55 protein-coding genes, 2 tRNA genes and 1 riboswitch (2 of these 58 cut by a window edge) are annotated in these 56,737 nt (G+C 56.0%); of the genes, 31 read left to right on the top strand and 26 right to left on the bottom strand.

Annotated elements, in window-relative coordinates:
• The 6 genes from dnaB to rpsF all read right to left on the bottom strand — a co-directional run.
• Positions 1-594, bottom strand: partial view of a replicative DNA helicase gene (gene dnaB / locus ACTRXA_RS00775; RefSeq protein ID WP_442425299.1) — the start only. The gene continues 774 nt to the left of window position 1, outside the view; the window shows 594 of its 1,368 coding nt (coding positions 1-594); its start codon is at positions 592-594; its stop codon lies off the left edge, out of view.
• Positions 595-650: 56 nt separating this feature from the next.
• A complete protein-coding gene (rplI, locus tag ACTRXA_RS00770) occupies positions 651-1,160 on the bottom strand; it encodes a 50S ribosomal protein L9 (RefSeq protein ID WP_442425298.1) in 510 nt (169 codons plus the stop codon).
• A 76-nt stretch (positions 1,161-1,236) separates the two neighbouring features.
• Positions 1,237-2,223: a DUF2232 domain-containing protein gene (locus ACTRXA_RS00765; RefSeq protein WP_442425297.1), complete on the bottom strand. Its 987-nt coding sequence runs from the start codon at positions 2,221-2,223 to the stop codon at positions 1,237-1,239.
• A gap of 3 nt (positions 2,224-2,226) precedes the next feature.
• Positions 2,227-2,463, bottom strand: a complete 237-nt coding sequence (gene rpsR, locus ACTRXA_RS00760; protein ID WP_442425296.1) for a 30S ribosomal protein S18 — start codon at positions 2,461-2,463, stop codon at positions 2,227-2,229.
• 45 nt (positions 2,464-2,508) lie between these two features.
• Positions 2,509-2,913, bottom strand: a complete 405-nt coding sequence (locus tag ACTRXA_RS00755; RefSeq protein ID WP_442425295.1) for a single-stranded DNA-binding protein — start codon at positions 2,911-2,913, stop codon at positions 2,509-2,511.
• A 45-nt stretch (positions 2,914-2,958) separates the two neighbouring features.
• A complete protein-coding gene (rpsF, locus tag ACTRXA_RS00750; RefSeq protein WP_442425294.1) occupies positions 2,959-3,366 on the bottom strand; it encodes a 30S ribosomal protein S6 in 408 nt (135 codons plus the stop codon).
• A 140-nt stretch (positions 3,367-3,506) separates the two neighbouring features.
• Between rpsF and ACTRXA_RS00745 the strand changes: the two genes are divergently transcribed.
• Positions 3,507-4,655: an FG-GAP repeat domain-containing protein gene (locus tag ACTRXA_RS00745; protein WP_442425293.1), complete on the top strand. Its 1,149-nt coding sequence runs from the start codon at positions 3,507-3,509 to the stop codon at positions 4,653-4,655.
• A 10-nt stretch (positions 4,656-4,665) separates the two neighbouring features.
• Here ACTRXA_RS00745 and ACTRXA_RS00740 read toward each other — a convergent pair whose 3' ends face one another.
• Complete coding sequence (locus ACTRXA_RS00740) at positions 4,666-6,810, bottom strand: ABC transporter substrate-binding protein (protein ID WP_442425292.1); 2,145 nt, start codon at positions 6,808-6,810, stop codon at positions 4,666-4,668.
• 341 nt (positions 6,811-7,151) lie between these two features.
• Here ACTRXA_RS00740 and ACTRXA_RS00735 point away from each other — a divergent pair, with 341 nt between their 5' ends.
• The 3 genes from ACTRXA_RS00735 to ACTRXA_RS00725 all read left to right on the top strand — a co-directional run bounded on the left by ACTRXA_RS00735 (position 7,152) and on the right by ACTRXA_RS00725 (position 8,747).
• A complete protein-coding gene (locus ACTRXA_RS00735) occupies positions 7,152-7,658 on the top strand; it encodes a class I SAM-dependent methyltransferase (RefSeq protein WP_442425291.1) in 507 nt (168 codons plus the stop codon).
• 175 nt (positions 7,659-7,833) lie between these two features.
• Positions 7,834-7,910, top strand: a tRNA-Met gene (locus ACTRXA_RS00730).
• A 492-nt stretch (positions 7,911-8,402) separates the two neighbouring features.
• Positions 8,403-8,747 carry a YfhL family 4Fe-4S dicluster ferredoxin gene (locus ACTRXA_RS00725; protein ID WP_442425290.1) on the top strand — a complete coding sequence of 115 codons (345 nt, stop codon included), beginning with the start codon at positions 8,403-8,405 and terminating at the stop codon, positions 8,745-8,747.
• 346 nt (positions 8,748-9,093) lie between these two features.
• Here the strand turns inward: ACTRXA_RS00725 and hspQ are convergent, their stop codons facing one another.
• Together hspQ and ACTRXA_RS00715 are read right to left on the bottom strand one after the other, a co-directional pair.
• Positions 9,094-9,336 (bottom strand): heat shock protein HspQ, encoded by a 243-nt coding sequence (gene hspQ / locus ACTRXA_RS00720; RefSeq protein WP_442425289.1) that lies wholly within the window; start codon positions 9,334-9,336, stop codon positions 9,094-9,096.
• Between the two features lie 149 nt (positions 9,337-9,485).
• Positions 9,486-10,328, bottom strand: a complete 843-nt coding sequence (locus ACTRXA_RS00715; RefSeq protein ID WP_005009834.1) for an HDOD domain-containing protein — start codon at positions 10,326-10,328, stop codon at positions 9,486-9,488.
• Between the two features lie 161 nt (positions 10,329-10,489).
• Here ACTRXA_RS00715 and ACTRXA_RS00710 point away from each other — a divergent pair, with 161 nt between their 5' ends.
• Complete coding sequence (locus ACTRXA_RS00710; RefSeq protein WP_442425288.1) at positions 10,490-10,705, top strand: hypothetical protein; 216 nt, start codon at positions 10,490-10,492, stop codon at positions 10,703-10,705.
• Between the two features lie 54 nt (positions 10,706-10,759).
• On the opposite strand, the gene msrP is transcribed toward ACTRXA_RS00710, so the two are convergent.
• Entirely contained in the window at positions 10,760-11,746 is a 987-nt protein-coding gene (msrP, locus tag ACTRXA_RS00705; RefSeq protein WP_442425287.1) for a protein-methionine-sulfoxide reductase catalytic subunit MsrP, read from the bottom strand.
• Positions 11,747-11,918: 172 nt separating this feature from the next.
• Between msrP and ACTRXA_RS00700 the strand changes: the two genes are divergently transcribed.
• The 3 genes from ACTRXA_RS00700 (at position 11,919) to ACTRXA_RS00690 (ending at position 14,299) form a co-directional block, all read left to right on the top strand.
• Entirely contained in the window at positions 11,919-12,467 is a 549-nt protein-coding gene (locus ACTRXA_RS00700) for a hypothetical protein (RefSeq protein ID WP_442425286.1), read from the top strand.
• 180 nt (positions 12,468-12,647) lie between these two features.
• The gene (locus tag ACTRXA_RS00695; protein WP_442425285.1) at positions 12,648-13,232 is read left to right on the top strand and encodes a LemA family protein; all 585 of its coding nucleotides are present in this window, start codon (positions 12,648-12,650) and stop codon (positions 13,230-13,232) included.
• A 29-nt stretch (positions 13,233-13,261) separates the two neighbouring features.
• Entirely contained in the window at positions 13,262-14,299 is a 1,038-nt protein-coding gene (locus tag ACTRXA_RS00690) for a GIDE domain-containing protein (RefSeq protein ID WP_442425284.1), read from the top strand.
• A gap of 36 nt (positions 14,300-14,335) precedes the next feature.
• Here ACTRXA_RS00690 and lgt read toward each other — a convergent pair whose 3' ends face one another.
• The 5 genes from lgt to ACTRXA_RS00665 are packed head-to-tail and all read right to left on the bottom strand — an operon-like array spanning position 14,336 to position 20,127.
• Positions 14,336-15,109 carry a prolipoprotein diacylglyceryl transferase gene (gene lgt / locus ACTRXA_RS00685; RefSeq protein WP_442425283.1) on the bottom strand — a complete coding sequence of 258 codons (774 nt, stop codon included), beginning with the start codon at positions 15,107-15,109 and terminating at the stop codon, positions 14,336-14,338.
• Between the two features lie 14 nt (positions 15,110-15,123).
• Positions 15,124-15,642, bottom strand: a complete 519-nt coding sequence (gene lspA / locus ACTRXA_RS00680; protein WP_442425282.1) for a signal peptidase II — start codon at positions 15,640-15,642, stop codon at positions 15,124-15,126.
• 7 nt (positions 15,643-15,649) lie between these two features.
• Positions 15,650-18,442, bottom strand: a complete 2,793-nt coding sequence (gene ileS, locus ACTRXA_RS00675; RefSeq protein WP_442425851.1) for an isoleucine--tRNA ligase — start codon at positions 18,440-18,442, stop codon at positions 15,650-15,652.
• A gap of 23 nt (positions 18,443-18,465) precedes the next feature.
• A complete protein-coding gene (gene trpS / locus ACTRXA_RS00670) occupies positions 18,466-19,455 on the bottom strand; it encodes a tryptophan--tRNA ligase (protein WP_442425281.1) in 990 nt (329 codons plus the stop codon).
• Positions 19,456-19,476: 21 nt separating this feature from the next.
• Positions 19,477-20,127: a site-2 protease family protein gene (locus ACTRXA_RS00665; protein WP_442425280.1), complete on the bottom strand. Its 651-nt coding sequence runs from the start codon at positions 20,125-20,127 to the stop codon at positions 19,477-19,479.
• Between the two features lie 352 nt (positions 20,128-20,479).
• On the opposite strand from ACTRXA_RS00665, the gene ACTRXA_RS00660 reads away from it, so the two are divergent.
• From ACTRXA_RS00660 to folK, 12 genes are all read left to right on the top strand, one after another.
• Complete coding sequence (locus ACTRXA_RS00660; RefSeq protein ID WP_442425279.1) at positions 20,480-21,469, top strand: P-loop NTPase; 990 nt, start codon at positions 20,480-20,482, stop codon at positions 21,467-21,469.
• A 99-nt stretch (positions 21,470-21,568) separates the two neighbouring features.
• Complete coding sequence (locus tag ACTRXA_RS00655; protein WP_442425278.1) at positions 21,569-22,969, top strand: hypothetical protein; 1,401 nt, start codon at positions 21,569-21,571, stop codon at positions 22,967-22,969.
• Entirely contained in the window at positions 22,966-23,619 is a 654-nt protein-coding gene (locus tag ACTRXA_RS00650) for an alpha/beta hydrolase (protein ID WP_442425277.1), read from the top strand. Before ACTRXA_RS00655 ends, ACTRXA_RS00650 begins: the two co-directional genes overlap by 4 nt.
• A 63-nt stretch (positions 23,620-23,682) precedes the next feature.
• Positions 23,683-23,849: riboswitch (cobalamin riboswitch) on the top strand.
• Between the two features lie 103 nt (positions 23,850-23,952).
• Entirely contained in the window at positions 23,953-24,936 is a 984-nt protein-coding gene (locus ACTRXA_RS00645) for an ABC transporter substrate-binding protein (RefSeq protein WP_442425276.1), read from the top strand.
• The gene (locus tag ACTRXA_RS00640) at positions 24,933-25,730 is read left to right on the top strand and encodes a heme ABC transporter ATP-binding protein (RefSeq protein WP_442425275.1); all 798 of its coding nucleotides are present in this window, start codon (positions 24,933-24,935) and stop codon (positions 25,728-25,730) included. Before ACTRXA_RS00645 ends, ACTRXA_RS00640 begins: the two co-directional genes overlap by 4 nt.
• Complete coding sequence (locus tag ACTRXA_RS00635) at positions 25,730-26,749, top strand: FecCD family ABC transporter permease (RefSeq protein WP_442425274.1); 1,020 nt, start codon at positions 25,730-25,732, stop codon at positions 26,747-26,749. Before ACTRXA_RS00640 ends, ACTRXA_RS00635 begins: the two co-directional genes overlap by 1 nt.
• A 7-nt stretch (positions 26,750-26,756) precedes the next feature.
• A complete protein-coding gene (locus tag ACTRXA_RS00630; protein ID WP_442425273.1) occupies positions 26,757-28,262 on the top strand; it encodes a cobyric acid synthase in 1,506 nt (501 codons plus the stop codon).
• A gap of 17 nt (positions 28,263-28,279) precedes the next feature.
• A complete protein-coding gene (locus ACTRXA_RS00625) occupies positions 28,280-30,133 on the top strand; it encodes a TonB-dependent receptor plug domain-containing protein (protein ID WP_442425272.1) in 1,854 nt (617 codons plus the stop codon).
• Between the two features lie 514 nt (positions 30,134-30,647).
• On the top strand, positions 30,648-31,349 hold the full coding sequence (locus ACTRXA_RS00620) for an energy transducer TonB (protein WP_442425271.1): 702 nt from the start codon (positions 30,648-30,650) through the stop codon (positions 31,347-31,349).
• A gap of 40 nt (positions 31,350-31,389) precedes the next feature.
• A complete protein-coding gene (locus ACTRXA_RS00615) occupies positions 31,390-31,824 on the top strand; it encodes a c-type cytochrome (protein WP_442425270.1) in 435 nt (144 codons plus the stop codon).
• Positions 31,825-31,924: 100 nt separating this feature from the next.
• Positions 31,925-33,160: an LL-diaminopimelate aminotransferase gene (locus tag ACTRXA_RS00610; RefSeq protein WP_442425269.1), complete on the top strand. Its 1,236-nt coding sequence runs from the start codon at positions 31,925-31,927 to the stop codon at positions 33,158-33,160.
• A 26-nt stretch (positions 33,161-33,186) separates the two neighbouring features.
• Positions 33,187-33,684 carry a 2-amino-4-hydroxy-6-hydroxymethyldihydropteridine diphosphokinase gene (gene folK, locus ACTRXA_RS00605; RefSeq protein WP_442425268.1) on the top strand — a complete coding sequence of 166 codons (498 nt, stop codon included), beginning with the start codon at positions 33,187-33,189 and terminating at the stop codon, positions 33,682-33,684.
• On the opposite strand, the gene thiI is transcribed toward folK, so the two are convergent.
• Genes thiI through tmk form a run of 4 tightly spaced genes read right to left on the bottom strand, consistent with a single transcriptional unit; the run spans position 33,676 to position 37,260 of the window.
• Positions 33,676-34,866: a tRNA uracil 4-sulfurtransferase ThiI gene (thiI, locus tag ACTRXA_RS00600; RefSeq protein ID WP_442425267.1), complete on the bottom strand. Its 1,191-nt coding sequence runs from the start codon at positions 34,864-34,866 to the stop codon at positions 33,676-33,678. The genes folK and thiI overlap by 9 nt on opposite strands.
• Positions 34,863-36,053: a cysteine desulfurase family protein gene (locus tag ACTRXA_RS00595; protein WP_442425266.1), complete on the bottom strand. Its 1,191-nt coding sequence runs from the start codon at positions 36,051-36,053 to the stop codon at positions 34,863-34,865. The genes thiI and ACTRXA_RS00595 overlap by 4 nt, the downstream gene beginning before the upstream one ends.
• A gap of 17 nt (positions 36,054-36,070) precedes the next feature.
• Positions 36,071-36,625: a UbiX family flavin prenyltransferase gene (locus ACTRXA_RS00590; RefSeq protein ID WP_442425265.1), complete on the bottom strand. Its 555-nt coding sequence runs from the start codon at positions 36,623-36,625 to the stop codon at positions 36,071-36,073.
• Positions 36,622-37,260 carry a dTMP kinase gene (tmk, locus tag ACTRXA_RS00585; RefSeq protein WP_442425264.1) on the bottom strand — a complete coding sequence of 213 codons (639 nt, stop codon included), beginning with the start codon at positions 37,258-37,260 and terminating at the stop codon, positions 36,622-36,624. Before tmk ends, ACTRXA_RS00590 begins: the two co-directional genes overlap by 4 nt.
• A gap of 176 nt (positions 37,261-37,436) precedes the next feature.
• On the opposite strand from tmk, the gene ACTRXA_RS00580 reads away from it, so the two are divergent.
• From ACTRXA_RS00580 to ACTRXA_RS00560, 5 genes are all read left to right on the top strand, one after another.
• Complete coding sequence (locus tag ACTRXA_RS00580; RefSeq protein WP_442425263.1) at positions 37,437-37,970, top strand: hypothetical protein; 534 nt, start codon at positions 37,437-37,439, stop codon at positions 37,968-37,970.
• A 19-nt stretch (positions 37,971-37,989) separates the two neighbouring features.
• Positions 37,990-38,823, top strand: a complete 834-nt coding sequence (locus ACTRXA_RS00575) for a DnaJ domain-containing protein (RefSeq protein WP_442425262.1) — start codon at positions 37,990-37,992, stop codon at positions 38,821-38,823.
• Positions 38,824-38,974: 151 nt separating this feature from the next.
• A complete protein-coding gene (locus tag ACTRXA_RS00570; RefSeq protein ID WP_442425261.1) occupies positions 38,975-40,300 on the top strand; it encodes an efflux RND transporter periplasmic adaptor subunit in 1,326 nt (441 codons plus the stop codon).
• Between the two features lie 6 nt (positions 40,301-40,306).
• Complete coding sequence (locus ACTRXA_RS00565) at positions 40,307-43,567, top strand: efflux RND transporter permease subunit (RefSeq protein ID WP_442425260.1); 3,261 nt, start codon at positions 40,307-40,309, stop codon at positions 43,565-43,567.
• A 13-nt stretch (positions 43,568-43,580) separates the two neighbouring features.
• Entirely contained in the window at positions 43,581-44,276 is a 696-nt protein-coding gene (locus ACTRXA_RS00560) for a hypothetical protein (protein ID WP_442425259.1), read from the top strand.
• Between the two features lie 12 nt (positions 44,277-44,288).
• Here ACTRXA_RS00560 and ACTRXA_RS00555 read toward each other — a convergent pair whose 3' ends face one another.
• The gene (locus ACTRXA_RS00555) at positions 44,289-46,067 is read right to left on the bottom strand and encodes a B12-binding domain-containing radical SAM protein (RefSeq protein WP_442425258.1); all 1,779 of its coding nucleotides are present in this window, start codon (positions 46,065-46,067) and stop codon (positions 44,289-44,291) included.
• Positions 46,068-46,108: 41 nt separating this feature from the next.
• The gene (locus ACTRXA_RS00550) at positions 46,109-46,429 is read right to left on the bottom strand and encodes a cupin domain-containing protein (protein WP_442425257.1); all 321 of its coding nucleotides are present in this window, start codon (positions 46,427-46,429) and stop codon (positions 46,109-46,111) included.
• 303 nt (positions 46,430-46,732) lie between these two features.
• On the opposite strand from ACTRXA_RS00550, the gene ACTRXA_RS00545 reads away from it, so the two are divergent.
• Both ACTRXA_RS00545 and ACTRXA_RS00540 read left to right on the top strand, forming a co-directional pair.
• Positions 46,733-46,810 (top strand) — tRNA-Pro (locus ACTRXA_RS00545).
• A gap of 151 nt (positions 46,811-46,961) precedes the next feature.
• A complete protein-coding gene (locus tag ACTRXA_RS00540; protein WP_442425256.1) occupies positions 46,962-47,879 on the top strand; it encodes a cation diffusion facilitator family transporter in 918 nt (305 codons plus the stop codon).
• 36 nt (positions 47,880-47,915) lie between these two features.
• Here ACTRXA_RS00540 and ACTRXA_RS00535 read toward each other — a convergent pair whose 3' ends face one another.
• Positions 47,916-48,158, bottom strand: coding sequence for a hypothetical protein (locus ACTRXA_RS00535; protein WP_442425255.1), 243 nt, complete (start codon positions 48,156-48,158; stop codon positions 47,916-47,918).
• 59 nt (positions 48,159-48,217) lie between these two features.
• Positions 48,218-48,736: a pentapeptide repeat-containing protein gene (locus ACTRXA_RS00530; RefSeq protein ID WP_442425254.1), complete on the bottom strand. Its 519-nt coding sequence runs from the start codon at positions 48,734-48,736 to the stop codon at positions 48,218-48,220.
• A gap of 175 nt (positions 48,737-48,911) precedes the next feature.
• Between ACTRXA_RS00530 and ACTRXA_RS00525 the strand changes: the two genes are divergently transcribed.
• Positions 48,912-49,229, top strand: coding sequence for a rhodanese-like domain-containing protein (locus ACTRXA_RS00525; RefSeq protein WP_442425253.1), 318 nt, complete (start codon positions 48,912-48,914; stop codon positions 49,227-49,229).
• An 11-nt stretch (positions 49,230-49,240) separates the two neighbouring features.
• Here the strand turns inward: ACTRXA_RS00525 and ACTRXA_RS00520 are convergent, their stop codons facing one another.
• The gene (locus ACTRXA_RS00520) at positions 49,241-50,344 is read right to left on the bottom strand and encodes a hypothetical protein (RefSeq protein ID WP_442425252.1); all 1,104 of its coding nucleotides are present in this window, start codon (positions 50,342-50,344) and stop codon (positions 49,241-49,243) included.
• Between the two features lie 64 nt (positions 50,345-50,408).
• Positions 50,409-51,467, bottom strand: a complete 1,059-nt coding sequence (locus ACTRXA_RS00515) for a mechanosensitive ion channel family protein (protein WP_442425251.1) — start codon at positions 51,465-51,467, stop codon at positions 50,409-50,411.
• A 155-nt stretch (positions 51,468-51,622) separates the two neighbouring features.
• Between ACTRXA_RS00515 and ACTRXA_RS00510 the strand changes: the two genes are divergently transcribed.
• The 3 genes from ACTRXA_RS00510 to ACTRXA_RS00500 are packed head-to-tail and all read left to right on the top strand — an operon-like array spanning position 51,623 to position 56,233.
• On the top strand, positions 51,623-53,818 hold the full coding sequence (locus ACTRXA_RS00510; protein ID WP_442425250.1) for a M20/M25/M40 family metallo-hydrolase: 2,196 nt from the start codon (positions 51,623-51,625) through the stop codon (positions 53,816-53,818).
• On the top strand, positions 53,815-55,446 hold the full coding sequence (locus tag ACTRXA_RS00505; protein ID WP_442425249.1) for a gamma-glutamyltransferase family protein: 1,632 nt from the start codon (positions 53,815-53,817) through the stop codon (positions 55,444-55,446). Before ACTRXA_RS00510 ends, ACTRXA_RS00505 begins: the two co-directional genes overlap by 4 nt.
• Before the next feature lie 4 nt (positions 55,447-55,450).
• On the top strand, positions 55,451-56,233 hold the full coding sequence (locus tag ACTRXA_RS00500; protein ID WP_442425248.1) for an N-formylglutamate amidohydrolase: 783 nt from the start codon (positions 55,451-55,453) through the stop codon (positions 56,231-56,233).
• Between the two features lie 13 nt (positions 56,234-56,246).
• On the opposite strand, the gene ACTRXA_RS00495 is transcribed toward ACTRXA_RS00500, so the two are convergent.
• Positions 56,247-56,737: the final stretch of a nucleoside recognition domain-containing protein gene (locus ACTRXA_RS00495; RefSeq protein WP_442425247.1), read on the bottom strand. The gene runs 739 nt beyond the window's last position; 491 of the gene's 1,230 nt are visible here — the last part of the coding sequence; the start codon falls outside the window, past its right edge — the gene reads right to left on this strand; the stop codon is at positions 56,247-56,249.

Raw genomic sequence — 56,737 nt, 5'->3', positions numbered from 1 at the left:
GTGATCGAGATCTTTGAACCCGGTCTCGATACCGGTGATCATCCCCGGGCTTTCAAACAGCTTCTCGATGGAATCGAAACTGCTCTTGATGATTTCGCTGATGCCGAAAAACGTCCTGCGGGTGCGGCGCTCGGAAATCTGGAAAATCGATTGTTCCGCGCGGTCGAGAATCACTTCCGCGCCGTCGGAATCCTCGTAACTGTGGGTGACGATTTCAGTCGCGGTTTCGATGAGATCGCGCAGGATTTTCTTTTCACGGATGATGCGCGCATGGTAGCCCATGGCTTCCGCCGTCGGTACCAGGTTCTCGAGAAAGTCGAGGTAATCGAGGCCGCCCACCTGGTCCAGGGCATGGTCCCGCCGCAGGCGATCGGCCAGGGTGAGAATGTCGATGGGTTCGTTGTCCTCGAACAGGCCCTGCATGCCACCGAAGATTTTCCGGTGCGCGGCCTTGTAGAAATCGTCCTGGCCGATGATTTCCAGGGCACGGGCGAAGACGTCGTTGGAACCGAAGCAGGCGGCAAGCACATACTGCTCCGCCTCCTCGCTGTAGGGAGGAAGGCGCCTCAGGGAAATATCAGAGACATCCGGCATGGGCGGTTCCGGTTCGAGTGTTGGGTGAAGGCCCGCCGGGGCGGCAAAACGCCGCTTCAGGCGGATTCGGTTTCGGCCTGTTCAGACGTGGCGGTTTCTTCTTCCGTATCCGCCTTGGGCTCTTCTTCCGCGGATACGGTGACGTGAATCTTCGCCGTCACTTCCGGGTGCAATTTCAGGGGAACCTCAAACTCTCCCAGCGCCTTGATCGGGTCGCTCAACTGAATCTTGCGCCGGTCGATCTGCACGCCCTGCGCTTCCACAAGGTCCGCGATTTCCTGTGACGTGACGGAACCGAACAACTTGCCCTGGTCGCCCACTTTCTTGCTGACCTGGATGCGCAGTTTGCCGATGGCTTCCGCCTGGGTTTCCGCCTCCCCTTTCAGCTTTTTCAGTTTGCGCTGGATGATTCCCTTGTGGTGTTGGAATTCCTTGACGTTGTTGGCCGTTGCCAGAATCGCCTTGCCCTGCGGGATGAGGTAATTGCGGCCGTAACCGTCGCGCACTTCCACCTCATCGCCGAGGTGGCCCAGCTTTTCAACTTCTTCCAAAAGTAAAAGTTTCATCGTTTGATTCACACTCCCTGATTGACACAACGCAATAATAACAAATTTACCCTGAAGATTTCGGTTTCAAATCGTCTCATCCCAGCGGCCCGATGTCATCGTCCTCATCGGATTCCGGTTCCGGCAGTGGGGTGCGGATTTTTCGGAAATCCACCCAGATATCGAACAACCCCAGTCCACCGACCAGCCCGATCAACAGCGGCTGGGTGAAAATCAGCAAAAACGCCAGGTACCAGAAAAACTTCGGGATGCTTTTCTCTTTCAATATATGCAGGAAGATGGCCAGTCCCTGCAAAAAATACAGCCCGCCCAGCACAATGAACAAATTCAGTCCCAGTGCCTGCAGGTACCCCTCTCCCAGAACCGCGCATCCGGTACCGACGATGAAGAACCAGACCCAGTTGTCCGGGATCATCAGCCGGGTGAGATCGGCATTTTCAAACAGCCCGCCCAGCCTGTAAAACCGGAGCCACACCCAGCGCACTGCCAGGTAATTGAGCGTGGTGGCGAACAGCGAACCGATCGCCAGCAATGCCGGGAACGACAGCGCGAACATGTGAACCACGCGGTCGGCCATCTCCTCCAGCATCTGTTTGTTTTCCGGTTTTCCGTCCGCCCCTTCGAGGGACTGGATGTACTGGTCCGCACCCTTCCGGAATTCCTGCTCGAACAGCTGGGTCAGAGACAACTCCTGGCCCGCAGAGATCACGAGGATCATCATTGCCGACAGGGCGATCGATCCCAGCGCCGCAAACAGCACACTGCGCTGAAAGGGAAAACCCAGCCGCACCGTCTCACCGAGAATGGCCGCGACCACGGCGTATTCCGTGACGAACAGGATCGCCTGCTTCATCCCCATCATCATCAACACCGCGACGAACACAAGCGCGATGGAGACCAGCCCCACCTGTTTGCCGTAACGCAGGTAAATGAGGATCAATGGCACCGGGACAAAAATGCCCCCCACCACGCCCAGCGGCGGCACCAGGGTTCCCAGGAGCAGAATGACCAGCAGAATCCCGAAGGGCAGGAACAGATCCCTGGGTGTCAGCGGGTCATTCACAAATCAATGCTCGACCGTGAACGGTAACAGCGCGATATTGCGCGCCCGCTTGATGGCGGTGGTCAGTTGTCGCTGGTGCCGGGCACAGTTACCAGAGATGCGGGACGGCACGATCTTGCCCCGCTCCGAGATCAGCGGCTTCAACAGTTTGATGTCGTAGAAGTCGATGTGCTGGATCTTCTCGGCGCAGAACCGACAGATTTTCTGTGAAAAGAATGCGCGTTTTTTTGGTTTGTTCATGATTTTCTGGCTACCTTTGTTTTCAATTTATTCGAATGTCGTTGTTCAGAACGGGATATCGTCTTTCACGCCCATGCCGTCTTCTTCCTCATAGCTGTCCATGCTGCGGCCCCCGCCGCCGCCCGGTTTTCCAAGGAATTGCACGTTGTTGGCCACCACGTCCAGCTTGTTGCGCTTCTGGCCGTCATCCGTTTCCCAGGATCGGAACTGAAGGCGGCCTTCGATCATGACCTGGCTGCCCTTGCTGAGGTACTCGACGCAGTTTTCACCCTGCTTGCCCCAAACGGTGATGTCCACGAAGCAAACTTCTTCCTTGTTTTCGTTGCCGACCTTGTACCGGCGGTTGACCGCCAGGCCAAAGCTGGCAACGCCGGCTCCACTTGGGGTATAACGCAGTTCCGGGTCGCGGGTCAGGTTGCCCAACAGGAATACTTTATTCACACTGGCCATAGGTGATGTCCTTCCAAACGATTCAAGACGGTGCCGGCGTCCGGATCAGGATGCGGCTGGAGCGGCTTCCTTTTTGGGTTCCTTTTCCCCTTCCCCGCTGGATGGCTTGGACTCCTCGCCCTCTTCGCCGGATTCCGTTCCCCGGCTCATGGCCCGCTCGAGTTCCTTTTCATCAAGCACGATCACAAGAAACTTGATGAGCACATCCATCAGCTTGTACTCTTTTTCAAGAGCGGGAATTTCCCCGGCGCCGCAGGTGTGGTAAATATTGAGGTAATAACCGAATTTGTTCTTTTTGACTTTGTACGCGAGGCGTTTTTTGCCCCATTTTTCCAGCCTCAGCACTTCCCCGCTGTGTTTCTGGATGAGGGCGGTGATTTTTTCGACGGCCTGATCGACATGGCCTTCGTCGAGATCAGGTTTCAGAATCAGGACAGACTGATAGCTTCGCAATTGAGACCTCCTCATGAGTTATAGCCCCGGCGCGTCGGCCGGAGCGAGGATGTGGGTAAGATAAAATTTGGTAAATACTGTCACAACAAGGCCTTAAAAGCAAGGGGAAAACCCCCGTTTCCGGCCCCGGAGGGCACATCATGAAATGGACCGTTAACCGGATTGCCACCCTCTGGCTGGGCCTCATTCTGGGGCTGGTGGGTTTTTGGAGCGGCTGCGACCTTTCCCTGCCTGAACCTCCCCCCGATGCCCTCAGCCCGTACAACACGGTGAAAGTGGGCTGGGGACCTGTCTTTCTGGCTCACGGCGATCTCAACCGCGACGGCAATCAGGACCTCGTGGTAGCCAACTCCAAGGACCACACCCTCACCTTCCTGTTCGGCAGGGGCGACGGTACCTTCGAATCGCCCCAGACCCTCCAGGTACCCGTGGAGCCGTCTCACATTGTCATCACCGACATCAACCATGACAATACGCCGGACCTGCTTTTCAACAGCGAAGGCGGCGAAGCGTTCCAGGTCCTTCTCGGCAAAGGCGGGGGGACATTTTATCCGATGCAGTCGGTGCCGACGGGCCCGGTTCCACTGGCTCTCATCGTCGGGGACTACAACGGCGACGGCCACAAGGACGTGGCGGTGACCCTGACATTCAGCAAACTGGAACTGCACTTCGGTACCGGGGACGGACGCTTCAAACGCGGAGAGACTTACGAGACCGGATCGCGCTCCAGCTCCGGGGTGTCGGGGGACTTCAACGACGACGGGATCGAGGACATCCTGCTGGCCGTGCAGTCCAGCAACGCCAGCTCCATCCGCATTTTCACCGGCAGTTCCAGCGGCACCTTCCGGCAAAGCGAGCGGATCGCCCAGGGACTGCGTTGCCTCACCCTGGTGAAAGAAGACATGAACGGGGACGGCCTGTATGACCTGGTCGCCACCTCCGCCAAGGGCGACAACCTGTATTACATTCCGATGGGAACCAACGGCAAGTTTGGCCGCCCGGTGTCCTTTTCAGGCGGCGGCGGACCGGTCTCCCTCGCCATCGGTGACTTCGATGGCGACCATCATAAAGACGTTGTGGTGGCCAATTCCAGGAGCAGTTCCTTTTCCCTGATCACACGCCACCCGAACGGCGCATTCCGCTTTCCGGTACGCGACTACGTCACCGGAGGCACGCCGCTGGCGATCATCAGCACCGATTTCAACAACGACGGGTTGGACGACGTCGCCGTTGTCAGCAACACGGAAGGGACGGTGGATATCTTTCTGGGGCGCGGCGTCATGAAATGAACACGGCATCTCACTGCGAGAAACTGGGAGCCGCGGCGAGCTTGCGCCAGTCGTTGAAATGGTAATAGACCAGCCCGCCTTTCACCGGACGGATCTTTTTGTATTCCTCGCTGCCGTCGGGCCGTTTCTCGACAATGACGATTTTCTTGTCCAGCAGGAGCGTTGATTTTCCCGCAAACAAAAACGTGTAGGGTTGATCAGCGGCAATGATGCGATGCAACCGGTGCGTCATCTGTTCCTGCACCTGCTGGTCGTACTCGCGGCGGATGGCGACGATCAGGCGGTCGGCTTCGTCGTTTTTATAACCAACGAAGTTGAGCTGCCGCGGGTGCGTCTGGCTGGAATGCCACAGTTGATACAGGTCGGGATCGAATCCCATGCTCCATCCCAGGATCAGCGCATCGAACTTGAGCGCGTTGACGAAATCTTTCAGGAACACCGCCCATTCGAACAACTGCGTGTTGCACTTGATGCCGAGCTTGCGCCAGTTGTTCTGCACGATGGTCATGATGTTTTTCCGGATGGGGTTGCCGTGGTTGGTGATGAGGTTGAACTCGAACACCTTGCCATCCTTCTCCAGCCAGCCGTCGGCGTTTTTCCTCCAGCCCAGGCCATTCAATATTTTCAGCGCGCCTTCCGGGTCGTACGGAATCGGGTTCACCGATTCGTCATACCATTGCGTGCCTTTGGCAAACGGTCCCGTCACCCGCTCCGCCTGGTTGTACATGACGTGTTGGATGATCTTGTCCACGTCGATGGCCATGCCGAGAGCCTTCCGCACTTCGGGGTCGGCGAACAGCGGCTTTCGCAGGTTGTAACCGATGTAGGAGTAATTGTTGCCCACCGTGGAGATGCTGTGGAACTTGGGATCATCCTTGAGCCGGACCACCTGGTGCGGCTGGACGTTGTAGTTGTCGGCCGCTCCGGCATAGAACTCCATCTCCTGCGTGATGGCATCGGGGATGATGCGCATGACATACTCGCCATACTCCGGCGGGCCCTCCCAATAGTCGTCGTTGCGCGTCAGGCGAATCTCCACGTCCCCTTCCCAGTGTTCGAACTGGAATGGCCCGGTGCCGATGGGATGCCGGTTGAAAGCGCTGTCCCGCATGGACAGGTTTTTGATTTCCTCAGGGGTTTTCCCCGCCGCCTCCGCTTCTTTTTTGAGGACTTCCGCGTTCAACAGGTGCTCAGGCAAAATGCCCATCATCCAGGATGTGATGGCGGGCGAGAACAACCGCTTGTACACGAATTGAATTTCGTACGGACCCAGCACCTCGGCGGTTTTGACGGGTTCGTAATCCGAGGTTCGCGGTGAGGCGTTATTCGGGTTCATCAGCGCCCGGTAGGTGAACAGGACATCCCCGGAATCGAATTCATGTCCATCATGAAAACGAACTCCCTTCCGCAAGTTAAAACGGATGACAGGGTTGTGCTCCTTAACCGGCATAATTTCCGCGTGATGCCGGGCCAGCCGCTCCGCTTCTTTCGTATCACCCGCTTTCACAAAACGCTCGTGGGGATACTCCGCGAACAGGCTGTCGCCAAACAGCTTTTCCAGCGGGACGAAAAAATGCTGGTCCACGTTTTTCAATTGGAAGTGAATGCGCGCCGGTCGTTTGATCTGATAACGCACATCGGTCATTTTGGGGAATCCGTTTTTCATGACCCGATTGCCGTCCGCTCCCAGTTCCGGCAGGGAAAGCGCGTCGTCGATACGCCGGGCGGGTTGAACGGTGACCGACTTGATGTTCTCCCACCACGCTTTTTTATCCTTGGTGCTTTCGCGGATGAATTGAATCCAGTCTTGCGGCGTGTCGAGCGTTTGCCTTCCCACACGAAAACCGGGAAGGATCTGCAGGTAGGCGTTTTCAAATATAACCCAGTCCGTCGCCAGCCGGCCTCGCAGGTTGAGCTGGTCGTCGTAATCGATCAATCCGTCAAACACGAAGCCGTTGATACGACTGCTGGCCGTGTCGGCGCTGAGGATGGGGTTCAGGATTTCCGCGTCGCCGATCGATGTCTCGATGAACTGGCGCAGGCGTTCCGGGTTGCCGGCCGCCTGTTTGTCATAAGTGGGCACCCAGAAATACGACTGAAGCAGAAGGAGGACGACCAGCAGGGGAAGAAAAATTAGAATGCGTTTGGTCCACATGAGGCCGGCTCAAAGGAAGAATAAATATTCACAAATCCTTATCTTTACAATAATACACAGCGGCCGGAAATTTCAAAACCGGATTGTTTGTTGAGTGCTGGCTCGCGGTTTTCGTTTGGGTTGAAGGAACCCGCGCCCTCCCTGCAACACCTTGCCTTTATCCTTGCCGGTGTTAAAATCCACCTGTGCTTGAATCGTCCTCCGCTCCAGAATGCCGGATTTGCCAGGCCCCCTCTCCCGAGTTTTACCGGGATGAACGGGTTTTCCATAAATGTCCCCAATGCTGGTACATCTTTACCAATCACCTGCCTTCAAACGAGCTGGCTGAGAGGCATTACAAGATGCAATGGGACGATCAGACAGAGGATTTGTTCAAAAACCAGGCGGATGGGGTGTTGCAGGTTCTGCGAGAAATGGGCATCCCTCATCAACGTTTGCTTGATTTCGGATCGGGGTCGGGAGCGTTGACACGGGAACTGCAAAACCGGGGCTACGATGTCACCGCTCTGGACCCGATGGAGCACGGCTTCCTGAAAGAGCAGAACTACCCCCGTCCCTTCGACGCGGTGGTTGCGGTGGAGGTCATAGAGCATTTGCCCAACCCTCTGGAAGAAATCCGAGATATTGTGAACGTCATGGTTCCCGGAGGGGTGGCGGTATTTTCAACAGCGATGACCACGGAATTCGTCGAACGAGCGGACGCTACATCCCACTTCGGGAACTGGTGGTACAAGGATGATCCCACCCATATCGGGTTTCTCTGCGAGCGGACGGTTGCGGTGATAGGCGGCCTCGGCCAATACACCATGGGCGTTGTTGGCACTCAAATGTTCACGCTGCAAAAATGAGGGGTGGCTATTCCCGGATCTTTCTTATACAATGGCCGTTGAGTGCTTCCGAAATACAAAACCGGATCCCTGTGGTTCCCGCGCATACTGTCCGGCTTCCCACTTGACAAAGTTTAAGAATCGGTATATTCACTCAATACCCTCCGGTATTTGCCGGTGTGTCCTTTTGTATTATTGCGGGGTGGAGCAGTCCGGTAGCTCGTTGGGCTCATAACCCAAAGGTCGCAGGTTCAAATCCTGTCCCCGCTACCAAATAGAAAAGGAGCAAGGAAGGCTTCCTTGCTCCTTTATTTTTTACCCACCGGACCTTGAAAAATTACCGGGTTGGTTTCTGCTTTTGAGTATGGGAACCGCCGGATGTTCAAAGGGTGGGTGGAAATGAATGTAATTACCGGCCTGTTTCCAATCTTTGGGAAAAAGGGGCCATTTTTTGGGGCTTGACGGTCCCTTGAAATACTGATAACTTCCCATATCTAAAAAGGTTATCAGTATTTTTCTGAGGAAGCCCAGTTGCGAAAGCAGGTTGGGGTGCTTCCTGTTTTTCGAATCCGGGGTTTCCCTGCAAAAAAATATATAAAAGGGATTGAAATTTCAATTTCAGCGGTTTAAGGTAAGGCCTGCGTTTCTGAAGTAAGCCGGAACCCACTGCCCAAACAGAAAATACTCAATTCCTCCTTATCACAGGGATTAATCTTCGGTTATAAATTTTTTCTATCTAACTAATTAATTAGAGGAAGACAGCCGATGGCAACAATCATTACTGATGAATGCATTAACTGCGGTGTGTGTGAGCCGGAATGCCCAAACGCCGCCATTGACGATGGTACCAAGGGAGGGATCGATTTCTACTACATCGATCCGGAACTGTGTACCGAATGCGTTGGTTTCCATGGTGAGGAAGCCTGCCAGGAAGTTTGCCCGGTAGACTGCTGCATCCCGGACCCGGACCGCCGCGAATCCGAAGAGCTTCTGCTTGATCGTGCCCAGCAGATCCACCCGGACCAGACGTTTCCGGCGCTCGACGAATTGAGCGCAGAGACCTCCCTGTTCCGCAATCCGGACCGCAAAAACGCACATCTGGAACAGTAATCCAGCCGAAATTTAAGGCCCCTGCATCCCCAGATGCAGGGGCCATTTTTTTTGCCTACAAGCCTTCGAACTCCATCCCAACCAAGTAACGAAGCCCCCACCAGACATACCTCAAGACCTCCCGCAAGGACAGATAGCTCAGCCCCCCCAGCACAATCAAGACCACGGCAATCACCTGTTTTTTGCCGGGGGACGAGGTATCAATGAGAGTCCAGGGGAGATGGTCCAGTACCAACCCCACCCCCACCCACACAAACAATGCCAGCAGGCCCAATGCAACAATCCAAAGAAATAATGAAGGAAAAGCGGGCAATGGCCCTCCCGGGCAGAGCGGGCCCCGAAGGGCCTAGTTGAAGACGTTCTTGTCCAATTCCAAGTGGCGTTCGGCCACATAGCGCAGGCTGTCCTCACCGTGCACTTTTATGTGATACCAGGGCTGGTTCTTCGGGGGGCGGCTGCGGGCCATTTTCTCGTACCACTCCTCTGAAAGCTGGAATTCCGGGTCGACACCGAGGACCACCCCGTAATAATCGTAAAGCTTGTGGTGGATCATCTGGCCGATGCAATATTTGGGTTGGGATTGTTTCATGGCGCTCCCCGGTCAGTGGATGGTTCTATTAAAAATATACTGAAAATCAAAGAGAGAGAAAAGGACGGAATCACACTTGGAGGAGTTTGTATAAAAATCAAAAGGGGGCGTGAGCCCAGCCCACGCCCCCACTCAGCCCGTTCTAAAATTCAGATGAACATTTTGACAGTTTCATCGACCTCATTGGGGACTTCTTCACGGATTTTATCAATGACATCCTTCGGCACACCGGCATGCTTCGGCACATCGGGGAGCAATTGCGGCACGGCGGGCTCGCCACTGTTGCCGATCTTCAAAAAGTAAACCATGATGTCTGACATGTTGAGAATACAGCAATCCCGCCTCACTTCGGGGTCACTGACTTCAAGGGGGAAGTGGTGGTAAGTCACCATGTCCACAAGGCGCTGAGGAAGCTGCCATTCCATAAGCAACAGCTGGCAAACCTCGGCGTGGCTGAACCCGTATGTTTCCTTTTCCACGAGGAACAGGTGTTTTTTGGTTTCCCTGCACTGTTCCAGCACACCCTTCGCCACCTCGGTCTGCTGTTTGAGCGGAAGGAGGGTGCCGATGTCGTGCAACATCCCGGCAAGGTAAAAACGTTCCGGGTTCTCGATACCCACGGCTATTGCCATTTTACGCGCCGCAATGCCGGTGGCAATGCTGTGCATCCAGAACGTCTCCATGTTAATCAGGTCTCGCGGGATCCCTTTGAACTTGCTCACAACCACCGTTGCCAGAGCGAGGTCCATCAGTTGGTCTGTACCGATGATGTTGAGGGCGTGGTCGATGGTTTCCACCGTAGAGGAAAAACCATAAAAGGGGCTGTTCACGATTTTCAGAAGGCGCGCTGTCAGTGCGGGGTCGGCACTGATGATCCGGGAATAATCATTAAAACTGCTCTCCGGATCGTCCATGGCCTGCTTCAATTGGTAATACAAGACAGGCGGCGAGGCCGCCCAGGAACCGATCATGTCTTTGATTTTGGTCGCCAAGTCCCCCCCCTTTTCGTTTTCAACGCAGGTTGAATTCCGATATGGATGCTGTTAATTTGAACCACTGAACTTCGTATTATAATTATTCTGGTATCGATCCCCAAAAATTTCTTCACTCGACACTGAAATTACTGAACCCCGATCTCAGCAGGAACTAGGATATGGATAAACTGGAAGCCGTGCAACGGGTCCTCCGTTTCAGCAACACCATTCGTGAATGGTGTGAAAATGAGCATAAAGTCTACTTTGATGACTTCGACAACGAAAATGTGGAAAATTACGAACCCGGTGGTTTCGGCGAACTGGCCGACGCCATCATTGAAGACGGGGTCAACGAAAGCATCCTCGACGAAGAGGACCTCCGGGACTTCCAGTAGCCCCATCCCTTTCTGGCCCGGTTTCTGGTTTGATTTCGCCATCCCCTGCCCCGGTCAGGCGTAGAGGGAGGCCACCCACTTTCCATAGCCGTTGAACTTTTCGGTCGGATAAATATCGCCGGTGCCGATCATCTTCTCCTTCTTCTGAGACCAACGCGGGTGCGGAACCTCCGGGTCGACATTGGAAACGAACCCGTATTCGTGGGGAACCAGTGTATTCCAGAAGGTCGCAGGCTGTTTGCTCACAAGCTCGATTTTGACCACCGACTTGATACTTTTGTAACCGTACTTCCATGGCGTCACCAGCCGGATACCCGCTCCGTGCTGGTTGGGCAGCACATGACCGTACACCCCGGTAGCCAGGATCGTCAATTCGTTCATCGCCTCGGCGATTGTCAGTCCCTCGGTGTAGGGCCACGGCAGGTGGCTCTGCTCCTGTCCCGGGGCCACTTGCGGATTGAGGAAGCTGGTGAATTTCACAAACCGCGCCCCGGGTTTGGGATCGGCACGACGAATCAGTTCCCTTAACGGAAACCCATTCCACGGCACCACCATCGCCCACGTCTCCACGCAACGATGGCGGTAAACCCGTTCCTCCAGCGGCATGGTCTTGATGAGGTCATCCACATCATACGTTTTGGGATTGTTGACAAGACCGGAAACCTCCACCTGCCATGGGCGAGGCTTGAAAGCGTCGATCAATTTCCACACGCCTTCTTTCACCGAGGTGAATTCGTAAAAGTTGTTGTACTGGAGCGCTACGGTCTCCTGAGTCATGGGCCGCGAAACGGTATAGGCCGGATTGCGTTTCAAACCGGGGATGGGGATGAAGTCGGTTTGGAGCTTTCGATCGGGCTCACCCAGAAGGCGGTCCAGCCAGCTGGACTGAGCCTGCGCAGTGCCGGGAAAAATGGCTCCGCCAACCATCAGACCGGCGGCCGTCATCGCCTGGAGAAAATCGCGGCGATTGAAAAACAGGGTTTGCGGAGTGATGCTTCGGGAGTTTTCATTCCAGTCGGGGGGTATATACAAGTGGCTCATAATCGCTCCTTTTGTGGCGTCCGGGTGGACCGCAGCGTCTCCCCTTTGCTCATTATATCCGCTCAAACCAAGAAAATCCTTGAGAGTTTAGGTGGATTCGCATACATTGTTTTGGCTTGCGGAAACCGGTCCAAGTCGGTTTCCACCTCTTTTTCTTGCCCTTTGGTCGTTTATGAAGCCGGAAGATTTCACATTATTCAGTGGGGGTGTGAAAGGCGCGGAGGCGGAGTTCGGTGCCAATGCCGAACGCCTCGGCCTGGAGGAAGTGCATTTCACTTTTGAGGGCCACAAGATCGTTCGAAAACGCGGGACGCGCTTCCTCACCCAGGAGGAACTCAAGCACGGTGACGTCAGCCTGGTTTACGTCTCCAAACTCATGCACCGCAAGTACACGGACGGCCCCCTGTTTCGGAAAGTCCTGCAAAGCATCTGGCACATGGTCAACCACGCGGGTGAAGTGTTCGTGGTGGGCCATATCCTTGAAGACAAAACGGTGAAAGGCGGCACCGGCTGGGGCGCCGAACTGGCCAAGCTGTTCAACAAACCGCTCTATGTGTTCGATCAGGACCAGGAACAGTGGTTCAAATGGACGGGGGACGCCTGGAAGAAAGCAACCCCGAAAATTCGGGATAAAAATTTTGCCGGAACGGGCACCCGTTTTTTAAACGCCGCAGGCAAGAAGGCCATCGCCGACCTGTTCGACCTTTCCTTTTCCAAATAAATAGCGGTTTTTCCGCCATTCCCCTCCCTCTCATCACGTATTTGTTTCCGGCAGCTCCAGACACATCGCATATTTTTTCCCCAATTATTTGATTTACCATCCCCCTTCCCTTAACCTGAAAACACGGAAGGAATCCTTTCCATTTCCCATTTCATTATCAAAATTAATCGGAGGGGTGGAATGTCAACGACCACAATCGTGATTTTGGGAATCCTGGGTTTCGGCCTGCTGGGGATCATCGGTTACTTCATCATGATCTACAACGGCCTCATTTCCCTTAAGGAAAACATCAAGAAATCCTGGGCCAACATCGATGTCATCCTGAAGCAGCGTTACGACGAAATCCCGAAACTGATTTCTGTCTGCGAAAGCTACGCCCAGTTCGAAAAAGGCATGCTCGACCGCCTGCTGAAAGCGCGCGAACGCTATGTCCGCGCGGATGGAGTGAAAGCAAAATCCAAGGCCAGCAACCAGATCAGCGAGGCGCTTCGCAGTGTTTTTGCCCTGGCTGAAAATTATCCCGAGCTCAAGGCCAACGAGAATTTCATGCAATTGCAGAATCGCATTTCGCACCTGGAGGAAACCCTGGCCGACCGACGCGAGTTTTTCAACGACAGCGTCAACAACTACAACATCCGCATCCAGCAAATCCCGGATGTGTTCGTGGCCGGCATGCTGAATTACCGGCAGGAAGAGATGTTTGAAGTGGCCGAAGAGGAACGCCGCGACGTGAAGGTCAACATCAAACTGCCAAGCTTCGATTGATTTTTTCCTAACCCGCAGGAGATTGTTAAGTGCCCAACCTGCCGAAAGATGAGTTGGAGATCATCTTTCTTTCACTGGTCGGCGCGGTCGCCGGAATTTTCCTGTTCTGGACCGGCTTCCGGGAGTTGAAGGCCAAGCGAATCATCCAGAACACACCCACCTCGAAAATCAACACCGGGGCGGTGGGAACCAACGTCGAGGTGAAAGGCCGTGTCATCGCCGAGAAAGACAAGATGGTGCGCGCGCCTATCAGCGGCAAGCCCTGCGCCTTATACCACATCGAAATCCAGAAATGGAAACGCGACCGCCGATCCGGCTTCAACCGCAACCGGTCCTTAATCAACCTGGGAGAGCGCCGGGGCTGGCAACGCGGCCGCTGGGTGACGATCGCCAAATATTTCTCCGATGATGGGTTTTATATCGATGATGACAGCGGCGCCAACGCCATGGTGCTGGTGGAAGGTGCAACCGTCAATCGCAACGGCGGTACCAGCGATTACGAATGCTCTTCCAACGAGTTCTCCACCATGGACCCGGAACTGTATCAGTCCCTCGACCAAAACAAAAAAAAGATACGGTCATTCAAGCTTAAGGATTCCGCCTGGCTGTTATCGACCGACTACCGCTTCCGTGAATGGTGCTTCGCTCCGGGTGAGCAGGTGTACGTGTTGGGCCACGCGGGATCCAACCTGAAAGTGAAGCGCCCCAAAAAGGCGGGGGTGAAGTTTTTCCTGAAAGCGAAAGAAGCCATCCGCAAAAACAAGGAACTTCAAAAACGCTTCGACACCAATAAGGATGGCAAGCTCGATTACTACGAACTGGAACGCGGAGCTCAATTGTTGGCGGAAAAACTCTCCGCCAAGTACAGCAAGGAAAAGCTGGAAGAGTTGGCTTCCAAAACCAAGATGGTGTTCAAGAAGGAAAACGGCCATCCCTTCATCATCAGCAACCGCCACGAAGAAGACCTGGTCTCCAACATCGCTACCTGGGCCACCGTCAAAATCTGGGGTGGTCCCGTCCTCACCGTCGCCTCGGTGGCCTACATCTGTTCTTATTATTTAAAGTAAGACGGACTTCCCGGACTTGGAAAGCCCCACTGGAATTCAGGACGCCTTGGCCGCATCAGCCCGCCTCCGCCTAGCCCAAAGCACCAGCGACAACCCGAATATGAAGATCCCGATGAATTGCGAGGTGGACAGCATCTCCGGAACCGCGTAGCCGCGGTCGTCGCCGCGGTAAAATTCGATGATGAAGCGGCCGATGGAATACAGGATTCCGTAGGTGAGGAGCACCTGCCCGTCAAAGCGTTTCTTCTTCTGCACCCACAACAGGACGAAAAAAATGACGAGTGCATTGAGTGACAGGTATATCTGAGTCGGGTGAAGCGGCACATTGAGCGGTGCCAGGGAATCCAGGTTGGTGAACGTGATGGCCCACGGCGCGTCGGTGCGCACGCCGTAACAGCACCCCGCGAAAAAACATCCCCAGCGGCCGATGGCCTGCCCGATGGCGATCGAAGGCGCCAGCACATCCGCCGTTTTCCAGAAAGGCAGATCGAACTTGCGCATGAAGTACCACGCCGTCGCCACCGCCGCCATCAACCCACCGTAATACACGAGCCCGCCCTTCCAGAACTTCAACATCTCCAGGGGATTCGAGGCAAAGTAGCGGTACTCGACGATCACGTACAGCAACCGCCCGCCCAGAATGGATGCGATCAGCAGGTAAAAACACAGGTCAAGGATTCGACCGGAATCGAGCCCTTCCTTCTGCCCCTGACGGGCCGCCAGAACGATGCCGACGAAGAAACCCGTCGCCACCAGCAGGCCGTAGGTGAAGATTTTGACAATACCAAACTCAAGCAGAATGGGATGCACGTGAGCTCTCCCTGTCAGGCGGATTCAGAGGTGGGGTCCTCTTGCCGTTTTCGCGGCGCGGTTCCATCCTTGATTATATCAATGAACATGAACAGCACGCCAATGGTAATGCAGGAATCCGCCACGTTGAAGGCGGGCCAGTGATAACTTCCGAAATGAAAATCGAGAAAATCGATCACTTCCTTGTACAAGATGCGGTCGATGAGGTTGCCGATAGCCCCGGCAAAAATCAGGATCAGGCCCCGGAGCGCGATTTTTTTATGACTCGGGGTTTCGTGAAAGAACACCAGAATGGCGATGATGGCGATCCCGGAAAAGATGATGAACAGAGTCGCCTTCATTTCCAGCTCGCTTTCGGCGAACAGGCCAAACGCCACCCCCGGGTTGCGGATGTGCGTCAAATTGAAAAAGTTGTCGATGATGCGGATCGACATGTTCTGCGGAATATGCAGAGCCACGAGGTACTTCGTGAACTGATCGAGGATGATCAGAATGTTGGAAATCAGAAACAGCTGAAGGTATTTGTTCTTCAAAAGAAACTCAGGCTTTGGCGGATTCCAGATGGGTCGCGCACCGTTGACAGATTCCGGGATGGTCTCCGGATGCTTCGGCCTCGACAAAATAGTTCCAGCAACGTTCGCATTTTTTTCCAGGAGCCGGTTTGACCCCGATCTTCAACCCCTCGATCACATCGCTCTGGTAGGCGTCGCCATCCAGTTGCGGAACCATCTCGACCTCTGACACGATAAAAATATATTTGAGCGATTCACGTTCGCTTTCCAGCAACGGCTGCATGGATTCAGGCGCAGCGAGGGAGACCGAAGCGTCCAGCGAATGCCCGATTACCTTTTCCCGGCGGCGCAACTCCAGTGCCTTGCTGACTTCGCCCTTGAGCTCCTTGATGCGCTCCCACTTGGTAGCCAGTTCGTCGGAAAATGTGACGCCGGACAGATCCGGGAACACGCTCAGGTGAACGCTTTCCGTTTTACTGCCGTCGTCGGGCATGTACTTCCACACCTCGTCGGCGGTAAAACTCAGGATCGGCGCCATCATCTGCGCCATGCCCTTTAACAGATCGTATATGGCTGTCTGACCCGACCGCCGGCCCTGCGAGGTTTTGGGGTAGGTGTAAATCCGGTCTTTCAGGATGTCCAGGTAGAACGCGCTCAGGTCCACGATGCAGAAGTTGTAAAACGTGTGGTAGAACACGTGGAACTCGTACTCCTCGAATGCTTTCTGGATGCGTTCGTTCACCTTCTTGAAGCGGTGCAGGATGTAGTGATCGATCTCCTCCATCTCGCCGACGGGCACACGGTCGGTTTTCGGATCGAAGTCGCTCAGGTTACCGAGGAGAAATCGGAACGTGTTGCGGATTTTCCGGTAGGCCTCGGTAAGCCTCTTTAAAATTTCGTGGGAGATGCGGATGTCCTCGCGGTAGTTCTCCGACGCCACCCACAATCGCAGAATTTCCGCGCCGTACTGGTCGATGATCTTCTGCGGGGCGATGACATTGCCCGCCGACTTCGACATCTTCTTGCCCTTGCCGTCCACCACGTAACCGTGCGTGAGAACGGTTTTGTACGGAGCCACACCGCGCGTGGCCACGGCTTCCAGCAGGGAACTGTGGAACCAGCCACGATGCTGGTCACTGCCTTCCAGATACAGGTCGGCCGGCCATTGCAGGTTCGGGTCCGGTTCCAGCACCGCCGCGTGGCTGACGCCGGAGTCGAACCACACATCCAGAATATCCATTTCCTTTTTGAACTCGGCAGACCCGCAGGCGCACTTTGTGCCCGCAGGCAGGAGGTCCTTCACGTCTTTCTCGAACCAGCAGTCCGCGCCTTCTTTTTCCACCGCCTCAATGACGGGTTCGTAAACCGCCATGTCGGCGAGCGTGGTGTCGCACTGCACACAGGTGAACACCGTGATCGGTACACCCCACGCGCGCTGACGCGACACGCACCAGTCCGGACGATTCTCGATCATGCCGTAAATGCGGTCGCGTCCCCAGTGCGGCACCCAACGGGTCTTGTCAATCTCCGCCAGCGCTTTCTGGCGCAAGCCCTTGTCGTCCATCGAAATGAACCACTGCGCCGTGGCGCGGAAGATAATCGGCGTGCGGCACCGCCAGCAGTGCGGGTAAGAATGATCGACCCGGTCCTGGTGGATCAGCTTGCCCAGTTCTTCCAGCTTCTTGATGATCTCCGGGTTGGCCTTCATCACAAACTGACCGCCGAAGAACTCGACCTCCGGCTTGAACACGCCGCCGTCATCCACCGGGTTGTACGTGTCCAGCCCGTACTTGAGGCCGACGATATAGTCCTCCTGACCGTGCCCCGGTGCGGTGTGAACGCAACCCGTGCCCTGCTCCAGCGTGACGTGGTCGCCCAGGATCACCGGCGACTCGCGGTCGATGAACGGGTGTTGGCAGACGACTCCTTCCAGGTCCTTGCCCGCGCATTTGCCGAGCACTTTGTAATCGGTGACGTCCCATTCGAGGATCAGAGCCGAAAGCCGCTCCGCCGCCACGACGTACTGCTCGCCCGCGATCTCAACGGCGGTGTACTCGAAGTCCGGGTGCAGGCACACGGCGAGGTTGGCGGGAAGCGTCCACGGCGTGGTGGTCCAGATAACGAACGATGCCTTCTTCGCATCCACGCCTTCGATCTGGTTGTTCCACCCCGACTTCACAGCAAATTTTACGTAGATGGACGGAGAATTGTGATCGGCGTACTCGACTTCCGCCTCGGCCAGAGCCGTACGGCAGTGCGTGCACCAGTGCACGGGCTTCAGTCCCTTGTACACCATGCCGGATTCGAGGAATTTCAGAAACTCGCGGACGATGGTGCCTTCGTAGCCGAAGCTCATGGTGAGGTACGGTTTGTCCCAGTCGGCGAACACGCCCAGCCGCTTGAACTCTTCCTTCTGCACCTCCACGAAACGCGCGGCGTACTCCCGGCACAGCTTGCGTACTTCATTCTTGGCCAGGTCCTGCTTTTTGCTTTTGAGCTCCTTGCCAACCTGGTGCTCGATGGGCAGGCCGTGGCAGTCCCAGCCCGGCACGAAAGTCGCGTCGAATCCTTTCATCGTCATGATGCGCACGATGAAATCCTTCAGCACCTTGTTGAGCGCGTGGCCCATGTGGATGTGGCCATTGGCGTAGGGCGGGCCGTCGTGGAAGACGTATTTCGGGCGGCCCTTCGACGCCTCGCGGATGCGCTGGTAAATGTCCTCCGCCTCCCATGCCGCCAGCACTTCCGGCTCCCTCTGCACGAGGTTGGCCTTCATGGGGAAATCCGTTTGCGGCAGGTTCAGGGTGTCCTTGTAATCCATTTTCGTGTCGCCGTCTTCCGTCTTCATTTCAGTTTCATCGCTTCCTTCACTTTTCGCATGGTGTTCTGCGCCACCTTGCGGGCACGCTCGGTGCCTTCATCTAGAATTTCATCCACTTCCTTCGGTTTGGCCACCAGCTCCGCCCGCCGCTCCATGAGGGGACGCATTCCCGCCAGCATGGACTCCGCCAGCAGGGCCTTGCAGTCGCCGCACCCGATGCCCGCCGTCCGGCAGTTCTCATCGACGTACGCCTGCTTCTCCTCCGACGAGAACAGCTTGTGAAACGGGAACAGATTGCACACGTCCGGATCGCCGGGATCGTTGCGCCGCAGGCGTTGCGGGTCGGTGAGCATGGACTGGATTTTCTTGGTGATCTCCTTTTCCGAGTCGGACAGGTAGATGGCATTATTGTAGCTTTTGCTCATCTTCCTGCCGTCGATGCCGTTCAGCTTCGGCACCTCGCTGATCTTCGCTTCCGGTTCGATCAACACCTTCTTTTTATAGAAATGCTGGAAGCGACGCACGATCTCGCGCGACAGCTCCAGGTGCGGCGCCTGGTCGATGCCCACCGGCACGAAGTGCGCGTTGTACAGCACGATGTCCGCCGTCTGCAGTACCGGGTAACCGAGGAAGCCGTAGGAACTCATGTCCACGGTCTTCACTTCCTGCTGCTTTTCTTTATAAGTGGGATTGCGCTCCAGCCACGACACCGGCACGATCATCGATAAAATCAGGTGCAGTTCCGCATGCTCCGGAATGCGCGACTGCACGAACAGCGTGCACTTTTCCGGATCCAGTCCCGCCGCCAGCCAGTCGATCGCCACCTCGCGCGTGAACCTGGGGATCTCGCCGGGGCTTTCGTGCAGCGTGGTCAGCGAATGCCAGTCGGCGATGAAATAGAAGCACTCGTAATCGTCCTGCAGGGACACCCAGTTTTTCAACGCGCCGAAGTAATTGCCCAAGTGAAGCAGGCCGGAAGGCTGCATGCCGCTCAAAATGCGTTTTTTCGACATCAATCGGAAATTTGATAAGGATTAAAGGAAGCGAATGATCTGTTTTACATAGGGAAACGCCTCTTGGGTAAAAAACTCTACCATAAACCCCATGGGGAGTCTAAGAATACCCAAAATTATCCCGGTCTGTGCGAAATAATCCAAAAGGAAGATGCCGAGCAGGACGAACCCGCTGTAGCGGTCGAACACCGCCAGCTTCGCCGCCATCTCCTGCGAGACCAACCCCTTCAGCACACTCGCGCCGTCCAGCGGAAAGATGGGGAGGAGGTTGAAGATCGCCAGCGCCACATTGATGTAGAGCGCGTAGCACAGCATGGCGAACAGAAACAGGTTCTGCTCCGGCGGCGTGACCCGCACCAGGAACCCGAAAATGAGGGCGAGGATCAGGTTGGAAGCCGGACCCGCCGCCGCCACGTACATCATGTCGCGGTGCGGGTTCTCGAAATTGCGCCCGTTCACCGGCACCGGCTTGGCCCAGCCGAAACCGAGGAAGTAGAAGCAGATGACGCCGAAGAAGTCCAGATGCTTGATCGGGTTGAAGGTGAGCCGACCCAGCCGCTTCGCCGTGTTGTCACCCAGAATGTACGCCACCCGGCCGTGGGAGTATTCATGCACCGTCAACGAAAACAGGATGATGACGGTAAAAAACAGGTAAAACTGCAAGCTTTCCAAGAAATTACCTCGAATGGCAAAGGACTGCCGGGAATTCTCCCGGCCGGCGGGGGAACGATCCGGTAGGAGGTTGACCCAAATACGCGTAATTGCGCTCTTAACTGAATTTTAGCTCATTTAAATCCCCCTTCTCAAATTTTATACAGCTTGCGTGTTTCTTCACATAAATTGCGTCCCTGTCCTCAAGCCTTTGGGTTTTTGGCCGTTATGAGAAGGGCGGCGGGTCACATTCGGTTGAATTCACTCTGCCGTTGCGTGACAATGAAATGATCCGCATTCACGAAACATCGGGACGCCCCCGGCCCGCCCGGCGTGGGTCGGAAAGCCCTTTAAACGAAAGCAGGTGAGCGTTTTGTCCACGAAGCATTCCAGTCAAATCATCGCCGTCGGCGGCGGCAAAGGCGGCGTCGGCAAAAGCGTGATCGCCACCAACCTGGCGGTGGCCATGGCCCTCACCGGGCAGAAGGTGGTGCTGGTGGACGGCGACTTCGGCGCCTCCAACCTGCACGCGCTGGTGGGCATCAGCAATCCCCGCTACGGCTTCCGCGACTTCTTCGTGCACGACGGCATCGAGGACGACCCCTCTCCCCTGCTTCAGGAAACCGGACTGGTGAACCTGAAATTCCTGAGCACGTCAGGCAGCCTGCCGGGCAGTGCGGACATCAACCAGAAACACCAGAACCGGGTCATCAACGTGCTCCGCAACCTGAAAGCGGATGCGGTGTGCATCGACCTCGGTCCGGGTACGGGATTCCATACGGTGGACTTCTTCAACCTCGCCGACCGGCAGGTGGTGGTGTCCACGCCGGAGATGACATCCATCACCAACACGTTCAATTACATCAAGTCGGTGCTGTTCCGCCGCATCAGCCAGGAGTTCAAGGCCAACGCCGAAATCCAGCACGCGCTCGATTTCTCCAGGAACCCGGAGGTGAGCGAGGACTGTTTCGAGATCGACCAGCTTCGCGCCAAAATCAAGCAGACCGACCCGGATTCGCTGGAAGCGGTCAACGACATCATCCGCACCTTCTCCCCGAGACTGGTCATCAACCGCGTGCGCGGCAAACGCGACATCATGGTGGGCGACACCCTCTGCAAACTCGTCAAGAAATACCTCGACGTGGACGCAAAATACCTGGGCTACGTGTTGGACAGCGAAGAGGTGCGCGATTCCATCGATGACATGGTGCCCTTCCTCGTTAAAGACCCGGCCAGCAAGCCCTCGGAAAACATCCGCCAGGTACTGAGCAACCTGACCCACACAGACCTGCACATGGTCAAGAAAAACGGCTCGATGTTCGTGTCGCTCGAGATCAAGCTGAAATCCGGTTGGGACCGCTGAGGACCGGCTCTCTTCAGTAATCAGCTCCCCTCCCGCCCCTGCCTGTCCTTCGTTTTCGAATCTGTTAAGATATCCCGCAGATATTTCCTTCAGGGTCGCATGTCCAGAGATTACCAGAACCAGCTTGAAAACCTGTTGCGCCTGAGCCGCGAGTCGGGTCACCCGCTGTACGTGGTGGGCGGCACTCTTCGTGACCGGGTGATGGGCAAGGCCTGCGCCGATTTCGATTTCGCCTGCCAAAACGCACCGGCACTGGCCCGACGCTTCTCCGAAGCGCATTCGCTTACCCTGGTTCCCCTGGATTCCACCCTTGACCGCGAGACGCACCGCGTGGTGATTGAACGCGACGTGTATTTCGATTTTTCCACCCTGCAGGGAGAAACGCTGGAAGACGACCTCGTCCACCGCGACTTCACCATCAACGCCCTCGGCCAGCCGCTGGAAGACTTCATCGAAAAAAAGGATACGGTGGTCGATCCCTTCGGCGGCCTGGCGGACATCGCAAGCCGTAACGTGCGTGCCCTGCCGGGTCCGGTGTTCGAAGACGATCCCCTGCGCCTGCTCCGCGCGTTCCGGTTCGCCAACACGCTGGGTTTCGACATCGATGAAACCACCGCACGGCGCATCACCGAAACCCGCAGTCGCATCCGCACCGTCGCCGCAGAGCGATTGTCCTACGAGTTGCTGATCCTGCTCGGCACTCCCAACTCGCATATCGAACGTATGGTCGATACGGGCCTGCTGTCCGCGCTCATCCCGGAGCTGGCCCTGCATTTCGGCAACGAACCCGGTGGGCCCCTGCCTGAGAGTGGACTTGAGGAGCTCCGCATTCTGGACCGGCTCGAGATTTTGCTCACCGAGACCGAAAAAATTTCTCCGAAATACCGCGGCTACTTCCGCGACCATTTGGAAATCTCGCCGCGACGCGCTCTGCTCAAGCTTGCGCTGCTGCTGCGTCCGCTGGATACGATGCAGAATACCTCTATCACCGGAACGAAAATCCGGAACGACTCCATTCCTGTCCGCATTTTGAAAGACCTGCGGCTCAGCAATGACCACATCCTCTTCACCGACCGGGCGCTCGCGGTGCATGCCCGTCTGGTCGAGCACACCGAAACGCTGGCGGGTGACATCAGGGGAGAGAATCTTTCCGGCATTTATAATCTGTGCAGGCAGGCAGGCGACGATATTTTTTCCGGTGGGATTCTGGCCACGGCTGTTAAGATGGAGACCGGCGACGACCTTCGATCGTTTCTGCTGGCGCTCAACCGGATCCTGGAGTTTTACCTGAACACCTACCGGCCCGCGCAAAAGCATCCCGCGCTGTTGAACGGGAAAACGCTGACGCGCAAGTTTCACCTGTCTCCATCGCCAGCCTACAAAACCATACTCGACCGCGTGGAGGAAGCTCGCGTTCTGGGGACCATCGCCACGCGCGGGGAAGCCGAAGCGTTGGCCGCCGATCTCATTCAGCAACTTCAAATCAAACGGGACACATGAACATGCAATATCAGAACCAGACCTGGCTCGGAAAGAAAGTCATCATCGGGCAGACCGGAATCGATCCTGCCCAACCGGTGAACGTGCTCATCGGGTTTCACGGGGCGGAATCGACTCCGGAGAACATGCTGATCCACGGCAACCGCCTGCAATTGACCAACACCGTCACCGTCTATCCGGAAGGCCCGGTAGATGCAGGCAACAGCGTGTGGAGCTGGTGGCTGGACGGTCCCCGCCAGAAGGAAGCGGTCAACCAGTTTCTCGACTTCACTGCGGGCATGGTCGACGAAACCCACCGCTTCATGAAGGAACAGAACGTCGCCAACGGATTCCACACCTGCCTGTGGGGTTTTTCCCAGGGCGGCGCGGCGTCGCTGGTGTACGCATTGATGGGCAAACATCCCGTGCACAAGGTGGCGTCCATTTGCGGCTTCCTGCCGGAGTTGCCCGAGATCACCACCAAAAACGCCGCGTCGCAGATTCTCGGCATTTTCGGCGCCAACGACGATGTGGTGCCTTCGTTCCTGGCCGAGCACGCACTGGACGAGATGCAAAGCCACGGTCACAACCTGACCATCAAAGAAACCCCGCAGGGGCACGAAGTGAGCGCCGAGAACATCCAGGACCTGATCCGGTTCCTCGAAGCCTGACCTCTTCCCCCCTTTCTGGGAATTTCGTTGACTTGCCCCAACGTTTTGCTATGCTGATCGCAAATTGAATCGCTGTATTCAGATGTAGGAAAGACGGTGCGAATCCGTCGCGGTGCCGCCGCTGTAACCGGGGACGACACCCGCATCTTGCCACTGTTCCAGGGAACGGGAAGGCGCGGGGAGTAGGACGATCCGGAAGCCAGAAAGCCTGTCTGGATATGCTTCACACACTCTCCGGGACCTGAGAGGTGAAGGTGACATGACCTGTTTCCCTTTCCACCCGGAAAGGGATTTTTTGTTTGGGCCTTCCAGGTTTCCGGTACGGAACCGGATATGACCGTGCGCCCGGCAATCAATCGCTTTCCCAAGCCATCGCTGTTTTCATCGCTCTCCGCATCAGGAACGAATTTCCGAAATGCGTTGGCAGTGGTGTGCCTGCTTGCGTTGCTGGCTTATGCCGGGTCCGCACTTGCGGATTCCCCCCCGAAAGCGCCGCAACGCATCATTTCGATGTCGCCGTCCATCACTGAGTTTTTGTTCGAGCTGGGTGTGGGCGATCGCGTCGTCGGCGTCACCAACTTCTGCAAATACCCACCGGAGGCCTGCACCCGCACGAAAATCGGCAGTCTTCTTCATCCCAGTCTCGAACGCTGGATCACGCTGAACCCGGACCTTGTCATCCACCAGGCCACCAGCCACACGCTCAGAAACAACGCGCTCAACCTCGGCATCCGCACGCTCGGGGTGGAAATGCAGACCCTCCAGCAAATTTATGAGTCGGTGCGCAAGATGGGGGAGGTTTTGCAAATTGAGGATCGTGCGGAAGGGTTGGTCCACCGCCTCCAATCCGGAATCGATGGCTACCGGGGTAAGCTGAAGGGACACGCTCCCAAACCGGCTCTGCTGATACTGGGCGACAGCAACGAGCCGGGACGCAGTCTGTATGCGGTCGGGCCCAGTTCCTTTCTGGGCGAACTGTTCGCCCTCGCAGGGGCAGAGAACATCGTCACCGACACCATCGCTCCCTACCCGAAGATCAATAAGGAATACATTATCCAGCAGTCGCCGCAGGTCATCATCGAAGCCGGACCGGCCATGAACATGACCGCAAAAGAAAAAGCGGCACGGCTTAAAGAGTGGGGGCGTTTTTCCACCATCCGCGCGGTTTCCGATAATAACATCCATTTCATCGGCGCCGACTACATCCTCATTCCCGGGCCACGCTTGCTGAAAATACTCGACGACTTCGCCCGCGCCCTGCACCCGGAATTATTCGGACAACTGCCGAAATCCACCTCACAGGGAGAACAGGGATGACCGCCGCAATCGCACAACCGCTCCTGCGCGCCGAAGGCATTTCGTTCGCCTACGACAAAGACCCCGTCGTGCACGAGGTGTCGCTGGGCATTGCGTCCGGCGAATTCGTCGGCATCATCGGTCCCAACGGCTCCGGCAAATCCACCCTTCTCAAACTTATGGCGGGCATTCTGGAACCGGACCGTCAGCACGTCCTGTTTTCCGGTCGCAATATCCAGTCCTGCAACCGCAAGCAACTGGCGCAGTCCATCGCTTGGATTCCTCAGGAACACCACATGCCGTTTCCGTTCAAGGTCAGCGAGGTGGTGATGATGGGACGGCATCCGTATCTCTCCGCGTTCACCTTCGAGGGGGAAACCGATTTCGAAATCGTCCGTCGCGCGCTGGAACAGACGCAGACCTCGGTGTTCGCCGAGCGGCTGTTCAACGAAATCAGCGGCGGCGAAAAACAGCGCGTCATGCTGGCCAGCGCCATCGCGCAGGAACCGGAGGCGATGCTATTGGACGAACCCACCAGCGCGCTCGACCTCAAATACCAGGTGGAACTGTTACGGATTCTGGACGACCTCAACAAGAACCAGAACGTCACCATCGTCGTCGCCATGCACGACCTGCACCTCGCCTCGAAATACTGCCGCCGCCTGGTGCTGTTGAAACAGGGACGCATTGTGAGAGACGGAACACCGGATGAGGTCCTGCAGAAATCCATCCTGGAAGAAGTTTACGAAATCGGCGTCAACATCTATCGTGATGAAGCCGATGGAAGTTTCCTGATTTCTCCGGGGGGTGCGTGATGTGGACTCACACCCACGGACTCACCCCGCGCCGCTACGTGCAGGTGGTCACCGCGTTCTTCCTGTTCTTTCTTTTGGTCCTTGCAATCGCGCCTCTGATTGGCCCAACCAGCGTCAACTTGATGAAAGCGCTGTCGCGGGATATTCCTTTCGCCGAGAACGTGGACGCGAACATATTATTCGTCGCCCGCTTTCCGCGAATCCTTTTGGGCGCGCTCACAGGCGGGGCGCTGGCCATCTCCGGCGCGGTTTTGCAGGCGTTACTGCGCAACGATCTCGCCGCGCCGTTCACGCTCGGCATTTCCAGCGGTGCGTCGCTGGGTGCGGTGATCGCCATCGCGCTCAATCTCAATTTCGTGTTCCTCGGATTCTCGTCGGTTCCCATTGCCGCGTTTCTGGGTGCCCTGGGGGCAATGTTGCTGGTGTTCAGTCTGGTCAAAACGCGGCACGGCGATTTCCCCACGGGCGTCCTTCTCCTCGCCGGAGTTACTGCCAATTTCTTTTTCGCATCACTCGTCATGTTCATCCATTACCTGTCCGACTTCACGCAGTCCTTCCAGATCGTGCGCTGGATGATGGGCGGCCTCGACATCACCAGTTACGAAACCGTGTGGTCGATTCTTCCGCTGGTGCTGATCGGTTTCGGCGGACTGCTTTACATCGCGCGCGACCTCAACCTCATCAGCGCCGGCGTTCATTCGGCGCAGAGCCGGGGGGTGGATGTGAAACGCACCCAGAAGCTGGCATTTGTGATGGCCTCGCTGACTACAGGCACGGTGGTGGCGACCAGCGGACCCATCGGCTTCGTCGGGCTCATCGTTCCCCACATGGTGCGCCTGGTGATCGGGCCCGACCTGCGCCTGCTGATCCCGGCGTCGTTTTTCTTCGGCGCGAGTTTTCTGATCCTGTGCGATTCGTTCGGCCGTACCTTCATTGCGCCGGTGGAGATTCCCGTCGGCGTCATCACGGCGCTTCTCGGCGGACCGTTCTTCGTCTGGCTTTTAAAACGGCAGAGGTGATTCGATCATGACCGCAAAAACCTTGATGGTGCAGGGAACCGGATCGGGCGTGGGCAAAAGCGTCATCACCGCGGCCCTGTGTCGCTGGTTTTACAAAAAAGGTTACAGGGTCGCGCCGTTCAAGGCGCAGAACATGTCGCTCAATGCCTACGTCTGCGAGGACGGCGGCGAGATCGGCCGCGCGCAGGCGTTTCAGGCCGAGGCCTGCGGCATCGCCCCCACCGTCCAGATGAACCCGGTCCTGTTGAAACCGGCGGGGGACAACCTGTCTCAGGTCATCGTTATGGGCCGCCCGGCGCACACGCGCAACGCCAAAGAGTATTACCGGGGCAAACCCGCGTACCTGCAACAAGTCACCGACGCGCTGAATACACTGCGCCAGTGTCACGATCTCGTGATCCTCGAAGGTGCGGGGTCGCCTGCCGAAATCAATCTGCGCGAGATGGATTTCGTCAACATGGCGATGGCGAAGGAAGCGGATTCGAAGGTGCTGCTGGTGGGGGACATCGACCGCGGCGGCGTGTTCGCCTGGATGAAGGGCACCTACGACCTGTTGAGTGAAGATGAACAGGACCACGTCGCCGGGTTCCTCATCAACAAGTTTCGCGGCGACGTCGAACTTTTAAAGCCCGGCCTCAAACAGTTCGAGGACCTCGTCGGCAAACCCGTGCTGGGGGTGATTCCATTCGACCACAACCTGTTCGTGGACGAGGAAGACTCCCTTCCATTCGGCACGCACGGGGAAATGAAAACCGACGCAGGGTTGCTGGACGTCGCCATCCTGCGTGTGCCGCGCATCGCCAACTTCACCGATTTCTCCCCCTTGATGGAGGACCCGGCAGTGGCAGTGCGCTATGTGTGGACCGAGGCGCAATTGGGATCGCCAGACCTCATTATCCTGCCCGGCACCAAGAATACGCTGGAGGACATGCGGTTTCTTAAAACGCAGGGACTCGACCGCGCCATTCATCGCTGTCATGCCCATGGAACCGGGGTGCTGGGTATCTGTGGTGGCTTTCAGATGATGGGAAAAGAGCTCAACGATCCCGGAAAAATTGAAAGCAATGCTGGAAAGGTCGATGGTCTGGACCTGTTGCCTGTCACCACCACGATGCAGGCGGAAAAAATAACGCGCCAGGTGAGGTTGACCACCAACCACTCACCGGCGTTCGATCACGGACTCACGGCGTGGGGTTACGAAATCCATAACGGCATCTCGGAGATTTCGGGTACCTGCGCCCCACTGTTCGAAAAAAAAGGTGAAGAAAATACAGATGCGCTGGGAATCTCCGACAGCACCGGTACGCTGATCGGTACGTACCTGCACGGCATTCTGGACAACGATCCACTGCGCCACGCGCTGTTGAATCGGGTCCGCCACCACCGAAATATTCCGCAGGTCAAAGAACCGTTCGACTATCAACTATTCCGTGAACGGCAATGGGACCGGCTGGCCGGGTGGCTGGACACCTCGATCGACATGAAACAAATTGAAGCACTGATTAAAAACTAAGAGGAACCAGAAAAAAAATGAAGAAACTATTATCCATAATAGTAATCTCCCTATTTGTGCCGTTCGTTTCCGGTTACGCGATCGCCGAAGAAAAAGATAACCAACTGGAAATACTGGACCCGATCGAAATCCACGCCACCCGTTCGCAGACCAAACCGGAAAACCAGACCGCGTCCTATACGGTGATCACGCGTGAGGAAATCGAAAAGAAAAAACACATGCAGGTGAAGGATCTCATTCAGGAGCAACTGGGTGTCAATGTCGTGCAGACGGGACCCCTGGGCAGCTCCACCACTCTTTTCATGCGCGGGGCCAATTCCCAATCGACCCTGGTGATGATCGACGGGGTTCAGGTGAAGGCCAACTCCACCGGCAGTTTCAGTTTTGCCCATTTGCAGTTGGACAACATCGAGCGGATTGAAATCCTGCGTGGTCCCCAAAGCACGCTGTGGGGCGCCGATGCCGTCGGTGGCGTCATCAACATCGTCACCCGCAAAGGCAAGGGGAAGCCAACGCACACGCTGTCGTTCGAGGGTGGCAGTTTTGAGACGTTCAAGGAAACGCTCACCAGTTCGGGGTCCCATGAAAATTTCGATTACTCACTGAGCGCATCGAACACGGACAGCGAGGGCTTTTCTGCATTCAACGAACGGCGCGGCGGTACGGAAAATGACCGTTATTCCAACCGCACATTCTCCACCCGGCTGGGTTACAACTTCTTTAAAGACGGACGGGTCGAATTCATTGGACGCTACATCCGCGCGCGCAGTCACTTTGACGGATTCAATCCCCTCACGTTCACCTTCTCCGACACCCTGCCGCATCACATCAACAACGATACCGTTTACGGCGCGTTGCCCCTGCAGAAAGCGCTCACCGAAAACTGGGACCTGAAAGTCACTCCCAGCGTGTTTGTGGACGAACTGGATACCATCGATCCCACCTTCGGCGATTCGTTCATTATCAACAGAACGTACACGGTGGACGTCCAGAACAATGTGTATATCAATGAAAACATTTCGACCGTTTTCGGATTCGAGCACCAGGCCACCAATGCCGCCAATGCCAGCCAGGGTATCGCCCTGCAAAATGAGAACCAGGGTTATTACCTGCAATTTCAGTTCAATCACAACGACCGGTTTCTGCTGAACGCCGGCGTGCGGGAAGACATCAACACCCGTTTCGCCAACAAGTTCACCTACAAAATCGAGGCGGCTTACCGCTTTTTGGAGACCGATACCCGTCTGCGGGGGGGCTTTGCCACCGGCTTCCGCGCCCCGTCGGTCAATGAAATCCTGTTTCCCTTTTTTGGCAACCCCAGTATCCAGCCGGAAGAAACGGAAAGTTTCGAGATCGGAGTGGAGCAAGCCCTGCTGTCCGATCGCGTGGCTGTGGCTGTGACGTACTTCAACATGGATCTGAAAAACCAGATCCAGCCCAACCCGGCGACGTTCATCGCGGAAAACATCGGCCGCGCGCGTTCACAGGGCATCGAGACCAGCATCCGCTGGCAGGTGCTGGATGACGTCGATGTGAACGCCGCCTACACGTGGAACCAGGCGGTGGACTCCAGCACCGGCGCCCTTTTGGTCAGGCGGCCGCGTCATACCGCTTCCGCCACATTGCACCACACCTGGCGTAACCTGCTCGACTGGCTGGTGACGGCGCAGTACCGGAGCGCCATGGTGTCCGGCACCGGACGCGTCGGAGGGCGCACCATCGTGCGCGCAGCTTTGGGTTACCAGTTGACCAAACAGCTCAAACTGACGGCTCGAGGAGAAAACCTGTTCAATAAAAAATACGAGGAGTCGCTGTTCTTCGGAACAGCGGGAATTTCCGGTTATGCCGGATTCGAATATTCTTTTCACTGACAGGAAGACCATGTTTTCCACCCAAGGTCACATTCAATCCAGGCGGGCTTTCCTGTCGGCGCTGGCCTGTTCTCTTGTCTTGCATGGACTGGTTTTTGCGGGTCTCACCTTCTGGCCGAAATCCCGGAAAAGTGAGGTCGAAAATAAAAACTTCATGGTCCAGAAGGTCAGGCTTGTGACCTCGTTACCCTCCGATTCCCGTACAAATCACCAACAGGAAACCCTGCAAAAGGAGCCCCTCTCCATTGAATCGAAAGAATTTCCCGTCAAAGGGGTCCCCGCAAAAATGCGCTCGCCGCATTTCAAAACGAAACACAAGATAGACAAGATGCGACCCCTCCAATCACTCTCTTCAACGACATTACAAAAGAACCCGGCGGAGCTCTTGCCCCCCCATTCTCCAATAGCCAATTCCATTGTTCAGATAGCTCCCCAACCCGTGACCGTGAGCACCATAAATTCCGTTCGGCCCAAGACCCAGGCCCGAATTGCTTACAAAAAAGAAATTTTTCCAATGTCCCTAATGAACTACATCCCGCCCTTGCCGGTACAACCCGCGCTCGCGCAATCCCACGGTTGGAAAGCACCTGCGGGAGACCGTCACGCCGATGCCGTGCAACCCACTCACACCATTGCCGGCATCAAGCCGACAACACAAACCGGGCAAAGGCACTTCTCGCATGAAAAAACCACGGAAATATTCGATAAAAAAACGTTTCTTGACATCCCCACGGCCTCGTGGACCGGCCCGAAAACGGGGTCAAAAAAGCCCCCGAAGGGAACGGTTCGAGAAAACGGATCCGGCAAGGCACCTCCCTCGGTAGAACAACCGGATACGATTAATTCCGAAAATATCGAATCCGCTTCCCACCAATTTGCATCCAAAGGATTCACAAGCTCCCACTCCGGTGGAGAGGACCTGGAAGCGCTGAAAAACGGTTTCATTCTGGAAATCCGAAACCGGATCGCAAAATACAAGTTTTATCCCCGTTTGGCCAGGCGGCGGGGGTTGGAAGGGAAACCCGTGGTGCATTTCAGGGTCACCCGCAGGGGCACCGTTCAGGATCTGCACGTCGCGCTTTCTTCCGGAAGCGGCATCCTGGATGAAGCTGCACTGGAATCGGTGAAAAAAGGCGCGCCTTTTCCCGTCATCCCGCATGCGCTCAACCGCGACTCGATGACGATCCAACTGCCCATCGCGTTCACTCTCGATTGAACCGGTTCACCAAAACCGATCATTAATATTGGAGGCAGGAATGGACTGGACCCGAACTTCATTGAATGTTTTCTTATGCGGCCTGCTGCTGGCGGCGTGCGCTCCCCAACCCACCAAAACCGTTCCGGCGGAATACAAACGCGGCCAGGAACTGTTCCACGCGGTCTGTTCCAACTGTCACGGTTCCGACGCGCTGGGTGGACACACCAAGGCACCCAACCTGATCGATGCAGTGTTTGTGAAAAGTGAATTTTCCGACCAGGAAATCCGCCACACCATCAACAACGGTTCCGGCAAGATGCCTTCGCAGAAGGGAAAGTTTTCAGATGAGGAGATCACCGAAATCATCAAATACCTGCGCTACAGCCAGAAAGAAGCCAATCTGGTGATGGATGCGGAAGCGATGGATGAGTTTTTTGACGCTCCCCTTCCGGCAGAGGACCCCATAGAGGAAGAGGAATTGGAGGAAGGGTGACGCGCCCTTCCCCGCCTTGACACCCTCCGTAAATTTGGCTAAATTGTGCCGTTCTTGAAGGCCATACCTCTACTCAAACAGACATACCGGAGCCCAATTCATGTCGGAAAGTTATATACAGTCCCAGTTCGCAAACCGCATCGGCGGGGCGCAATTCGGAAAAGACACCAAAATTTACAAGTTCGAGAAAATCAAGCGTGCCAAACGCGCGGCACTGGAGGCCAACCCCGGCAAGGAACTGTTCGACATGGGTGTGGGCGAACCGGATGAGATGGCCGACAACGGCGTGATCGCCGCGCTGGAACAGGAAGCGCGCAAACCGGAAAACCGCGGCTACACCGACAACGGCATCGACGCATTCAAGGAAGCGGCAGTCCGGTATATGGAAAAAACGTTCGGCGTGACAGGGCTCGATCCTAAAAAACACGTCAACCACAGCATCGGTTCCAAACCCGGGCTGGCCATGATGCCGCTGATCTTCATCAACCCCGGTGACGTGACATTGATGACAACTCCCGGTTATCCGGTGATGGGCACACACACGCAGTTTCTCGGCGGTGAGGTGGTGAACCTTCCTCTAACGGAGGACAACAACTTTCTTCCCGATCTCAAAAGCATCGACTCCGAGACGGCGAAACGCGCCAAACTGCTTTGCATCAACTATCCGAACAACCCGACCGGGGCTAACGCCACCCGCAAATTTTATGAAGAGGTGGTGGAATTCGCCAGGGGAAACGACATCGTGGTGGTGCAGGACGCAGCGTATGCGACTCTCACGTACGACACAGAACCGCTCAGCTTCCTTTCGATTCCCGGTGCAATGGACGTGGGCGTGGAGTTCCATTCACATTCCAAAGCGTACAACATGACCGGGTGGCGCATCGCCTTCATTGTCGGGAACGAGCTGGTGGTCAAAGGCTTCGCCAACATCAAGGACAATATCGACAGTGGCCAGTTCGCGGCCATCCAGAAAGCCGGCATCTACGCACTGGAGCATCCTGAAATCACAAAGCGTATAGTGGAAAAATACCAGCGTCGCCTGCGTCTTCTGGTGGACAGCCTGAATTCAGTCGGCTTCAAAGCCACCATGCCGGGCGGCTCCTTCTTCCTTTACGTTAAAGCGCCCAAAGGTATTCAGGGCGGGCCGAAATTCGAAAACGCCGAAGCGTTTTCACAGTATATGATCACCGAACACCTCATCTCCACGGTGCCGTGGGATGACGTCGGCAATTTCGTCCGATTCTCCGCCACCTTCGCCGCCAAGGATGAAGCCGACGAAGTGCGCATCATGCAGGAAATCAAAATGCGATTGTCCACAGTGAAGTTTGAGTTCTAGCGACGGTTTTATTTAAGGGACCCGTTATGTCCCACACCGCTTTTATCGGCATCGGTTCCAATATGGGAGACGCTCCCGGTCACTGCCGGGAAGCGATCGACCGCATGCGGACACACCCGGCGTTGAACCTCCACACCGCTTCCTCCCTTTATAAAACCCAACCCTACGGAAAAACCGACCAGGACTGGTTCATCAACGCCGTTGCCCAGGTGGTAACGGACCTCTCCCCTGCGGATCTTCTACATGTCCTGTTGGGCATCGAAAAGGAAATGGGGCGGGAACGGCGGGAAAAATGGGGGCCCCGCAAGATCGACCTCGACCTGTTGCTGTACGATGAAGACACAATAAAGGAAGAAAACCTGCAAGTGCCGCATCCGGGCATCGCCGAGCGGCGGTTTGTGCTGGAACCCTTGGCGGAAATATCACCGGACCTGGTTCATCCCACGTTGAGTAAAACCATCCAGGACCTGCTTGCTGAAACTCGGGACGACCTGCAAGTCGAGCGCATCACAAAATCAGCCTAGTTCATCGACCTCGATGACTTCCATTTTCCTGATGGCCTCCAGCATCAACTCCTGCCACGGATAACGCTTTTCATCCTCTTCCAGTTCGTGAATTTTGCTTTTCGTCGTTGGATTCGGAGGCATGAACACGGAACAACAATCGGGTTGAGGCTCGATGCTTATTTCGTACGTCCCCAGTTCCTTCGCCTGGCGGATGATCTCGTTTTTATCGGTCCCGATGAGTGGACGAAATACGCTGAGCGACACCAGCCCTGACACCGCGTTGAGATTCTCAAGCGTCTGCGACGCAACCTGTCCCAGAGATTCGCCGGTCACCAGCCCAAGATAACCATGCTGTTCAGCCACGGCCTGTGCGATGCGGTACATCATGCGACGGTACAGAACCACGCGATTCGGCGCGCGGCAGTGGTCGCGAATCGCTTCCTGGATAGTTTCAAACGGCACCACATACAAACGGGCCCGGCTCTGGAAACGGTTCAGTTGCCGACACAGCCGCTTCACCTTGTCGTATCCGCCGCGTCCCATGTAAGGCTGGTTGTCAAAGAAGATGCCATGCACCCGGCATCCGCGTTTCATGATGCGAAACAATGCGACCGGGCTGTCGATGCCGCCGGAGATCAACCCCAGAACCTCCCCGGAACTGCCGACCGGCAATCCGCGCAGGCCCGCGATTCGGTTCTTGAACACCACGGTATGTTCCTGGCCGATTTCAATTTCCAGCGTAAACTCGGCGTTGTCGATATCGACTTCCAGGCCGCGTTCGTGAAGCCGGCCGAGGATACGCGAACCCACTTCGTAATTGACCTCCGTTGAGGTTTGAGGAAATCGTTTGTCCGCACGTTTTGTCTTCACGCAGAACTTGAGATTTTTTCCAGAATTCAGGAGGGGTTCGATCCACTGCACACCGAGCTCCGCCATTTTCTCGAAATCCGGCTCCATTGCCACGCCCAGACTGAACGAAGCGGCACCGGGAACACACGCAAGGCGTTGCGCCGCCGTATCCGCCACCTCCATAGGACAGTCCACGCGGATGCGACCGTGCGGTTTTTGAATCGTGACCCCGTCCAATCCTTTCAGCGCGTGCCGAATGTTGTCGGCCAGCCGGTTGATGAACATACTTCGGTTTTTTCCCTTGAGCCCGATTTCATCGTACCGGACCAGGATCGTGCAATTTTGTGTCATGAGTTGGCGAATCGACGAGAAAAGGAGGGGTAAAGAGTTTCGTGTGCATGGGCGAAAGCCGCGAGAAAGCGGTCCACGTCTTCCACCGTGTTGCTGTGGTTGAAGGAGATGCGAAGACTGCACCGCGCTTCTTCCCGCGTGCACCCAATGCCCGTTAAAATTTTAGACGGCTCTTTCGAATGGGCACTGCACGCCGAACCGAGGCCCACATAAATACCCTGCTCTTCCAGATGATGCAGGACCACTTCGCCCTCGACCGGGGCGAAACTGAAATTGACAATGCCCGGTGATTGAAACGAATTGTCCGGATCGATGGAAGAATTGAATTTCAAGTTCAGGGTGGAGTTGCTGGATGCAAGCGACTTCAGTCCCGTCACCAGCCGTTCCCGCAAAATGGAGAATGTTTTATTCACGGATGATGTACGGTTGGCGGCCAATTGAACCGCGCATGCAAGACCCACGATCAACGGCACCGGCAAAGTCCCGGAGCGCATGCCGTGCTGTTGCTTGCCGCCGTGGATCTGCGGCTTGAGACTCAGACGGGAATCGACCACCAGCAGACCGATGCCCTTCGGCCCGTGGAACTTGTGCGCCGATACCGAATAGCCCGAAAGGCCTTCCCACATGGCCTCGGTGATCGGCAGTTTGCCCACCGCCTGCACGCCGTCCATGAACAGCCGGGTCTGCGGTGCGTGTTCCTTTAAAAGAGGAGCGATAATCTGTGGATCGTTGATGCTGCCCAGTTCGTTGTTGACGTGCGATAAAAACAACCAGCGCACCTTTTGTTTTTTAAGTTCGGGAATCGAAGCCGTATCCAGCCTGCCGTCCTTCTGGTATTCCAGCAAAGACACCGGTTCGTTATCGTATTCCTTTAAAGCGTCCAGCGTTTGTTTCACGCTGGGATGCTCCAGCCCCAGATACGCCGCTTTCTTATCGGGAAAACACGTTCCTTTAATGAAGAGATTGTTGGATTCACTGCCGCCGCTGGTGAAAATGATGCGGAACCGCGTCGGAATGCACAAACTTTCGCGGATCCGGTCCTCCGCCTCCTGAATTTTCTGTTTGGCGTCGTGGCCAAGGCGGTACACCGCCCCGGAGTTGCCGAAGTCTTCCTGCATTGACTTCGTCATCACCTCGATCACTTCCGGATCCATCGGTGTGGTGGCGGCGTTGTCCAGATAAATCATTTCGTTCTTGTTCCCTGTCAGGCCGAATAAGGCGGCAGAATGCCCTGATCGACACCCAATTGATCGAGGATGCGGGCGACCACGAAATCGACGATATCCTCAACCGATTTCGGGTTGTTATAAAATCCCGGATTGGCCGGGAGGATCAGTGCGCCTGCCTGGTCGAGCGCCAACATGTTTTTGAGGTGGATCGTGCTGAACGGCGCCTCCCTCGGCACCAGGATCAATTTCCCCTTTTCCTTCAACACCACATCCGCCGCGCGTTCCACCAGGCTGCTCGAGATCCCTGCGGCGATGCGCCCCACCGTACCCATGCTGGCGGGAACGATGACCATGCCGTCGGTTTTGAACGAACCGCTGGCAATGGATGTGTTGATCTTCGAATTCTTATAGACTGTCGCGTTTTCTTTTTTGAAATACGACGGCAAGAGGTCCAGTTCCAGTTTGAGTAGTTCCACCCCGCGCTCGGAAAGGACAACATGCAGTTCCGCCATCGGTTGCAGGACATCGAACAGTCGCTTGGCGTAACACACCCCGCTGGCGCCGGTAACGGCAATAATGAATCGCTTCATCGCGGTTCCCCGATACCGAGCAGATCATCCACCACAGTCACCACCTGACGGTGCACCGCCTCGACCGAACCATCACTGTCAATGCGGCGGATATGGGGTCCCTCGAAAGAGTCAAAAATAGCCTGCACTTTTTGAAGATAATCTTTTTTTTCAAAGGAACTGAATCCATCCCGACCTTTTGCGATGCGTTCAAAGCTGGAATCCAGTGAACCGGAAAAAATCAGAACCCGGTCGGGACGCGGAGCAAAAACTTCGTTGTCCGCACATATTTTTACCGGGTCAAACCCCAGCGCCCCCTGATAGGCGGCGGTGGAGTGATAATAACGGTCGATCACCACAACCTTGTTCGCGTCGAGTGCGGGCCGGATGTTCTGCTCCACATCTTCTTTGCGGTCATTCAAAAACCACTGCAATTCTTCTTCCGGGGTTGTGCCGCCCCGACCTTCCGTTAAAATTCTGCGGATTTTCTGCCCCCACGTTCCCTGCGTCGGTTCACGAAGGCGCACGACAGGCAGACCGCGCTGCTCAAGATAATCGGCCAGCAGGTTTCCCTGCGTGGTCTTACCCGTGCCGTCAATGCCCTCCAGCGCAATCAGATAACCCCGGTCCAACTCCATATCGTTCCCAGTATCCATAGGAAAATTCCGGTCCCGCAATGGCGTTTCCGGACAGTTGCTTTTGGCTTTTTTTTATTTCATAATTATTAAAAAAAGCCAATCCAAGCGGGCGGAACGCGTTTCCACCAAGCCGTTTTCTGCTCCAAGTCGGTCTTTAAACCTTATCATAGAACCATTTAGCGAAGGGCGGAAAATTGAAAAAATTCTGGGCCATCTTTGGGTGGATATGTCTCGGCATTTTCCTGCAATTCAAATTCAACATCCTGTACGGCATAGTCTTTCTCGAAAACCTGAATTTTCACGACCGTACGTATTTCGTCAAAATGAATTTGACCGATGTCGAAGGTCCCTTGAGTATTTTGAAAGTCGAGACCGTCGTCCACCATTCTCTGGGCAAGGACTACTTCGCCAACGTGTACATACCGGAAAACTACAAGGTCATCAACAAGGAGCCTTACCTGGGAACGGAAACCATACCTGGCTACGTCGCCTACTCCATGAATATGAAACGGAAATACCGGGATGTTCTGGCGAAGGAGGATTTCATCATCGCGCCCCAGTCGCCAGAGGGAACCATCGAATCGAAACCCGTCCTGATTCATTTCGAGAACATGAAACAGCGGCTTCACAAGGATGAAACGTTTCACCTGGCAACCGTCCAGGGAAACACCCAGCTGGAAGGGCCGGCCGTAGCCGAGGCGGTGTATCCACAGCAATTGGGAATGTGATCCGGCTTTTCCGGAAGCCATGAAAACCCAAACCAAAGATTATTACCAGATTCTGGGCGTCGCGGAAACCGCCTCGTCTGAAGAGATCAAAAAGGCCTACCGGAAGCTCGCGGTGGAAACTCACCCCGACAGAAATCCCAACGACCCGAAAGCCGAAGAACGGTTCAAAGACATTACGGAAGCTTACGGGGTCCTGATGGATCCCAAAAAACGCCAAGAGTACGATATGTTCCGCCGCCTGGGCGGTGGCCAGTCGGGTCAGCAATTCAACTATACCCAGCAGGAAATTTTCGAAAACATGTTCCGGCAGGCTTTCGGTCGCGACATGTTCAACAACCTGAACCGCGATTTTCAGCAGTCCGGGTTCCGCCACGGGACCGGTTTTTTCGAAACCATGCTGTTCACCGGCGCCGCAGGAACCCTGGCTCGCATGCTCCGCATGATTCCCGGTCCCATCGGCCGGATCGGAACCGGATTGTGGGTCCTGCAATCGGTCGGCACCGCTCTGTACACCATGAACCGCCGCCGAAAAGCGCAGGGCCAGGCGGAGGGGAGAGAGGACACCGGCCAGCCTGGCCTGTTCCAGAAGGTAAAGGGCCTGTTCGTCAAACCCGAGACCGACACTCACCAGAATGCGCTGAACCTCCATTTCAAAATCGCCATCCCTTCTGATGAAGCTCGGAAAGGCACGAAAAAGGAACTGACTTACAAGGTGGGCGAGAATACCGAGCACCTGATGGTAGCCATCCCGCCCGGCATTCAGCCAGGCGGCCGCCTCCGCATCCGCAATAAGGGCCGAAAACAGGGAGACCGCCGCGGGGATGTGATCCTGACCGTGGACGTCACGGCCTGACGGCCCTTTTTTGTTTATCGGGTGGCCTCACAGGCACATTAAAATCGTTGATGCAAGCCCGGCCTCAAATGCGGTATGCTTGTAAGCTCATGGTTTTAAATCCAATTTTAGCCATCGATCATTCAAACTTCTACCGATCCTCCAAATATCCGTGACCGATCCATTAATCAATTCACCCATCCGCTCACAATCGAATCTTCGTAGTAGAAACCGTTTCCTCCTTTTGGCGCTTGTATTGATATCCAGCCTGATCCTGTTGCCCACGCAAGGCTGGAGCCAGTTCAACTTCACCGTCCCCGTCGGAGTGGCCAAGGCGGTCAAGCGGTCCGTACGTGAGAAAATCGAACTTCCGGGCACGGTGTTTCCCTGGGCCACCACCCAGCTTTCGGCGGAAATCGACGGCCGCGTCGAGCGCATTTTATTCAATGAAGGGGACCGGGTGAAAAAAGGCGACCCGCTGGTGAAGTTGCGTATCCGGCCACTGCTTCTGGAACGGGAACTGGCTGTCGCCGAAAAGCGCCGCATCGAAACTTTTTTACAGGAATTGGAGACGGGAACGCGTCAGGAAACCATAGAGGCCGCGCAGCATGCGGTGCAACAGGCCAAGGCCCGGCTTACACTGGCGGAAAATGAATTGCGGCGAATTCAAAAGCTGTACCATGAAGGCGTCCTCAGTCTCGATGCCTATGACAAGGCCGCAGCGGAGGCCGACCAGGCGGCGGCGTTCCTGCAGGAAAAGAGTTCGGTGCTGGAAGAACTGGTCGCCGGACCGCGCATCGAACGCATCCAGCAGGAAAAAGCCAATTTGGAAGCTGCCAACGCGCGCATTCATTTGATCGAAGACAACATCCAGCAGGGCACCATTTATGCGCCATTCGATGGATACATCACAAAGAAACTCACCGAAGTCGGTCAGTGGCTGGAAAAGGGTGACCAGGCGGTTGCCATGATCGCTGCCAGTCCACTTAAGGTGGAAGTCAATATTCCGCAATTTCAATTCAACGAAATCCGGGTAGGCTCCGCCGCCGAAATCATTTTGGAAAACCGCGACACCAACGGCCAATCCCTCATTTTTTCGGGTAACGTCATTGAAAAAGTACCGCAGGGCGATCCGGTTTCCCGCACGTTTCCAATCCGGATCAAGGTTTCCAGAACCAATCCCACCCTCGCACCCGGCATGCTGGTGAAAGTCCGTTTCACCCCCGACCAGAAAGACCTTGAGAAACGCTTGTTTGTACCCAAGGACTCGATCGTGCGCACCCCCAAAGGGGCAAACGTCTGGGTGGTGCGGGAAAACGAAGAAAAGAAAATGATGGCTTACAAGGTGACGGTGAAAACGGGTAAACTGGTAGACAGCATGATTGCCGTGGAATTCATTGAAGGCAAAATCGAGCCCGGTGAATGGGTGGTGGTAGATGGTAACGAGCGTTTGAAACCCGACACCGAAGTCCGCATCATCAACAAACATCTCAATTGATGTGCCATGAAGCTGGTCGAACAATCCCTCAGATATGGTGTCACCGTGGCCGTGGGGGTGATCCTCATCCTCATGTTCGGCATCATGTCCCTCCTTCGCATCCCCGTCCAGCTGATTCCTGAAATCAGCGAACCGGAACTGAGCATCCGCACAACATGGCCCGGGGCCAGCCCGGAAGAAATCGAACGCGAGATCATAGACGAGCAGGAAACCCAGCTCAAATCCATCGTCGGGCTGGTGGAAATGGAAAGCACGGCGAAGACAGGCGTCGCGGAAGTCTACCTGACATTCCAGGTGGGCACGAACCTGCAAATGGCCCTCGTCCGTACCGCCAACGCCCTCGACCAGGTCGAGACCTACCCGGAAGACGTGGACCAGCCCATCATCAAGACCAGCAACATCTCCGACCGGCCCATCGGCTGGTTCGTTCTGCAACCCCTCCCCGGCAAGGAAAAAGAGATCAACGTTTACGATTACCGCGACTTCGCGGAGGACGTGATCCAGACCCGGTTCCAGCGCGTCCCCGGGATTTCCGACAGCGAGGTGTACGGCGGCAGTCCCCTCGAACTGCAGGTCGTCTTCGATCCTGAAGCACTGGCGGAGCGCGGCATCACCATCTTTCAATTGCGGGAGGAGCTGCGCAAAAAGAACCGCAATATCAGCGGCGGCGATTTCGATGAAGGCAAACGGCGTTACATCGTTCGAACCACGGGAGAATTCCAATCCGAGGAAGAAGTCGAGAACACCATCCTCACCCATGTCAATGGAACGCCTGTGTACGTGAAGGACGTGGCCGAGGTCCGGCTCGCGCATGACGAACTACGCGACTATGTGCGCCACAACGGCCTTCCGGGTATTTCGTTGAACGCACGCCGGGAGATCGGTTCCAACATCCTGCAGGTGATGGGGGAACTCAAGGCGGTGGTGAAGGACCTCAATGACAACGTGCTGAACCCGATGGGCATGCATCTGCACCAGACCGCGGACAAAACCGAGTACATTTCGCGTTCCATCGACATGGTCATGTTCAACCTGGTTGTGGGCGGTTCATTCGCAATCATCATCCTGCTCGTGTTCCTTCGCAGCTTTTTCAGCACCCTGGTGGTTGCTGTAGCCATTCCCATCAGCGTCATCGGTTCATTCCTGGTCGTCACCCTGATGGGCAAGACCATCAATGTCATCATGCTGGCCGGCATGGCCTTCGCCGTGGGCATGGTGGTGGACGCCTCGATCATCGTGCTCGAAAACATTTACCGTCACCGCCAGAAAGGCAAGGACACTTTCGATGCCGCGCACGATGGCGCGCGCGAGGTGTGGGGCGCGATCTTCGCCAGCACCCTCACAACCCTCGCGGTGTTCATCCCGATCCTGTTCATCGAAGAAGAAGTCGGGCAGTTGTTCCAGGACATCGCTGTCGCCATCAGCGCCGCCGTCACCCTGTCGATGATTGTCAGTATTCTTGTGATCCCGGCGCTGAGCCGCAAACTGCTCAATTTCGAAAATATTCATGCCCCGTCGAACAGCCGGTTCATCTCCTCATTCCGCAACCTGTTCGGCCTGGTGCCCCTGGCAACCCGGTTCAATGAAGGCGTGGTCCGCATTTTGCGCTTCATCTTTCAATCCAAAATGCGCCAGACCGTGGTGATCCTTGTCTTGACCGCTGTCCCGGCTTACCTCGCATGGATGATGTTGCCGAAAACCGAATACCTTCCGGAGGGCGACCAGAACGTCATCATCGGCATGATGATTCCGCCCCAAGGGTACAACATCCAGGAAATGACCCGCATCGGTAATGAAATGGAGCAAAACTACGCGCCATACTGGCAGGTCGAACCGGGAAGCCCGGAGGAAGCGAAACTGAAAGGTCCGGCCGTACGCAACTTTTTGTTCATCGGCAGCCGCGGCCGCCTGTTCACCGTAGTCAAGGCCAAGGACCCGGAACGCGCTAAAGACCTCATTCCCGTGCTCCGGGAAGAACTGAAAAAAGTTCCGGGCATGATCGCCGTTTCAAAACAACTTTCCTTATTTTCAAGCGCATTCACAGGGTCGCGCGGCATCGAGATGAACATCATGGGGCCGGACCTGGTACGCATCACGGAAATCGCACGCAACTCGTTTTTCAAGGTGCAGGAAATCATGCCTGACGCGCAGGTTCGACCCAATCCCGGCATCGAGTTGGGTCAACCGCAAATCCAGATTCGACCCCGCTGGAAACAGGCCGCGGAGATGGGCGTCGATGCATCCGAACTGGGTTACTCCGTGGCGGCCCTGGTGGATGGCGTGTTCGCTGACGAAGTTTACCTGGATGCCGACAAAGTGGCGACGCCCTACTTGCCGCGTGACGGAATCGACCTCATTCTCATGAGCCGGGACATGGAACTGCGCAAAACTCAGGACATCCCGAACCTCATCATCCGCACTCCCCTTGGGCAGGCGGTACCGCTGAGCAGCATCACCGACATGGTGGAGACCGTCAGCACCGAAACGATCCGCCACTTCGAGCGTCAGCGGGCAGTGACGCTGGAAATCACCCCGCCACTGACTATCGCGCTGGAGGATGCCATCGCCATGGTTAAAGAGAAAATCATCCAGCCTCTAAAGGATCAGGGAATCCTGACCGGTGGTTACGCCATTACGCTGACCGGAAACGCGGACAAGCTGGAGAAAACGCGGGAAGCGATGGGAGGCAACTTCATCCTGGCTCTGGTCATCACCTACCTGTTGCTTTCAGTCCTGTTCCAGCATTGGGGATTTCCGCTGATCATCATGCTCAGCGTACCGATGGCGGCGGTCGGCGGCGTGTTCGGCCTGTGGGCGCTCAACAAGTTCATCCTGCAACCCCTGGACGTTCTCACCATGCTGGGTTTCATCATCCTGATCGGCGTCGTGGTGAACAACGCCATCCTAATCATCTACCAGGCGCTGTTGCACATTCGTGAAGACGGCATGCACTATCGCGACGCCATCCTGGAAAGTGTGAGCAATCGCATCCGGCCGATCTTCATGAGCACGTTCACCAGCATCTTCGGGCTCATGCCGCTCGTCGTGTTTCCCGGCGCGGGCAGCGAAATTTACAGGGGTATCGGTGTCGTCATTTTGTCGGGCCTGTTTTTCAGTGCTCTGTTCACCCTGTTTCTCATACCCAGTCTCATGAATCTGAGTTCCAGCATCCGCCAGGGCGAGCCGCCGGAACCGATGGAGCCAGAAACCCGCGTGCGCCCGCAAAGCAGTCAGCCGTCGCCGCAACCCACACCCACCCGCATGTGATTTGAAACGCGTTATGGATCGAACCCAACTTGTTACCTACTGGCGTAACTTTTTCAGCGACCTCCTGGTCGGTACCTTTAAAAGCCTCTTCCTGTTCTCTATGGCCGGGATGTTCCTTGCCGGACTTGCTGGATGGGGACTGGACACGTGGCTCCTGGACCCGACCGGCTGGAGTATGGCCATCCAATGGCTGGTGTTGATCCTGACACTGGTCTGGTTGTTGCCCCTGGGCCTGTTTCATGGACTGGTGGCGAGCGCGCTTGCCACCGTCGGTAAAAAACTGAAGGAAGCGGTCAACGGGCTGCACGATCTTTTGGACATCCTGGTCAAGGGCGTCTTTTCCTATTACCCCAACCTCAGCAAAAACATCTCCAAAAAAGAGCTTGGTGAAAAGTTCGACCAGATCGGCCACAAGTTCCTGGAAGACCTCAAGCTCAAGGGCGGTCCCATCAGTTACATCAAGGGGCTCATCTTCCGAATCATTTTAAAGGCGCTGAAGTTTTTCTTTCTCGACGACATGATGGAGGAGATCAAGAAGAAACCCGGCGAGGAGGTGACGCGCGCCGACATCGAAAGCGCCGTGCGCCGTGTGGGGGTGGAGTTTCTGCTATCCACGATTCACGACAACATCATGATCCTGCAGGCGGCGAACGCCATCGTGATGCTGTTGCTGTTCGGGTTGCCGTTCGGAATTCTGGCTTTTTTCTGAGGGAGTGGAAAATCAGACAACCAGCGATGCCAGTCGTTCCTGGATGATTTCCTTGTCGTGGTAACCGAGGTATAGCAAACCGTCGGCCAGCGAGTAGTTGTGGGGGAAGGTCATCACCTCGCGGCTGATCTTCTGAACGATCTCCTGGTACAACTCGGTCGCCTGCTCCGGCGTCAACCCCTCACGCACCTTGTGGTTGAAACCGAGGGCGAGGTCGTGGTGTGGCGGGTTGGAAAGGCCGTACACCTTGAACGCTTCCGGATCCTTGGCGATGGGGGTGCCCTTCTCCAGGTCGAACTGCGACGCAATGCAGGAGAAACCCGGCGATTCCAGAATGCGCCGGTTGTCCATGACGAAGTTGACCGAATCCATCACCTCTTCCCGTGTTTCGGTAGGGAAGCCGACGAGGATGTAAAAATGCATTCCCATGCCGATGCGGATGCACTCTTCCACCGTCTGGTCGATGACTTCCTTCGGGCAACCTTTCTGCATGAAATCCAGCACGCGCTGGTTGTACGACTCCATGCCGAAGATCAGTTTGCGGCAACCGGATTTGTATAGCAATTCCAGCCGGTTGTCGCGCAATAAGCTCTTTTCGAACTTCAACTCTCCCGTCCACTGCACATCGACCTCTTCCTCCACCAGCTTCTGCGCGAAGGTACGCAGGAAATTGATCGGCAGGGCTTCGTCGGTGAAGAAGAAGTAGCGGCAGTTGTATTTTTCTTTCAGCTTCTTGAAGTCCTGCACCACCGTCTCCGCGTAGCGTACGTGGAAATCGATGTGGTCGAACGGAATCGAACAGAACGCACAGCGTTCCCAGTAACAGCCGCGCGAACCCATGACCGGCAGAACCCGCTCCGGGGAAAGGTACAGGTCGAACGGAAGGCCGTCGAAATCCGGCGTCGGCAAGGCGTTCAATTCCTCCTTGCCGAACGGGCGGTTGACCTGAACGGTGCCTTCCTTATCTTTATAAACCAGGTTGGGCACCTGGGTGAGGTCCTTGTCGCCGCGTAGCTGCTGAACCAGTTTCAACAGCGGCGTCTCGCCTTCGTGCACGATGAAGCTGTCGACGAAGTCGAATAGCGGCGATCCCTTTTCCAGCACGTCCACCAGCTTGGTGAAGATACTGCCGCCGACGGTGATGTGGATTTCCGGCCGCGCCTGCTTGACCAGGTACGCCAGCGTGAGCCCGGAGATCACCTGCTCGACGGAGGTGATGGAGATGCCGAAGATGTCGATGTCTTCTTTTATGATTCCCGGCAAATAGTGTTCGCGGTAAAGGTCGAGGAAGAAGTTTTCGTTCGGGTCCTGAAACGATTGCAGAATCTCCTCGGTGGAATACGGCGAGTAGCGAAGCTGACTGCCGATGACCGTCAACTGCGACGGGTAGTACGGAGCGAGGATGCTGTCCAGCCACACGTCGATGATCTTGAGCGACTCCATGTAGCGGTCGATTTCGTAGAACTCCTCACAACGCAGGGATGCCTTCGCCGCGTCGATCTGGTCGCAGAGCGCCGGGATGATTTCCTGCGCTTCCATCAGCTTTTCGTATTTTTCGCGTTCGAGGTCGGTGTGGTAGGGTTTGGAACCCAGCTCGCGCGCCTGTTTCAGGATGCGGTCGTAGAGCGGTTTTGTTTTTTCCCACGTGCACAGGTGGTCGAGCAGTTCGATGGCGAGGTCGCGCTGGACGACGTCATCGATGCCGTTGTGGTGCAGAAAACCCTTGAGCGCAGGCAGGCTCAGGTAGGGCTGGGAAGGATGCCATGACGATGGAAAAACCAGATAGATCATGTTTCAAACATTCCGTACCGCGGGCCGCAAAGCCGGGCGCGTTATTGCGGTTTGGGAGCCATGAAGACCAGCATCACCAGCCGCCGGTCGGTGTGGTTGACGACCCCGTGTTCTTCTCCCGAGGGGGCGAGGGTGATTTCATCCGCGGACATTTCCTTCTCCTCCGCGCCGACGGTCACCCGGCCCTTGCCTTCAAGGACATAGTATATCTTGTCCGAGCCCTCGTGCGCATGAACTTTTTGCGCCTGGCCCGGTTCCAGGCAATAGACATCACAGAAAAACCGATCCGTGTCGAACAGGCTGACCTTGCTCATCTTCTCAGCGTTGAAGGCCGCCTGGTCCCGAACCTTGAGAACTTTCATGCCCACCTCTTTTTCATTTTAAAAAGCCGGGGGGAAGGCCCCAAGCCCATTGAAATTGCGAAGTTTGGGGGATTCTACCACAGAACCCGGCGGCTTCAAGCAAAATTGTAGGAGCCATTCCGACACGGTCAGGCCGAGGGGGGATAATGTGTTGACTTATCTGGGGACATCCACTATTTTGAGACCACACTGCGGTCCCTCGAAGCTTCCGCGCAATGCGCGCAGTTTCCGGAGTAAGGGGGACTCGAACGGCCTCCCACCGGGACGGGCGGGGCCGGACACCGCACACAGAATCAAAAGGGTCGGGGCGTAGCGCAGCCTGGCTAGCGCACCTCAATGGGGTTGAGGGGGTCGGAGGTTCAAATCCTCTCGCCCCGACCAGTTTTTCATAAAAAGGTTACGGAATGGTCCGTAACCTTTTCTTGTTTCGTGAGGCTTTGCTTTTCAACCCCTTAATTCTTTTCGCCCGGCTGGCCATGTTATAGTGTCCGCCACATTTTGGTCGTCCTGTCCCCATTCTAACTGAAGCCTCATGTCTGCATCCGGTTCCACAAAAGTCATCGTCATCGCGCTGGGCGCCAACCTCGGCATCGCCGTCGCCAAGTTCGTCGGCGCGTCCATCTCCGGCAGTGCGGCCCTGCTTGCGGAAGGCATCCACAGCGTGGTCGATTGCACCAACCAGGTTTTGCTCCTGATCGGCGAAAAACGTTCGCGCAAACGACCAACGGCATCGCATCCCCTCGGTTACGGCCGCGAGTCGTTTTTCTGGTCGTTCGTGGTGGCGATCCTGCTGTTCTCGATGGGCGGGCTGTTCGCCATTTACGAAGGCGCGCACAAGATGGCGGACCCGCACGAGGTGACGAACCCCGGCCTGGCCGTCGGCATCCTGGTTTTCGGTATTCTGCTGGAGGGGTATTCCTTTCTGGCATGCATCAAGGAAGTGCGTAAGCGCGACCCCGGCATGCCTATCTGGCACTGGTACCGGCGCACCACGCGGGCGGGCTTGCTGGTGATTTTCACGGAAGACCTGGGGGCGCTGGTGGGATTGACGCTGGCGGCGGGGTGTATCGGTCTGTCGTGGGCGTTGCACGATCCCATGTGGGACGCACTGGGCTCGATTCTCATCGGCGCGTTGCTGGTGATCCTCGCGGTGGTGCTGTCGGTGGAGGTGAAGAGCCTGATCATCGGTGAGGCTCCCGCCAAGGATTACCGGCACGAGGTGGAGACCATCACCCGCGAATACCTGCCCGGCGCGAAAATCCTGAACTTCATTGCGCTCAAGACCGGCGACAACGAAGTGATGCTGAGCATCAAGATCCATCCCGGAAAGATTCAGAAAGTGACGGACCTGATCGAGGCATTCAACCAGATCGAGGACCGCATCGGCGAGCGGTTTCCGGAGATCAAGTGGAAGTTCCTGGAGCCGGACGACCGCGAGGACATTTACTAGAAACCGGGAACCGCGTGATTCCCCGCTCCCCTTCCCTCACTTTTCCTTTTTGTCCTCTATGCTTTTGGCGATCATGATGTCGGCGATCTCGTAGGCGTGTTCGGTGACGCGGGTGGGGTCCGCGCTCATTCCCTCCGATGCCAGCAGTCCCTGCATGGCCAGCCCCGCCAGCCAGTCCCGGCGGGAGATGCCGGTGGAAATGTAATTGAGGTCGCCTTCATCGTTTCCCGTCCGCAACAGGTTGTGCGGGTACACCGTTCCACCTTCGTTTGCTTTCATAGCCCTCTCCTGAATGTTCGGTAACGAGTCATCGGAACGCTCCCCTTTTGAGAGCGCACTCATAAAAAGGAATTCAAAAAGTCTTCGTCGTCGGTATCATCGCTCAGGTATTCCGGCAGTTTGGTGTTGGCGTCGTACTGCGCTGCCTTGATCTGCCCGATGCTGAGTCCCGACGCCTCGACCAGGTTGGTGCCTTTCAGGTTGGCCTGGTGGAACTCCACGTCTTCGTTGAACTGGCATCCCTGCAAGTCGGCGTTTTCCATGTTCGCCTGCATGAGCGAGGACTCCATCAGGTTGCATCCCTTGACCTGGGCGCCTTGCAACTGGGCTCCGTTCAGGTTCACCTCCTGCATGCGCGCCTGGTTGAGGTTGGCGTTTTCCAGATTGGCTCCGCTCAGGTTGGCGAACTGGAGCTTCGCGCCCTGCAGGTCGGCGTCCTTCAAGTTGGCCTTCGACAGATTGGTCCCGCGCAGGTCCGACTCAGAAAGATCCACTGCCTCGCCGGGATTGGCCTCCCGCCAGTTGTTCCAGCCTTCGACTCCTTTTTTGATCAAATCCACGTGTTGCTGATTGGCCATGTTCGTCAGTCCTCCGGATAAAACTTGAATTGCAACTCCATGCGGTGTAAAACCGCAAAGTGCAACGAAAATCGGTTTTGAAAATGCCCCAATCTTACCAGAAAACGGTTCGCCCTCCGTATCAAATCGAACCGGACCCCTGGCGAATGGAGCACTGTAAACAACGGAGCGAACCATGTCCGAAATCAAGCAAATGACCGTTCAGCAACTGCAAGACCTGCTTGAGGAAGGGTCGTCGGTCAACGTGCTCGACATCCGCGATGAAGCCTCGTTCGATGCCGGGCACGTGCCGAATGCCGTCCCCTTGAGCCGAACGCCGGTGGAGCAGTGTCTGGAAAAATTCGAAAAAGACAAAACCCTTGTGGTCTGCTGTTACCACGGTATTTCCAGTATCGAGGCCGCCATGTTTTTCAGTCAACAGGGGTTTCAGGACGTGCACAGCCTGATGGGCGGTTACGAAGCCTGGGCCCGGTCCTGCAACTGGGAAGACTGACCCCGCCGCGTCTACTGTCCTATCGGCAGGGTCAATAGCGGCGCCGAAGACGGAACCTTGCCCGCCTGCAATGAGAATATCTGCGAAAGCAGGGAGAACGTCGATTTTGAATTGAGGTCGGAATCGTCGATGTAAAACCAGGTGCCGCGGTGCAGTATGGCCACCGCAAACGCATTTGGATCGAAGTCCTCCCCATGGCGCACCCGCAGGAGCGTACCCGTCAACCTCTGCCAGTCGAAGCGGCTTCCATCGTCATTGTAGGTCACGGTCACCTTGCCCTCATCGACGTGGTCGGGCGGCACCTCCACCCCCTGTGACAGGTAATACATCACGCCCAGCAAAGACCGCGTCTGCACCCGGATGTACCGGGGATCGTCCACCGCGGTCAGGTAATAACGTCCCTGTACCGGGTTCACCTCCAAAAGCTCGGCCAGCAGGCGGGCGTCTTCCGTTTCCTGAGCGTCCTGATCCAGCTTGATGATGATCATTGGAACATCGTTTTCCTCGATGTACTGCAATTCCATCATGTCGTTCTTCTGGAAAGTACGCAGGATGGACACCACCCGTGTGAACATCTCGAATTCCGGTGCGCGGCCGGGCGTGGGTCCGGAAGCGCCGGGCGCGTTTTTAATCCGGTTCATGCGTTGGAAACAGAGGCGGAACAGGCGGTCCACCCGCCAGCCGGAATGGTACAAAAGGGTGATGGTCTGCATGGTGATGGGCGAGAGCACCCGTTGTATGAACTTGTCCCCCTGTAAAGGGGAGTAGGTGATGGTGGGCTTTTCCTGCATCTGCGCCCCCGCGCCGAATCCAAAGGTGGAAAGGCCCGCTTCCGGCACTGACGCACTGGCGTTGGCGCTGGTAGTCAGTGTGAATTGCGCCGCCACACTGCTCACTTCAAGGAAATAAGGGGTATCGCGGTACTTCAGGCGGACCAGGTTCAGCAATAATTGCTGGTCGTTGGTGCGCTGGATGGCGACATTGTAATTGGACCGCTCGCCTTCAATGCGGTTCGCACCCAGGTTGGCGCAGGCGGTAAGCATGGACACCAGAAAGGTTGTTAGAATCAGGGTGCAAAACTGCTTGAAGGGTTTCGGGCTGGACGCAGACGGCATGCGAAAAATAAACCCCTCTCTCGAAAAATTCAGAACGGGATCATACGGGGAAATCCGGAGACTGTCAAACCGGGGGCGACCCGGTTGGCGGATTCTCGCCCGGGTCCAGTTGGATGGTCTGCGTGGGAAAGGCAAACTCAATGCCTTCCGCCTGAAATTTTCGGCACAGCGCCAGATTGATGGCCTGCTGGGTGTCCATTTTGAATTCGAAATCCCCTCTCAACAACCAGTACACGATTTCAAAATCCAGCGAGTACGGCCCGAATTGCTTGAAATGAATGCGGTCCACCCGTGTGTCCGGCTGCGCCTCGATGATTTCCCGGATCATTCCCGGAATGCGCTCCAGTTTGTCTGCCGTGGTGTCGTAGGTGACACCGATCAAAAACAACTGCCGGCGTTCCGGAATCTTTCGAAAGTTACGAATCCGGCTGTCCAGCAGGTCGGAATTGGGAATCACCAGCCGCTCCCCGTCAATGCTCTTGAGCTGGGTGGACTTGAGCCCGATGTGCTGGACCGTGCCCATGTCCGTTCCGGCGATGATGAAGTCGCCGATGACGAACGGCTTGTCCATGACGATGGTGAGCGAGGCAAACAGGTCGCCCAGGATTTTCTGCACGGCCAGTGCGATGGCGATGCCGCCGATACCCAGCCCGGCAACCAGGGCCGCGATATCCACCCCGACGTTTTCCAGCGCGACCAGCGCCAGCACCACATAAAATCCGAGAAGGATGATGAACTTGATCACCCCGAGGGCTGTGGCAAAGGATGCGTCTTTATCCTTCTTTTTTTCGTACGCCTGTTCCGCCCAGAGCAGGATGGCATTATGCCCCCACACCCCCACCAGAACGAGACCCAGCAGAAACGAGGTCTGCGTCCACTGATCAGCCAGATCATCCGGGATGGGCCATTTTTGGCTTCCGACATAGAGCGCGATCACAAGCAGGAAGAGCCAGTGGGTTTTATCCGAAAGGCGTTTGACCAGGCGGTCACCCAGTGCCTTGGTCCTTTGGTACCTGTTTTTAAAAATGCTCCGCAGGCGGCCCCGTACAAACAGCAGCAGGATAAATGTCAGAAGGGCCCAGAACCCGCCTTCCACCCAGACCGGTCCCGAGTTTTGGCTCATCCATTCACGCAGGATCTCCATAACCCATTCACCTCATTGAATTAATAAATTCAACCATCAAAAATACCTGAATAGCGTTACAATAGGTTTCAAATTCTTGGAACGGGTGCATTGGAAGCTTTTGCCCAAAATATCACTTTTTCGGGGAACGTCCAATGAAAGTAGCGGTCATTTACAACAAAAACCAGTCGGAAGTCATCAATGTCTTCGGTGCCCAGAACCGTGAAATTTACAACCCCAAAACTGTGGAACGGGTTGCGAGTTCTCTTGAAAAAGGCGGACACAACGTCCGTGTCATCGACGGTAACATTCATCTCATTGAAAAGCTCAATGAATTCATGCCCAAGGTGATGCACGGCGAGCAACCCGGCATGGTGTTCAACATGGCATACGGCATACAGGGGGTCAGCCGCTACACCCACGTCCCTGCCCTGCTGGAAATGGTGGGCATCCCTTACGTCGGATCCAGTCCGGCGGGACACGGCATCGCCCTGGACAAGATCACATCCAAGGTTTTGTTTCAGGCCAACGGCGTGGCAACCCCACGCTACTGGTCCTTCTTCAGTGAAGACCAGATACCGGGAGACATCCCCTTCCCCGTCATCGTCAAACCCAAAATGGAAGCGGTGTCGATGGGTATCGAGGTGGTCCACGACATCGAACGCCTGCGAGAAACGGTCAAAACCCTGGTCAAGGAATACAGCCAGCAGGTGCTGGTGGAGGAATTCATTCCGGGACGCGAGTTTGCCGTCGGGCTGCTTGGTAACGGCGACCCGGAAGTCCTGCCCATCGTCGAATTCGATATGGAAGGCGATCCCAACGCCATCCAGACCTACGACGAGAAAATGAAAAAGCCGAAGGAAAAAGTGTGCCCCGCCAAGGTGGACGACGCCACCGCCGAGAAGATGGGCGAACTCACGAAAGCGGCCTCCCGCGCTCTAGGCCTGTACGATTTCTGCCGCGCGGATTTTCGCATGGACGACAAAGGCAACCTGTACGTACTGGAGCTGAACTCAATGGCCAGCCTCGGGCTCACCGGGTCTTATGTCCATGCCGCCAAGGTCGCGGGTTACACTTACGAAACCCTCATCAACCGCATGCTTGATGTCGCCGTGGAGCGGTATTTTGGAGAAAAGGACATAAATGAAGTTCCTGAAAAGGAATCTTTCTTTAAAAGTCTTTTAAAGAGCCAGACCACTTCATTGCCGGTACGCCTGCGCAGTCACCTTCGCGGCCACGTGAGCACCATGGAAGACTTCCTTGCGCACATGGTCGAAATCAATTCCTACGCCCGCAACCTGGACGGAGTCAATTCCCTTGGTAAGTGGGTGTCCAACCATCTGGGCCGCATGGGACTCCAGCGTGAAGTGCACACCAAGGCGGAGTTCGGCAACGTTTTATACTTTTCCAATCACACCGGGGAAGAAAACGACGTTTTGTTGATCGGCCAGCTGGACAACCCCATTCCAAGCCAGGATTTCGTTGCCTACCAGGAAGAACGCGGCAAACTTTACGGTTCCGGCGTCTACTACGGCAAAGGAGGACTCGCCATCCTTCTCGGCGCCCTGCAGGCCTTACGCTACACGCGGTCGCTTAAAAAGGTGAAATGCGGCATCCTGCTGATCTCCGACGAAACCGCCGGCGGGCGCACTTCCAAAAGTCTCATCGGAGACCTGTCCAACAAATCGAAATATGTGATTGGTTTACAGGGAGCGGGGCTTTCCGGTCAGGCAACCACATCGTTCTCGGGTGTCATGAAATACAACGTGGAGATCAAGTACGCTCCGGGAAAATTATCCAAGACCAAAGGGGAACAGACCGACCTGATCTCATTCCTCACACAGAAGATCAACGCTCTTCGCAAGATGACCACGAAGGACGAGGATGTGTCTGTTGCCATCACTTCGATCAATACCCAGGGACTCGATGAAGCGACCCCGGATTTTGCCAATCTCAATTTCCGCATCCGTTTCCGGTCGCCCGACCTCAGCCAGCAACTCAAGGACCAGATTTACAAAACTTTCGAAGTCAGCGCCACCAGTCCCATCAAAGTCAATATCTCGCGCACGCTTTTGCGTCTGCCCTTGATGGAATCGGAAGCGACTTCCAGCTTTTACGAGCAGGTCAGCAAAGTCGCCAAGAATCTGGAAATTCGATTGCAGAAGGAGCACGGCACCTCTTCCACATCCCTCTGTCACGTTCCACCGGACAAACCGGTTCTGGGCAATATGGGACCGATCTCCGGAGGCATGGGCACGCGAAACGAATACGTCGTACGAGACAGCCTGCTCGACCGGTCCATCCTCCTCGCATACCTGATCTACCTTTCCGCGAATGACTTCAAGGAATGAAACTCGACCGCATCGAAACACGATTTGAGGCCCGGGCAGACGGTAAAAGCGCCATCGCCAGGAAAGGCATGGTGGCAACGGCATTTCCGGACGCGACGCAGGCCGGGGTGGACATGCTGGGGGCCGGCGGCAACGCGGTGGACGCGGCAGTGGCCTCCGCACTCGCATTGGGTGTTTGCGAACCGCAAGGAAGCGGCATTGGCGGGCAGTCCTCGGGCATACTGCACCTGAATGGCAAGGTCATCTATGTCGATGGTTCCAGCCGCGCGCCGTCGCTCGCCCACATCGACCATTTCAAGGACGACAACCTGCTGGTCGGCCACCGCGCCACCACGGTGCCCAGTACCGTTGCTTTCCTCGGCTATCTCAATTTCCGCTACGGACGCCTGAGCTGGCGACAGGTGTGCGCACCCGCCATCCGAATCGCCCGCCAGGGATACCGCATCACCCCCCTTCAAAGCCAGCTTCAGGGACGGGAACTGGAAACGTTTCAAAAACCGGTCTGCGAATGGGGAGCCAAGTATTTTTTGAAAGATGGAAAGACTCCCTATGTTCCCGGGGAAATGTTTGTGCAGAATGACCTGGCCAACCTGCTCGAGCACCTGGCGTACAACGGACCCAAATCGTTTTACCAGGGAGAGATTGCGGAACAGATCGATGCCGATATGCGCGCCTTCGACGGGTTTCTGCGCAAAGAGGACCTCGCATACATTCCGTGGCCCGTGGAGAGAAAACCCCTCAAACGCAGGTATCGCAAAACTCAGATTTTCACCTGTCCGCCGCCAACCTCCGGCCGCACCCTGCTCTTGACGCTGCAGATGCTCAACAACCTGCCGTCCAAGTTCCTGCGGGACCGCTCCCCGGAATCATTCCATTTCATTGCAGAAACATTCCGCAAGGCGTTGATGAACCACAAAGAACGGCCGTACGATCCGAACATCTACCCGCAACTGCCGGACGACAAGAGCATACTCAGTAAAGACTACGCTCATCGTTTGTCTTCCACCATCCGCAACGTCATCGACCCCAGCCTGCCTTTGGCCGAGCCGTACGAAACCGGGCAGGACACGACGCACCTCTCTGCCATGGATGCGGATGGAAACGCCGTGGGCATCACGCAATCGATCGAGCGCGTTTATGGTTGCCACTCGGCGGCGAAGGGACTGGGTTTTCTTTACAACAATTACATGAGCGCTCTGGAAGTTCATGATCCCAGCCACCCGTATTACCTGCGGCCCGGTGCGGTGCCGTGGAGCAGCATTGCGCCGGTGATCGTCTTTTACAAAAAACAACCGTGGATGGTGGCGGGCAGTCCGGGAAGCGACCGCATCTTCTCCACCATGAGCCAGTTCCTCACTCACATCATTGACGGAAACCTGCCCATCGACCAGGCCATGATCCGCCCGCGCATGCACTGCACTCTGGGCGGCACACTCAGTTACGAAACCGAGCGCTTTCCCTCCAAGGTCGTCAAGTATCTCAAGAAAGCCGGCTACAAAATGGCACCCAAAGATCCTTACGCATTTTATCTGGGCGCGGTGCACGCGGTGGTCAAAATGCAGACGTGCGATGCGTTCCAGGGTGTTGCCGAAATCCGCCGCGACGGTAGCGCCGCGGGCATTGACTGATCTTATGGATACCCTGCCCTGCCTGATCACCGTTCCCCACGGCGGCACCAGCGTCCCTGATTTTCTTGCAGGCCGCTTCATCCTTTCTACCAAAGACCTGTTCGACGACATCGATGCCTGCACCCGCGACATCTATGCGTTGTCCGAACGGGTGAGCGTTTGGAAAGACACGGACATCGCACGGCCGGTAGTTGACCTCAACCGCGATGCAGACGACCGTCCACCTGCCAATCCGGATGGCGTCGTCAAAACCCACACCTGCTTTGGTGTCCCGGTATACGATCCCGCACAGCCTCTGGACGACGCGCTGGCCGAAAATTTGATCGCAACATTCCATCGGCCGTTTCACGGATTCATTGAAGACACGTTGAAAACGCAAAAGAATTTATGCATCGCTTTCGATTGCCATACCATGTCGGAGTTTGCGCCCCCCATTTCACCCGATGCGGGCAAACCGCGCCCGACCTTCTGTCTCGGCAACCGGTTTGGCGAGACCTGCCCGGACGCCATTGCCAACGTGCTGGCGGATTGTTTGAGGAAGGTATTCCAGCTGCCAGCCACGGAAGTCACCTTGAACCAGCCGTTCGCCGGAGGGTACATCACCCGCACCTACGGCAATCGGCCGATTCCCTGGATTCAGATTGAGATGAACCGCAAGCTGTACCTGAAAGAACCGTGGTTTGATGAGAAAAATTTATCAGTCGATCCGGCAAGGCTTCAGTTTCTGCGAAATGGCATGGGCGAGGCACTGCGGCTGTTTTTCGAAACCTGCGACGCGTTGAGATAAATTGAAGTGAGCCTCAGCCAAAAAACCAGTAGCTGATCACAATGGCGGCAAGGATACCCGCCGCATCGGCCAACAGGGCACACGGCAGGGCGTGGCGTGTCTGGCGTACCCGCACCGCTCCAAAATACAAAGCCAGAACATAAAAGGTGGTCTCGGTACTCCCCTGCATCACCGAAGCCATGCGCCCGGCAAAGGAATCGGCACCGAAGGTCTGCATGGTCTCGATCATCATGCCGCGCGCTCCGCTGCCGCTCAATGGTTTCATGAACGCTGTCGGCAGGGCATCGACGAAGCGCGTGTCTCCACCCACGCCCAGCACCAGCCAGCGAATGCCGTCCAGCAACATCTCCAGTGCGCCACTGGCCCGGAAAACGGCGATCCCCACCAGCATGGCCACGAGATAAGGAACGATCTTGATCGCTACCTCAAAACCTTCCTTCGCGCCATCAATGAAAATATCGAACACGTTCTGTTTCTTCAACAGGGCCGAGACCATGAATGCCA

This window comes from Nitrospina sp. P1_D6, assembly GCF_052156615.1.
Classification (GTDB): domain Bacteria; phylum Nitrospinota; class Nitrospinia; order Nitrospinales; family Nitrospinaceae; genus Nitrospina.
Note: the sequence above shows the minus strand (reverse complement) of the source record. Positions and strands in the feature narration are given on the sequence as shown.

What these genes read in the sequence shown, in the direction of transcription:
- ACTRXA_RS00725 (WP_442425290.1), top strand. Translation starts at nt 8,403, where the DNA reads ATGGCAACAATCATTACTGATGAATGCATTAACTGCGGTGTGTGTGAG.
- ACTRXA_RS00700 (WP_442425286.1), top strand. Translation starts at nt 11,919, where the DNA reads ATGAAGCCGGAAGATTTCACATTATTCAGTGGGGGTGTGAAAGGCGCG.
- ACTRXA_RS00590 (WP_442425265.1), bottom strand. Translation starts at nt 36,625, where the DNA reads ATGAAGCGATTCATTATTGCCGTTACCGGCGCCAGCGGGGTGTGTTAC.
- ACTRXA_RS00635 (WP_442425274.1), top strand. Translation starts at nt 25,730, where the DNA reads ATGTGGACTCACACCCACGGACTCACCCCGCGCCGCTACGTGCAGGTG.
- ACTRXA_RS00550 (WP_442425257.1), bottom strand. Translation starts at nt 46,429, where the DNA reads ATGAAAGTTCTCAAGGTTCGGGACCAGGCGGCCTTCAACGCTGAGAAG.
- ACTRXA_RS00745 (WP_442425293.1), top strand. Translation starts at nt 3,507, where the DNA reads ATGAAATGGACCGTTAACCGGATTGCCACCCTCTGGCTGGGCCTCATT.
- ACTRXA_RS00695 (WP_442425285.1), top strand. Translation starts at nt 12,648, where the DNA reads ATGTCAACGACCACAATCGTGATTTTGGGAATCCTGGGTTTCGGCCTG.
- ACTRXA_RS00650 (WP_442425277.1), top strand. Translation starts at nt 22,966, where the DNA reads ATGAACATGCAATATCAGAACCAGACCTGGCTCGGAAAGAAAGTCATC.
- ileS (WP_442425851.1), bottom strand. Translation starts at nt 18,442, where the DNA reads ATGGATTACAAGGACACCCTGAACCTGCCGCAAACGGATTTCCCCATG.
- trpS (WP_442425281.1), bottom strand. Translation starts at nt 19,455, where the DNA reads ATGTCGAAAAAACGCATTTTGAGCGGCATGCAGCCTTCCGGCCTGCTT.
- ACTRXA_RS00610 (WP_442425269.1), top strand. Translation starts at nt 31,925, where the DNA reads ATGTCGGAAAGTTATATACAGTCCCAGTTCGCAAACCGCATCGGCGGG.
- ACTRXA_RS00515 (WP_442425251.1), bottom strand. Translation starts at nt 51,467, where the DNA reads ATGAGCCAAAACTCGGGACCGGTCTGGGTGGAAGGCGGGTTCTGGGCC.
- ACTRXA_RS00530 (WP_442425254.1), bottom strand. Translation starts at nt 48,736, where the DNA reads ATGGCCAATCAGCAACACGTGGATTTGATCAAAAAAGGAGTCGAAGGC.
- ACTRXA_RS00630 (WP_442425273.1), top strand. Translation starts at nt 26,757, where the DNA reads ATGACCGCAAAAACCTTGATGGTGCAGGGAACCGGATCGGGCGTGGGC.
- folK (WP_442425268.1), top strand. Translation starts at nt 33,187, where the DNA reads ATGTCCCACACCGCTTTTATCGGCATCGGTTCCAATATGGGAGACGCT.
- ACTRXA_RS00710 (WP_442425288.1), top strand. Translation starts at nt 10,490, where the DNA reads ATGGATAAACTGGAAGCCGTGCAACGGGTCCTCCGTTTCAGCAACACC.
- ACTRXA_RS00740 (WP_442425292.1), bottom strand. Translation starts at nt 6,810, where the DNA reads ATGTGGACCAAACGCATTCTAATTTTTCTTCCCCTGCTGGTCGTCCTC.
- rpsR (WP_442425296.1), bottom strand. Translation starts at nt 2,463, where the DNA reads ATGAACAAACCAAAAAAACGCGCATTCTTTTCACAGAAAATCTGTCGG.
- ACTRXA_RS00505 (WP_442425249.1), top strand. Translation starts at nt 53,815, where the DNA reads ATGAAACTCGACCGCATCGAAACACGATTTGAGGCCCGGGCAGACGGT.
- msrP (WP_442425287.1), bottom strand. Translation starts at nt 11,746, where the DNA reads ATGAGCCACTTGTATATACCCCCCGACTGGAATGAAAACTCCCGAAGC.
- ACTRXA_RS00625 (WP_442425272.1), top strand. Translation starts at nt 28,280, where the DNA reads ATGAAGAAACTATTATCCATAATAGTAATCTCCCTATTTGTGCCGTTC.
- ACTRXA_RS00620 (WP_442425271.1), top strand. Translation starts at nt 30,648, where the DNA reads ATGTCCCTAATGAACTACATCCCGCCCTTGCCGGTACAACCCGCGCTC.
- ACTRXA_RS00520 (WP_442425252.1), bottom strand. Translation starts at nt 50,344, where the DNA reads ATGCCGTCTGCGTCCAGCCCGAAACCCTTCAAGCAGTTTTGCACCCTG.
- ACTRXA_RS00595 (WP_442425266.1), bottom strand. Translation starts at nt 36,053, where the DNA reads ATGATTTATCTGGACAACGCCGCCACCACACCGATGGATCCGGAAGTG.
- ACTRXA_RS00615 (WP_442425270.1), top strand. Translation starts at nt 31,390, where the DNA reads ATGGACTGGACCCGAACTTCATTGAATGTTTTCTTATGCGGCCTGCTG.
- ACTRXA_RS00500 (WP_442425248.1), top strand. Translation starts at nt 55,451, where the DNA reads ATGGATACCCTGCCCTGCCTGATCACCGTTCCCCACGGCGGCACCAGC.
- ACTRXA_RS00640 (WP_442425275.1), top strand. Translation starts at nt 24,933, where the DNA reads ATGACCGCCGCAATCGCACAACCGCTCCTGCGCGCCGAAGGCATTTCG.
- tmk (WP_442425264.1), bottom strand. Translation starts at nt 37,260, where the DNA reads ATGGATACTGGGAACGATATGGAGTTGGACCGGGGTTATCTGATTGCG.
- ACTRXA_RS00510 (WP_442425250.1), top strand. Translation starts at nt 51,623, where the DNA reads ATGAAAGTAGCGGTCATTTACAACAAAAACCAGTCGGAAGTCATCAAT.
- ACTRXA_RS00535 (WP_442425255.1), bottom strand. Translation starts at nt 48,158, where the DNA reads ATGAAAGCAAACGAAGGTGGAACGGTGTACCCGCACAACCTGTTGCGG.
- ACTRXA_RS00555 (WP_442425258.1), bottom strand. Translation starts at nt 46,067, where the DNA reads ATGATCTATCTGGTTTTTCCATCGTCATGGCATCCTTCCCAGCCCTAC.
- hspQ (WP_442425289.1), bottom strand. Translation starts at nt 9,336, where the DNA reads ATGAAACAATCCCAACCCAAATATTGCATCGGCCAGATGATCCACCAC.
- ACTRXA_RS00645 (WP_442425276.1), top strand. Translation starts at nt 23,953, where the DNA reads ATGACCGTGCGCCCGGCAATCAATCGCTTTCCCAAGCCATCGCTGTTT.
- ACTRXA_RS00565 (WP_442425260.1), top strand. Translation starts at nt 40,307, where the DNA reads ATGAAGCTGGTCGAACAATCCCTCAGATATGGTGTCACCGTGGCCGTG.
- ACTRXA_RS00755 (WP_442425295.1), bottom strand. Translation starts at nt 2,913, where the DNA reads ATGGCCAGTGTGAATAAAGTATTCCTGTTGGGCAACCTGACCCGCGAC.
- ACTRXA_RS00735 (WP_442425291.1), top strand. Translation starts at nt 7,152, where the DNA reads ATGCAATGGGACGATCAGACAGAGGATTTGTTCAAAAACCAGGCGGAT.
- ACTRXA_RS00525 (WP_442425253.1), top strand. Translation starts at nt 48,912, where the DNA reads ATGTCCGAAATCAAGCAAATGACCGTTCAGCAACTGCAAGACCTGCTT.
- ACTRXA_RS00655 (WP_442425278.1), top strand. Translation starts at nt 21,569, where the DNA reads ATGTCCAGAGATTACCAGAACCAGCTTGAAAACCTGTTGCGCCTGAGC.
- ACTRXA_RS00560 (WP_442425259.1), top strand. Translation starts at nt 43,581, where the DNA reads ATGGATCGAACCCAACTTGTTACCTACTGGCGTAACTTTTTCAGCGAC.
- ACTRXA_RS00575 (WP_442425262.1), top strand. Translation starts at nt 37,990, where the DNA reads ATGAAAACCCAAACCAAAGATTATTACCAGATTCTGGGCGTCGCGGAA.
- ACTRXA_RS00540 (WP_442425256.1), top strand. Translation starts at nt 46,962, where the DNA reads ATGTCTGCATCCGGTTCCACAAAAGTCATCGTCATCGCGCTGGGCGCC.
- thiI (WP_442425267.1), bottom strand. Translation starts at nt 34,866, where the DNA reads ATGACACAAAATTGCACGATCCTGGTCCGGTACGATGAAATCGGGCTC.
- rplI (WP_442425298.1), bottom strand. Translation starts at nt 1,160, where the DNA reads ATGAAACTTTTACTTTTGGAAGAAGTTGAAAAGCTGGGCCACCTCGGC.